The sequence below is a fragment of the Aeromonas sp. sia0103 genome, from assembly GCF_963895295.1.
Taxonomy (GTDB): domain Bacteria; phylum Pseudomonadota; class Gammaproteobacteria; order Enterobacterales; family Aeromonadaceae; genus Aeromonas; species Aeromonas encheleia.
In genome coordinates this window covers 740530-797512 of the sequence record NZ_CAWQKG010000011.1, presented here as the reverse complement: position 1 = coordinate 797512, position 56983 = coordinate 740530, and the positions used below count along the sequence as shown (strand labels likewise).

At 62.7% G+C, this 56983-nt stretch carries 50 protein-coding genes, 1 tRNA gene and 1 riboswitch (2 of these 52 running past the window's edge); of the genes, 21 read left to right on the top strand and 30 right to left on the bottom strand.

What is annotated here, in order from left to right:
* From AACW18_RS06410 to AACW18_RS06400, 3 genes are all read left to right on the top strand, one after another.
* On the top strand, positions 1-177 hold the 3' portion of the coding sequence (locus AACW18_RS06410; protein ID WP_218388360.1) for a hypothetical protein. It extends 1113 nt beyond the left edge of the window; the window shows 177 of its 1290 coding nt (coding positions 1114-1290); the start codon falls outside the window, past its left edge; the stop codon is at positions 175-177.
* Between the two features lie 101 nt (positions 178-278).
* A complete protein-coding gene (locus AACW18_RS06405; RefSeq protein WP_218388134.1) occupies positions 279-1925 on the top strand; it encodes a hypothetical protein in 1647 nt (548 codons plus the stop codon).
* Between the two features lie 116 nt (positions 1926-2041).
* Positions 2042-3244 carry a Bcr/CflA family multidrug efflux MFS transporter gene (locus AACW18_RS06400; protein WP_042653468.1) on the top strand — a complete coding sequence of 401 codons (1203 nt, stop codon included), beginning with the start codon at positions 2042-2044 and terminating at the stop codon, positions 3242-3244.
* Positions 3245-3327: 83 nt separating this feature from the next.
* Here AACW18_RS06400 and AACW18_RS06395 read toward each other — a convergent pair whose 3' ends face one another.
* The 3 genes from AACW18_RS06395 to AACW18_RS06385 form a co-directional block, all read right to left on the bottom strand.
* Entirely contained in the window at positions 3328-3894 is a 567-nt protein-coding gene (locus AACW18_RS06395; protein WP_218388133.1) for a pyridoxamine 5'-phosphate oxidase family protein, read from the bottom strand.
* A 29-nt stretch (positions 3895-3923) separates the two neighbouring features.
* Positions 3924-5354 carry a sodium:proton antiporter NhaD gene (nhaD, locus tag AACW18_RS06390; protein WP_218388132.1) on the bottom strand — a complete coding sequence of 477 codons (1431 nt, stop codon included), beginning with the start codon at positions 5352-5354 and terminating at the stop codon, positions 3924-3926.
* A gap of 165 nt (positions 5355-5519) precedes the next feature.
* A complete protein-coding gene (locus tag AACW18_RS06385) occupies positions 5520-5987 on the bottom strand; it encodes a DUF4357 domain-containing protein (protein WP_042653465.1) in 468 nt (155 codons plus the stop codon).
* Positions 5988-6127: 140 nt separating this feature from the next.
* Between AACW18_RS06385 and AACW18_RS06380 the strand changes: the two genes are divergently transcribed.
* From AACW18_RS06380 to AACW18_RS06365, 4 genes are all read left to right on the top strand, one after another.
* Positions 6128-6808, top strand: a complete 681-nt coding sequence (locus AACW18_RS06380; protein ID WP_042653464.1) for an ABC transporter ATP-binding protein — start codon at positions 6128-6130, stop codon at positions 6806-6808.
* A 24-nt stretch (positions 6809-6832) separates the two neighbouring features.
* The gene (locus tag AACW18_RS06375) at positions 6833-9241 is read left to right on the top strand and encodes an ABC transporter permease (protein ID WP_218388131.1); all 2409 of its coding nucleotides are present in this window, start codon (positions 6833-6835) and stop codon (positions 9239-9241) included.
* On the top strand, positions 9238-10332 hold the full coding sequence (locus AACW18_RS06370; RefSeq protein WP_218388130.1) for a lipocalin-like domain-containing protein: 1095 nt from the start codon (positions 9238-9240) through the stop codon (positions 10330-10332). Before AACW18_RS06375 ends, AACW18_RS06370 begins: the two co-directional genes overlap by 4 nt.
* 684 nt (positions 10333-11016) lie before the next feature.
* Positions 11017-12870 carry a retron Ec67 family RNA-directed DNA polymerase/endonuclease gene (locus AACW18_RS06365; RefSeq protein ID WP_218388129.1) on the top strand — a complete coding sequence of 618 codons (1854 nt, stop codon included), beginning with the start codon at positions 11017-11019 and terminating at the stop codon, positions 12868-12870.
* 198 nt (positions 12871-13068) lie between these two features.
* Here the strand turns inward: AACW18_RS06365 and AACW18_RS06360 are convergent, their stop codons facing one another.
* Positions 13069-13860 carry an alpha/beta fold hydrolase gene (locus AACW18_RS06360; RefSeq protein ID WP_218388128.1) on the bottom strand — a complete coding sequence of 264 codons (792 nt, stop codon included), beginning with the start codon at positions 13858-13860 and terminating at the stop codon, positions 13069-13071.
* A 108-nt stretch (positions 13861-13968) separates the two neighbouring features.
* Between AACW18_RS06360 and AACW18_RS06355 the strand changes: the two genes are divergently transcribed.
* Genes AACW18_RS06355 through AACW18_RS06345 form a run of 3 tightly spaced genes read left to right on the top strand, consistent with a single transcriptional unit; the run spans position 13969 to position 15235 of the window.
* Positions 13969-14325: an MmcQ/YjbR family DNA-binding protein gene (locus AACW18_RS06355; protein WP_218388127.1), complete on the top strand. Its 357-nt coding sequence runs from the start codon at positions 13969-13971 to the stop codon at positions 14323-14325.
* The gene (locus tag AACW18_RS06350) at positions 14322-14843 is read left to right on the top strand and encodes a GNAT family N-acetyltransferase (protein ID WP_218388126.1); all 522 of its coding nucleotides are present in this window, start codon (positions 14322-14324) and stop codon (positions 14841-14843) included. Before AACW18_RS06355 ends, AACW18_RS06350 begins: the two co-directional genes overlap by 4 nt.
* Positions 14844-14899: 56 nt before the next feature.
* A complete protein-coding gene (locus tag AACW18_RS06345) occupies positions 14900-15235 on the top strand; it encodes a DUF3802 family protein (protein WP_218388359.1) in 336 nt (111 codons plus the stop codon).
* Between the two features lie 276 nt (positions 15236-15511).
* Here the strand turns inward: AACW18_RS06345 and msrA are convergent, their stop codons facing one another.
* Complete coding sequence (msrA, locus tag AACW18_RS06340) at positions 15512-16144, bottom strand: peptide-methionine (S)-S-oxide reductase MsrA (protein ID WP_042653457.1); 633 nt, start codon at positions 16142-16144, stop codon at positions 15512-15514.
* Positions 16145-16390: 246 nt separating this feature from the next.
* On the opposite strand from msrA, the gene argA reads away from it, so the two are divergent.
* Together argA and lysC are read left to right on the top strand one after the other, a co-directional pair.
* Positions 16391-17719 (top strand): amino-acid N-acetyltransferase, encoded by a 1329-nt coding sequence (gene argA / locus AACW18_RS06335; RefSeq protein WP_218388125.1) that lies wholly within the window; start codon positions 16391-16393, stop codon positions 17717-17719.
* Positions 17720-17827: 108 nt separating this feature from the next.
* Positions 17828-18052, top strand: a riboswitch (Lysine riboswitch).
* An 86-nt stretch (positions 18053-18138) separates the two neighbouring features.
* A complete protein-coding gene (gene lysC / locus AACW18_RS06330) occupies positions 18139-19491 on the top strand; it encodes a lysine-sensitive aspartokinase 3 (protein ID WP_218388124.1) in 1353 nt (450 codons plus the stop codon).
* 92 nt (positions 19492-19583) lie between these two features.
* On the opposite strand, the gene AACW18_RS06325 is transcribed toward lysC, so the two are convergent.
* Entirely contained in the window at positions 19584-20672 is a 1089-nt protein-coding gene (locus tag AACW18_RS06325) for a hypothetical protein (RefSeq protein ID WP_218290387.1), read from the bottom strand.
* Between the two features lie 256 nt (positions 20673-20928).
* Here AACW18_RS06325 and AACW18_RS06320 point away from each other — a divergent pair, with 256 nt between their 5' ends.
* Positions 20929-23205, top strand: coding sequence for an LTA synthase family protein (locus AACW18_RS06320; protein ID WP_218388123.1), 2277 nt, complete (start codon positions 20929-20931; stop codon positions 23203-23205).
* 129 nt (positions 23206-23334) lie between these two features.
* Here AACW18_RS06320 and AACW18_RS06315 read toward each other — a convergent pair whose 3' ends face one another.
* From AACW18_RS06315 to AACW18_RS06285, 7 genes are all read right to left on the bottom strand, one after another.
* Complete coding sequence (locus AACW18_RS06315) at positions 23335-24345, bottom strand: S66 family peptidase (RefSeq protein WP_218388122.1); 1011 nt, start codon at positions 24343-24345, stop codon at positions 23335-23337.
* A gap of 166 nt (positions 24346-24511) precedes the next feature.
* A complete protein-coding gene (locus AACW18_RS06310; protein WP_042653452.1) occupies positions 24512-24829 on the bottom strand; it encodes a heavy metal-binding domain-containing protein in 318 nt (105 codons plus the stop codon).
* Between the two features lie 172 nt (positions 24830-25001).
* Positions 25002-26294: an NAD(P)/FAD-dependent oxidoreductase gene (locus AACW18_RS06305; protein WP_218290384.1), complete on the bottom strand. Its 1293-nt coding sequence runs from the start codon at positions 26292-26294 to the stop codon at positions 25002-25004.
* A 74-nt stretch (positions 26295-26368) separates the two neighbouring features.
* Complete coding sequence (gene ycfP / locus AACW18_RS06300; protein WP_042653450.1) at positions 26369-26908, bottom strand: alpha/beta hydrolase YcfP; 540 nt, start codon at positions 26906-26908, stop codon at positions 26369-26371.
* A 245-nt stretch (positions 26909-27153) separates the two neighbouring features.
* Entirely contained in the window at positions 27154-28962 is a 1809-nt protein-coding gene (locus AACW18_RS06295) for a M3 family oligoendopeptidase (protein ID WP_218388121.1), read from the bottom strand.
* Between the two features lie 87 nt (positions 28963-29049).
* Complete coding sequence (locus AACW18_RS06290) at positions 29050-30828, bottom strand: M3 family oligoendopeptidase (RefSeq protein ID WP_218388120.1); 1779 nt, start codon at positions 30826-30828, stop codon at positions 29050-29052.
* Between the two features lie 166 nt (positions 30829-30994).
* Complete coding sequence (locus AACW18_RS06285; RefSeq protein WP_218388119.1) at positions 30995-31912, bottom strand: DUF808 domain-containing protein; 918 nt, start codon at positions 31910-31912, stop codon at positions 30995-30997.
* 190 nt (positions 31913-32102) lie between these two features.
* Here AACW18_RS06285 and AACW18_RS06280 point away from each other — a divergent pair, with 190 nt between their 5' ends.
* A complete protein-coding gene (locus AACW18_RS06280; RefSeq protein ID WP_218388118.1) occupies positions 32103-32705 on the top strand; it encodes a DUF924 family protein in 603 nt (200 codons plus the stop codon).
* Positions 32706-32776: 71 nt separating this feature from the next.
* On the opposite strand, the gene secF is transcribed toward AACW18_RS06280, so the two are convergent.
* From secF to hinT, 9 genes are all read right to left on the bottom strand, one after another.
* A complete protein-coding gene (gene secF / locus AACW18_RS06275; RefSeq protein ID WP_197720918.1) occupies positions 32777-33691 on the bottom strand; it encodes a protein translocase subunit SecF in 915 nt (304 codons plus the stop codon).
* Positions 33692-33800: 109 nt separating this feature from the next.
* The gene (gene secD / locus AACW18_RS06270) at positions 33801-35603 is read right to left on the bottom strand and encodes a protein translocase subunit SecD (RefSeq protein WP_218290378.1); all 1803 of its coding nucleotides are present in this window, start codon (positions 35601-35603) and stop codon (positions 33801-33803) included.
* A 154-nt stretch (positions 35604-35757) separates the two neighbouring features.
* A complete protein-coding gene (locus AACW18_RS06265) occupies positions 35758-36231 on the bottom strand; it encodes a hypothetical protein (RefSeq protein ID WP_218290377.1) in 474 nt (157 codons plus the stop codon).
* 108 nt (positions 36232-36339) lie between these two features.
* Entirely contained in the window at positions 36340-37200 is an 861-nt protein-coding gene (locus tag AACW18_RS06260) for a DUF6279 family lipoprotein (protein ID WP_218290376.1), read from the bottom strand.
* Between the two features lie 55 nt (positions 37201-37255).
* A complete protein-coding gene (locus AACW18_RS06255) occupies positions 37256-38128 on the bottom strand; it encodes a phosphotransferase (protein WP_371317025.1) in 873 nt (290 codons plus the stop codon).
* 43 nt (positions 38129-38171) lie between these two features.
* On the bottom strand, positions 38172-38768 hold the full coding sequence (gene lpoB, locus AACW18_RS06250; RefSeq protein WP_218388117.1) for a penicillin-binding protein activator LpoB: 597 nt from the start codon (positions 38766-38768) through the stop codon (positions 38172-38174).
* Positions 38768-39169 carry a YcfL family protein gene (locus tag AACW18_RS06245; protein ID WP_218290375.1) on the bottom strand — a complete coding sequence of 134 codons (402 nt, stop codon included), beginning with the start codon at positions 39167-39169 and terminating at the stop codon, positions 38768-38770. Before AACW18_RS06245 ends, lpoB begins: the two co-directional genes overlap by 1 nt.
* A gap of 79 nt (positions 39170-39248) precedes the next feature.
* On the bottom strand, positions 39249-40670 hold the full coding sequence (locus AACW18_RS06240; protein WP_218290441.1) for a COG3014 family protein: 1422 nt from the start codon (positions 40668-40670) through the stop codon (positions 39249-39251).
* A complete protein-coding gene (hinT, locus tag AACW18_RS06235; RefSeq protein WP_218290374.1) occupies positions 40670-41020 on the bottom strand; it encodes a purine nucleoside phosphoramidase in 351 nt (116 codons plus the stop codon). Before hinT ends, AACW18_RS06240 begins: the two co-directional genes overlap by 1 nt.
* 262 nt (positions 41021-41282) lie before the next feature.
* Between hinT and AACW18_RS06230 the strand changes: the two genes are divergently transcribed.
* Positions 41283-43295 carry a methyl-accepting chemotaxis protein gene (locus AACW18_RS06230; protein ID WP_042653440.1) on the top strand — a complete coding sequence of 671 codons (2013 nt, stop codon included), beginning with the start codon at positions 41283-41285 and terminating at the stop codon, positions 43293-43295.
* A gap of 177 nt (positions 43296-43472) precedes the next feature.
* A complete protein-coding gene (locus tag AACW18_RS06225; RefSeq protein ID WP_042653439.1) occupies positions 43473-44105 on the top strand; it encodes a LysE family translocator in 633 nt (210 codons plus the stop codon).
* A gap of 91 nt (positions 44106-44196) precedes the next feature.
* Here AACW18_RS06225 and AACW18_RS06220 read toward each other — a convergent pair whose 3' ends face one another.
* Complete coding sequence (locus AACW18_RS06220; protein ID WP_218328000.1) at positions 44197-45072, bottom strand: 6-carboxytetrahydropterin synthase; 876 nt, start codon at positions 45070-45072, stop codon at positions 44197-44199.
* Between the two features lie 79 nt (positions 45073-45151).
* On the opposite strand from AACW18_RS06220, the gene AACW18_RS06215 reads away from it, so the two are divergent.
* From AACW18_RS06215 to AACW18_RS06200, 4 genes are all read left to right on the top strand, one after another.
* Complete coding sequence (locus AACW18_RS06215) at positions 45152-46495, top strand: dihydroorotase (RefSeq protein WP_218388116.1); 1344 nt, start codon at positions 45152-45154, stop codon at positions 46493-46495.
* Between the two features lie 224 nt (positions 46496-46719).
* Positions 46720-46796, top strand: a tRNA-Pro gene (locus AACW18_RS06210).
* 156 nt (positions 46797-46952) lie between these two features.
* A complete protein-coding gene (locus tag AACW18_RS06205; protein ID WP_218388115.1) occupies positions 46953-47432 on the top strand; it encodes a CC0125/CC1285 family lipoprotein in 480 nt (159 codons plus the stop codon).
* Positions 47433-47636: 204 nt separating this feature from the next.
* On the top strand, positions 47637-48890 hold the full coding sequence (locus AACW18_RS06200; protein ID WP_042651762.1) for a dicarboxylate/amino acid:cation symporter: 1254 nt from the start codon (positions 47637-47639) through the stop codon (positions 48888-48890).
* A gap of 54 nt (positions 48891-48944) precedes the next feature.
* On the opposite strand, the gene AACW18_RS06195 is transcribed toward AACW18_RS06200, so the two are convergent.
* The gene (locus AACW18_RS06195; RefSeq protein WP_170175998.1) at positions 48945-49391 is read right to left on the bottom strand and encodes a methyltransferase family protein; all 447 of its coding nucleotides are present in this window, start codon (positions 49389-49391) and stop codon (positions 48945-48947) included.
* Between the two features lie 174 nt (positions 49392-49565).
* Here AACW18_RS06195 and alr point away from each other — a divergent pair, with 174 nt between their 5' ends.
* Positions 49566-50792 (top strand): alanine racemase, encoded by a 1227-nt coding sequence (gene alr / locus AACW18_RS06190; protein WP_218388114.1) that lies wholly within the window; start codon positions 49566-49568, stop codon positions 50790-50792.
* A 189-nt stretch (positions 50793-50981) separates the two neighbouring features.
* Here alr and AACW18_RS06185 read toward each other — a convergent pair whose 3' ends face one another.
* From AACW18_RS06185 to AACW18_RS06160, 6 genes are all read right to left on the bottom strand, one after another.
* The gene (locus tag AACW18_RS06185) at positions 50982-51926 is read right to left on the bottom strand and encodes a TerC family protein (RefSeq protein ID WP_218328003.1); all 945 of its coding nucleotides are present in this window, start codon (positions 51924-51926) and stop codon (positions 50982-50984) included.
* 291 nt (positions 51927-52217) lie between these two features.
* A complete protein-coding gene (gene oppF / locus AACW18_RS06180) occupies positions 52218-53213 on the bottom strand; it encodes a murein tripeptide/oligopeptide ABC transporter ATP binding protein OppF (protein WP_218290368.1) in 996 nt (331 codons plus the stop codon).
* The gene (locus AACW18_RS06175; RefSeq protein ID WP_042654533.1) at positions 53214-54194 is read right to left on the bottom strand and encodes an ABC transporter ATP-binding protein; all 981 of its coding nucleotides are present in this window, start codon (positions 54192-54194) and stop codon (positions 53214-53216) included.
* Between the two features lie 56 nt (positions 54195-54250).
* Positions 54251-55162, bottom strand: a complete 912-nt coding sequence (oppC, locus tag AACW18_RS06170; protein WP_218388113.1) for an oligopeptide ABC transporter permease OppC — start codon at positions 55160-55162, stop codon at positions 54251-54253.
* 14 nt (positions 55163-55176) lie between these two features.
* Entirely contained in the window at positions 55177-56097 is a 921-nt protein-coding gene (gene oppB, locus AACW18_RS06165; RefSeq protein ID WP_218388112.1) for an oligopeptide ABC transporter permease OppB, read from the bottom strand.
* Positions 56098-56193: 96 nt separating this feature from the next.
* A protein-coding gene (locus AACW18_RS06160; protein WP_218388111.1) for an ABC transporter substrate-binding protein crosses the window boundary here: on the bottom strand, positions 56194-56983 show its final stretch. The gene runs 830 nt beyond the window's last position; 790 of the gene's 1620 nt are visible here — the last part of the coding sequence; the start codon falls outside the window, past its right edge; its stop codon occupies positions 56194-56196.

Below are 56983 nucleotides of genomic sequence, written 5' to 3'. Positions count from 1 at the left end.
CTGCCCGTCACCGATGGCTGGTATAAGGGCGATGCGGCGCTGGCACTGGGACGAGGCGCCTGCCGCCTCAGCCGCCGTCCCCTGGCGGCCCACGATTTGCCGGGCCCCTATAGCGCTATCTGGTTTGCCCCCCGCTTTCGCGCCGAGCCCGGCCTCTGGCTCGCCATACCCCGCTGATGCACTGATCCCCCGGTCAGCCTGTGTGGCGCCAGATGGCTCACCCCTCCCCGCCGGGGTCGGCTACACTCACTGCGCATCCGCCAAGAGAGTGTCTGCCGATGAAGGGTCTCAAGGAGTGGTATCTCGTCGTGCCGAGCCTGGCGCTGGCCAGCGGACTGCTGCTGTTGCCGTTCTGGCTGCAGGGGGGCAGCCAGGGCCATGATCTGTTCCACCATCTGCTCTCCGGCCACTATTTCGCCCAGCAGCTGTGGCAGGGGGAGCCCTATCCACGCTGGCTGATGGCGATGAACGGCGGCTTTGGCAGCCCCACCTTCTTCTTCTATCCCCCGCTGCCCTACTATGTCAGCGCCCTGTTTGCCGGCCCCGGCACCCTCGCCCAGCACGCCATCATCCCGCTGCTGTGGAGCGCCAGCCTGGCGCTGCTGCTCTCCGGACTCGCCGCCTACCTCTGGCTGCGCGGCTTCACCGCCCCCGGGCGCGCCCTGGCCGTCAGCCTGCTCTACCTCGCCCTGCCCTACCACTTGGCCATGGATCTCTACGCCCGCTTCGCCCTCGCCGAGTTCTGGGCCTTCGTCTGGGCGCCCCTGATCCTGCTGGGGCAGGATCTCGCCACCCGGCGTCAGCGGGTCGGCCTGTTGTTGCTGGCCCTGAGCCTGGCGCTGCTGGCACTCTCCCACCTGCCCAGCCTGCTGCTGATGATGGGGCTCATCAGCCTGCGTGCCCTGCTGCAGGCCTGGCAGGGTCGCACCCTGCGCCCCTGCTGGCTCATCCTGGGGGCTCAGGGGCTCGGGCTCTGCATGGCGGCCACCCTGCTGCTGCCCGCTTTGGCCGATCAGGGGGCCATCTCCATGGAGCTGATGCGCGGCGGCATGTTCGATTTTCGGCGCAACTTCCTCGACCGCTTGCCGTCCGGCTGGGAGGACTGGCGCTTTCGCAGCCACCTCGCCTGGCAGAGCCTGCTGACCCTGGCCCTGCTGCTGACCGCCTGGGCCGCCGCCCGCGAGCCGCACCATCCCGAGCTGCTGTGCTGGGGGGCGCTGGGGGTGGGTGCCTTCCTGATGATGCTGCCCGTCAGCCAGCCGCTCTGGTCCTTGCTGCCCCCGCTGCAGCGGGTGCAGTTTCCCTGGCGCCTGAACCTGATCCTCTGCCTGGCCACCGTCGCCGTGGTGGCGCTGGCCACCCCTGCGCACCGCCCCTGGCAGTGGCTCTGGTGGGGGTTGCTGCTGCTGACGCTGATCTCCGCCCTCGCCTATGTGCACAGCTCCCCCCTCACCCAGGCACCGGACAGGGCCGCCCTCGCGGACGAGTTCGACAGCAAGCGCAGCGCCCGCGAATATAGGCCCAAGCAGGTGCCAAGCGGCCTGTTCGCCCCGACCCTGCTCGCCTGGAAGGAGGAGTTCCTGCCCCCCGTCAGTGCCGATCAACCCGGCGCCCACTGGACGTTGCAACGCTGGCAGCCCCGCGCGCTGGCGCTGGAGGTGACGACCAAGGTGCCGACCAAGCTGGTACTGCACCAGTATGACTACCCCGGCTGGCAGGCCTGGCTGGATGACTCACTGGCGCTGACGGTGAGTGCCAACCCGCAAGGGCTGCTGCAGGTCTGGGTGCCCGCCGGCAGCCACTCCCTCAGCCTGAGGCTGATGCCGCGCTGGCCGGAGCGGCTGGGCAACCTGTTGTCGCTGCTGGGCTGGCTGCTCTGGCTTGGGCTCGCATGCTGTCGCCAACGATCGCCGCTAGAACGCTGATTTGTCAGCAGATCAGACCTCCCGGCACGGTGCGTGATAGTCCAGCCGGCCCGGCACAAAGCTGATAAACTTCAAGATTATTGCGCACTCCTCACTCGCTCACGATCGGATACCCTATGCCCCAGTCCATAGCCCTCTCCCCTCGCTTCCTGTTTATCCTGCTCGGTGCCCTGGCGGGTCTGACACCGCTGGCGGTCGACATGTACCTGCCCGCGATCCCGGCCATCGCCCGGGATCTGGCCACCAGCATCGACGGGGCTCAGCTCACCATCAGCGCCTTCCTCGGCGGCTTCGCCATCGGCCAGCTGTTCTACGGTCCCCTGGCCGACAGCTACGGCCGCAAGCCGGTGATCCTGGCGGGTCTCTCCATGTTTGCCATCGCCTCGGTCGGCTGCGCCATGGCGGAGTCGCTGCCGGAGCTGCTGGCCTGGCGCATGGTGCAAGCCGCCGGCGGGGCGGCCGGCTCAGTGGTGGTCAACGCCCTGCTGCGAGACATGTTCGAGAAGGATGCGTTCTCCCGCGCCATGTCCTTCGTCATCCTGGTGATGACCCTGGCGCCGCTGGTGGCCCCGGTGGTGGGCGGCTACATCAGCGCCCACAGCAACTGGCGGGTGATCTTCTGGCTGCTGGTGGGCATCAGCCTGCTCATCTGCGTGGTGATGCAGTGGAAGATCCAGGAGACGCTCAAACCCGAACACCGGCAGCCGCTCAAGCTCGGCCAGGTGCTGCGCAACTACTGGGGCGTGCTCTCCCACCGCGGCGCCATGGGCTATGTGCTGTGCGGCGCCCTGTCGAGCTCCGGCATGTTCGCCTTCCTGAGCGCCTCGCCCTACGTCTACATCGAGTATTTCAAGGTACCGACCGAACACTACGGTTGGCTGTTTGGCCTCAACATCCTGCTGATGATGGTGGTCACCTTCGTCAACAGCCGGCTGGTGAAGGGGGTGGGCGCCGAGCGCATGCTGCAATACGGCCTGATCATGCTGCCGCTGGCCGGTGCCCTGCTCATCTACAACGCCTGGAGCCAGACCGGCGGCCTCTGGGGCATCGTCATCCCGGTGGTGCTGTTCGTCGGTCACATCAGCCTGGTGGGGGCCAACGCCATGACAGGCTTGATGGGCCACTTTCCCCAGTCGGCTGGCACCGCCGCGGCCCTGGCGGGCACCCTGCGCTTTGGGGTCGGCGCCCTGGTCGGCATCCTGGTCAACCTCAATCCGCCCCAGTCCCCGCTGCCCATGGCCATCGCCATCGCCAGCTGCGGCTTTGGCTCGGCGCTGAGCTACTGGCTGCTGACCAGCAAGCGCGCCGCGACGGCCTGATGGCCGGGCACCGTCTTCCTGAAACGAAAAAGCCCTGTCCAGCGGACAGGGCTTTTTCACATGAAGAGCAGCCGATGAGCTCGCTATTGATCGGCCTCCAGGCCGCTGCGCGCCAGGATTTCGCTCTCGAATCCATCCAGGCTCAGCTGGTTCTTCTTGCGCCAATAGGCCTCGATGCCCTCCTGGCCCTGGCGCGTCGACCAGTTGGCCAGCGCCTCCCTGTCCCCCTGATAGTCGTACAGGGGCACCGCCATGCCGCAGGAGGTCTGCACCCGCTCTATGTCGAGCAGGAAGATCTGCCGGGCCGCCACGCTGGCCGGAAAGAGCGCCATGGCCGCCTCCCAGCCCGGGTCGCCGCGGTGCAGCACCCGTGCCTGGCCATAGGCCCGCAGGATCATAGGCGCCCCCTCGAAGGCGCAGAACATTATCGTCATGCGCGGGTTGCGCAGCACATGGGCCGCCGACTCGTTGCCGCTGCCGGTCAGGTTGAGCCAGGCCAGACGGTGGGGGTCGAGGATCCGCAGGGAGTCGCTGCCCTTGGGGGAGAGGTTGACCGTGCCCTGCTCCGCCGCCGTGCCGACGAAATAGATCTGCTGTGCCTCGATAAAGGCGATATGAGGTGGCGAGAGCGCCTCGAATAACTGTCCCATCTTCCTTCCCCTTTTCCTCTCCATGCGCCTCAGAGCAGTGCGCTATTGAGCCACAAATGTGCCCCTATGCTGACCATATAACCAAGCAGAATGGCGGGCAACCACTTGAGGTGGCCGAAGAAGGTGTACATGCCGCGGGCCTGCCCCATCAGCGCCACCCCGGCGGCGGAGCCGATGGAGAGCAGGCTGCCCCCCACTCCAGCGGTCAGGGTCACCAGCAGCCACTGCCCCGTCGCCATCTCCGGACTCATCGACAGCACGGCGAACATCACCGGGATGTTGTCGATGACGGAGGAGAGCAGGCCGATGACGACGTTGGCCCGGGTTGGGTCGCCCCCCGCGTAGAGGAATTGGGAGGCCAGCTCGAGATAGCCCATGAAGCCGAGCCCGCCGACGCACATCACCACCCCGTAGAAGAACAGCAGGGTGTCCCACTCGGCCCTGGCGATCTGGCTGAACACGTCGAACGGCACGACGCTATCGAGCCGCTGCAGCCGCGCCTTGTCGCCGCTGCGCTCATAGCGGGCGCGCTTGCGGGCCAGGGAGCGAGCCAGCGTCTTGCGCAGGTAGAAACCGAAAAATTGCAGATAGCCCAGCCCCAGCATCATGCCGAGCACCGGGGGCAGGTGCAGGAAGTGCTGGCAGGCGACTGCTGTCACTATGGTGAGGATGAACAGCAGCACTATGACACCGGCGCCGCGCTTGAGCTCCACCTCTTCATCCTGCACCTGGGGGGCGTGGCGCGGCACCATGAGGCTCATCAGCAGGGCCGGCACCAGGAAGTTGAGCAGGGAGGGGATGAAGAGCGCGAAGAACTGGCCGAACTGCACCTTGCCCGCCTGCCACACCATCAGGGTGGTGATGTCGCCAAAGGGGCTGAAGGCACCGCCGGCATTGGCCGCCACCACTATATTGATGCAGGCGAGGTTGACGAAGCGGCGATCCCCCCCCGCCACCTTGAGCACCACGCTGCACATCAAGAGCGCCGTGGTCATGTTGTCCGCCACCGGCGAGATGAAGAAGGCCAAGATACCCGTGAGCCAGAACAGGGTGCGCAGGCTATAACCCGAGCGCACCAGGGCGGCGCGCAGGGCATCGAACAGCCGCCGCTCCTCCATGGCGTTGATATAGGTCATGGCCACCAGCAGGAACAGCAGCAGCTCGGCATATTCCAGCAGGTTGTGACGAAATCCGTCGTGAGCCAGGGTGCCGAGCCCCTGCTCGGCATAGACGATGCCAATCACTATCCAGATGATGCCGGCCGCGATCAGCACCGGCTTGGACTTGTGCAGCTGCAGGGGCTCCTCGGCCATCACCAGCCCATAGGCGAACACGAAGAGGGCGAGGGCGAACCAGCCCGCCCCGCTGTGGGTCAGGGGGATGGCGCCGCCGTCGGCGAGGCTTTCGCAGGAAAACAGACTGAGCCCGAGCAGGGCGATGAGGCGCAGGGATCCAGACATGAATGCTCTTCTCTTGAGAACCATCTGGCATTGATGCTAGCAGCGGATATACAAATAAATCGTATTTATATCAGGCTATTCGGTATCACAACCCGGGGAGAGGAGCGGTGTAAACGAGGGGGGAAGCGCGACAAATCGGGCCCCGGACAGGGCCCGATATCGGAGCTATTTCTTGCCGAACCCGGATTGCTTGAGGGTATAGCCGGCGCTGTTCTGCCAGGCATCCAGGCCGCTTCTGTTGTTGCCCGCCACCAGGCTGGCGGCCAGGCTGGGGCTGTTGAACAGCTGATCGGCGATGAACACCAGGCCGCCCTCGCTGCGGGTGCTGAGCACCCCCTTGGCCAGCAACTCCTGGCGCAGCTCGATCACCGCCTCACGCAGGGAGGCGGCATCTTCCCCGTTGGCGGTGGAGCCGGCCTGCACCATGAAGCCGGGATTTTGCCGCTTGCCGACCGGATAACCGTGGGCTTCCGCCCCCTTGCCGTTGAAGTGGTAGAGCTCGCGCTCACCCGGCTTGTTGTCGGAGAGCGCCTTCTGCAGGGTCATCAGCTCGTTATAAATATCGATGGGCACGACGGCCGCCTGCTTGGTGCCCTTGCTATCGATGATAAAACTGACTTGCTTGTGTAACATCCTTGCTCATCCTGTGCCCCATGGAGACCCCTATTCTAACCACCTCTGGCGAGCGGGATCCAGCAAGGATCCTCATCCCTTTTGCAGGCCCGATCACTAACTGGCATAGTGAAAGCCATTGACCATCAACCGGTTATCCCATGCTGATCCTGCGTGACCTATCAAAGAGCTTTGACAACGGCAGCGAACGCCTGCCCCTGTTTCACGGCCTGGATCTGTGCCTCGCCGCCGGCGAGACCTGCCTGCTGCTGGGGCAGAGCGGTTGCGGCAAGTCGACCCTGCTCAACCTGATCGCGGGCCTGATCCCGCCCGATGGCGGCGAGATCTGGCTGGGGGAGACCCGGCTCGATCGGCAGTCACCGGACGAGCGGGCCCGGCTGCGCGGTCGCCACTTCGGCATCGTCTATCAGGATTTCAACCTGCTGCCGACCCTCAACGTGCAAGAGAACCTCAGCCTGCCGCTGGAGATCAACGGCCTGCCCCGCGAGCCGGCCGTGCTGGATAAGCTGCTCGCACGTCTCGGCCTGGAGGATAAACGCCACGCCTGGCCGGAGCAGCTCTCCGGCGGCCAGCGCCAGCGGGTGGCCCTGGCCCGCGCCCTCATTCACCGACCCCAGTGGCTGCTGGCCGATGAGCCCACCGGCAGTCTCGATGAGCACAATGCCGAGCAGGTGATGGCGCTGATGATGGAGGCGGTCAGGGAGACAGGCGCCGGCCTCCTGCTGGTGAGCCACAACCCCGCCTATGCCGCGCTGGCGGACAGGGTGCTGCGCCTCGAAGGGGGTCAGCTGGTGCAGCTCAAGGGGCCACGCCATGATTGAATCCTCTCTTCCTGAGGGCATCACATGCTGCCGCTAAAGGCGCTGCTGCGGCTCTATCGCTGGCACCCCTGGCTGCTGCTGATGAGCCTGACCGGGCTGATGCTGGGGGTCTCCCTGGTGGTTGCTATCGACCTGCTCAACCACAGCGCCAAGACCAACTTCGTCGCCGCCCGCACCCAGCTGGCGGGGGATGCCAACTATCGGCTGGCCCCGAGCGGCGGGCTGGATGAGTCGCTCTACGTCAAGCTGGTGCGCGGCCAGCGCGAGCTGGGCGCCATGCCCCAGTTGCACGCCTGGCTCAAAGACGAGCAGGGTCGCAGCTTCCAGCTGCTGGGGCTGGATCTGTTCAATCCCGGCCCCCTGGCCCCGCTCTTTACCCTGGCGCCCCAGGCGACGGAGGCCCCCTTCGCCCGGGCCGACAGCATCTGGCTGGCGGCGCCCGAGGCCGAGCGCCTCGACTGGCGCCAGGGTCAGTCCCGCAGCTTCCTGCTGGGCGAGCGCCGACTCACCCTGACCCTCGCGGGCACCTTCACCCCAGGCGCCGTACCCATGGATCGGCTGCTGCTCACCGACATAGGCCTGGCGCAGCCCCTGCTTGGCAAAGACGGACGGCTGGATCGCATCCTGTTCAAGCTGACCGAGCCCCAGGCCCACGCTCTGCAGGCCGTCCTGCAAGCCTATCTCCCCAATAAGCCCCTGTGGCTCGAGCCCATCAGCCCGGCGCTCGATGCCAGCCAGCTCGGCGATGCCCTGGCGCTGAACCTCAGCGCCCTCTCCCTGCTCGCCATGGCGGTGGGATTGTTTTTGGTGTTCAACGCCCAGCGCTTCGTGCAGAGCGTGCGCCGTCCCCAGCTCGCCCAGCTGATCATCCTGGGGCTGCCGCCAAGCCGGGTGCTGCGCTGGCTGGGGCTGGAGCTGATGCTGCTGGCCTCCCTTGGTACCCTGCTCGGGCTGCTGCTCGGCAGCCTGCTGGCCCTGGCCCTGATGGGGCAGCTGACCCAGGCGCTGGCCGACCTTTATGGCCCCAATCCCATCGATCTGCTGCGCCTCTCCCCCATCAGCCTGTTCAAGGCCATCGCCATCGGCCTGCTCGGCACGCTGGCCGCCAACCTGCCCGGCTGGTGGCAGCTGCTGCGCCAATCCCCCCTGGCCCTTCGCGAGGGCAACAGCCGCCCCGCCAGCCACCCGGGGCGCAGACGCCTGCTGGCGCTGGCCATACTGCTGCTGTGCGCGCTCTGCCTCGCCCTGCCCCAGACCGGCCTGCCGGGCGCCCTGCTTATCGCCGGCGGCTGGCTGCTGGCCATGGCGCTCTGGCTGCCGGACGCCCTGCGCTGGCTGCTTGGCAGGTTGCGCCGCCATGGCCACAGCGGCCTGACCGCCAGGCTGGCGGTGGCCGAGACCCAATATCATCTGGATCGCACCGCCATCGCCGTGATGGCACTGCAGCTCGCCATCGCCGCGGCCATCGGCATCGGGGTCATGGTGTCGAGCTTTCGCAGCAGCGTGGAGATCTGGCTGAACCAGCGCCTCGCCGCCGATCTCTATGTCAGCGCCCCCAAGGGAGCGGCGGGCAGCAGGGGCAGCCTGAACCAAGAGACTCTGGACGCCATCCTCGCCAACCGGTTGGTGGAGCTGGCTTCGCGCCGCGCGGTCCGGCCCGCCCGCTGGCAGGGGGAGCCGATAGAGTGGGCCCAGATGGACTTTATCCCGCCGCTCCAGGCGGCCTATCCCCTGCTGGCCGGGCGCTGGCCGGAAAAACACAATGAGGTGCTGGCGAGCGAGCCGCTGACGGTGCGGCTCGGGGTCAGGGTGGGCCAGACGCTTGAGATAACGGATGAGGCAGGCCCGCGAGCCGTCCTGGTCACCGGGGTCTATCAGGATTACGGCAGCGACAAGGGGCAGCTCCTGCATGCCTTCGAGCAGGGACCGGTGCAGTCCCTCGCGCTCTTTAGCAAGACGCCCGAGCGGCTGGCCGATGAGCTGCGCGCCCGTTTCGGCGAACGGCTCAATCTGCTGCCCGCCCCCGCCATCCACGCGGCGGCGCTCAAGGTGTTCGATCAGACCTTCGTGGTCACCGAGCTGCTCAAGCTGCTGATCCTGGGGATAGCCTTCGTCGGCATAGGCTCCGCCTTCATGGTGCTGGGGCTGGCCCGCCGCAGCGAATTGCAGACCCTGCAGAGTCTGGGCCTGAGCCCTCGCCGCTGCCGCCTGCTGCTGGTGTGGCAAGGGGCGGGTCTGGGGTTACTCACGGCGCTGCTGGCCCTGCCGGTGGGCTATGGCCTGGCCTGGGTGCTGATCGCCGTGGTCAACCCCCGCGCCTTCGGCTGGACCCTCACCTTCGAACCCGCCCCCGCCCACGCCATCACGGCCCTGCTGCTGGCGCCGGTGTGTGGAGCCCTGGCCTCCTGGTATGCGGCAAGGAGAGTGATATGAAGTGTTTACTGCGGGCCAACCTGCTGGCCGCCCTGCTTGCCGTGCTAGGCACCAGTGTTCAAGCCCAGGATCTCGGCAACCTGCTGGGGGATGGCGGCGATCACTTTAAAAAAGTGCAGCCGGGGCAGACAGTGAACTTGCCCGCCGATCATTCCGCCCACCCGGACTACAGATCCGAGTGGTGGTATCTCACCGGTAACCTCAAAGATGAGCAGGGGCGCGAATATGGCCTGCAGTGGACACTTTTTCGTCAGGGCATGAAGCGGCAGATTGCCTCGGACAATCCCTGGCTTGCGCCCCAACTCTGGCTGGCCCAGTTCGCCATCACGGATCTCGCCACCGGCAAACACCTGCAGGACGAGCGCACCAGCCGCCAGGGGCCTGGGCTGGCGGGCGCCAGCGGCGGCGACTATTGGCTAAGGGAGTGGCTACTTAAATCCGAGGGGGCGGCGCAATCTCCGGCACTCTTCCCGGCGCGCTTAAGCGTCGACAGCGCCATCGCTCAGCTGGATCTTCAAGTGAGCAATCGCAAACCCGCGGTGCTGCAGGGCAAGGCGGGTTACAGCGAGAAGAGCCCGGGCAACGCCTCGTTTTACTACTCCTACCCGCGCCTGGCGCTGGAGGGCACCCTCAACATCGATGGTGAGGCCCGCAAGGTCAGCGGTCAGGGCTGGTTCGATCACGAGTGGAGCAGCTCGGTATTGGCGGACTGGCAATCGGGCTGGGACTGGTTCTCGCTGCAGCTCAATGATGGCCGCGAGCTGATGCTGTTTCGCCTGCGCACCAAACCGGGCCGCGCCAATCCCGAAAACCAGCCCGAGAACCGCTACGGCATCCTGATCGAACGCGATGGCAGCAGCCGGCTGCTCTCCCCCGACAGCATCAGCCTCACCCCGGGCAAGACCTGGCGCGGCCCCAAGGGTCAGCCCTATCCCATCGAGTGGCAGATGAAGGCCGCCGATCTGAACCTCCGCATCCGTGCCCGCCAGCCGGATCAGGCCATGACAGGCCGCTTTGACTACTGGGAGGGAGCCGTGACTGTGGAGGGAGATGCCCAAGGGCTGGGTTATCTGGAGATGACGGGGTATTGACCGCCTTGAAATCTGATCGCCTTCAAAAAATCATTCAAATTCCATAAGTTAGATGCCTTTTTACTCAACAGAGTTAATCGCCATTTGATACCCTCTCTATCAGCCTCTCTTTCAGCCCAAGGAGTGCTCATGGATCACCCATGTCAGTGCCGGTTAACTGCAGTATTCAGGGATCTGAAACCCTGTGCGGTAGCCATCACGTTTGGCGGAGGCAGGCTTGAAAAAGGGGGGTTATAAGACTCTAAGAGTTACAAAGAAAGATAGTATTCCACTATTTTGTTGGTTTTATTTTCAGGGATACACTTTTTAGTTTTAGATAAATCTCCTCGAAGATAAGCTATTACAGCAAAAATGATCTGAAAAACACACAACCCATTAATTGTCAATAGCAATTAATGTATCCCCTGTCACACCATCTTATACATGTAATTCTCTAATAATATGAAAAACATCACCAACTATTAGATATATTAACGCTATATCTATACCAAGAAAATTTCTTGTTGATTTTTTTATACAATTATATTAACTTCACTTTCGGCTTATGGGCAGATTCTTCGCTCGCGCTTCGCGAGCAGTGAAAAAATGGTCCGTTCGGATTGCCCTATTGTAGTGTATCAATGTGCTAGACGATATTATAGTGCATAGGAGTGCCCATAGGCCACTTTATATACGGAAGTATATATGTTAAACCTTGAACGTTTAAAACAGATATCTACCAAACCTGATTTCGCCAAGCTGCTTGGTGTAGACGCAGCGTTCTTAACCAGAACCTTATATATTGTCAAACCTGACAACCAATATTCTCAGTTTACTATTGATAAAAAATCAGGTGGTAAACGGATTATTAACGCCCCATCAGATGAACTAAAAAGCTTACAAAAAAAATTATCCAATTTACTACTAGATTGTATTGATGAGATCAATGCAAAAAAGTTCCCAAAATCTCAATCGATAAAACCGAAACTCAGGAAAAATGATGAAAATGATTACGCTGCTGAGGTTTTAAAAATTAAGATTCCTACATCAGAGTCTAAGCAACCATCTTTATCACACGGTTTTGTAAGAGAACGCTCAATTATTACAAATGCAATGATGCATATTGGAAAGAAAAATGTTCTAAATATTGATTTAGAGAATTTTTTTGATAGCTTTAACTTTGGTCGAGTTCGTGGCTTCTTTATTAAAAATAACAATTTCAAATTGAATGACCATATTGCAACAGTAATTGCACAAATAGCTTGCTATGAAAACAAGCTTCCTCAAGGAAGCCCTTGCTCTCCTGTTATATCGAATTTGATTACTCACAGCCTAGATATTAAATTAGCATTTTTAGCCAGAAAATATAAGTGTACTTACACTCGATATGCCGACGACATCACTTTTTCTACAAGAAAAGACGATTTTCCAAACCAGTTAGCTAGGCACGATGGGAATACTTATATTCTAGGAAAAAAGCTGTTACGTGAAATAAAAAGCTCTGGATTTTCAGTCAATAACAACAAAACAAGAATCCAATTTAAGAATTCTCGGCAGGATGTTACAGGACTTATAGTCAACAAGAAACCTAATACAAAAAAAGAATATTGGCGACTAGCAAGAGCTAAATGCAACACACTATTTAAAACTGGGACATTTACATCCATTAAGGATAATGTAGAAGTCAAAGGTAATCTAAATGAGTTAGAGGGTCAGCTAAATTTTATAGACCATGTAGATCACTATAATCGGTTAAGACAGAAACCCCCACTAGTTCCTGAGTACACCTTGAAAACCATTGGCAAAAGCACAAGAATTTTGCTTTCAGGAAGAGAGAAAACCTTTAGTCAATTTTTATATTATCGCTTGTTTTGTGGTAATGAGAAACCAACTATTTTGTGTGAGGGAAAAACTGACAATATCTACTTGAAATCTGCAATCAGTGAAATGAAAAAAGATTACCCCTTATTGGCTGACACAAAAGACGACCACTATGAGTTATTAGTACGCTTCGTTGAATACACCAAAAGAACAAGGTTCCTATTGGAGATATTCGGTGGAGCAGATTATCTAAGAGGGTTTATTGATAATTTTGAAAAAAACATGAAAACATATGAGAATGTAAGGCCCAAAAAACCAGTAATTGTTTTCTTGGATAATGACACGGGGCCAGATAAAATTGTAAACTTGTTACAGGGTAAAGGCTTCCAAGATAAAATCACATTAATACCTTCCCACTTAGATAAGTCATGTGACATTCGAAGGTCAGAATTCATACATATTACAAAGAATTTATATGTAATATTTACACCTCGAGGGTCAGCAGGAGAAGAGACTGACATAGAATATTTTTTTGATGAAAAGACAAGAATGATGAAACATTCAAACGGAAAGTTTTTCAATACCATAAAAAAAAGAGACACAAAATCCGATCTGAGCAAAGATGCTTTCGCAACTCACATCATCAGAGAGAAAAAGAAAAATATCGACTTCAAAGGGTTGAAGCCTTTATTAGATTCTATTATAAAGGTAATTAATCATTATGATGATATAAAATAGAGAAAACTATATTACTGCCTTTTAAAAAGGTGTGTGCCCAACGTCATAATACTCTTGCTAAATATATGCTGCAGGACACTTGGCCTTGCCGATTTATTTATTTTCCTACCATGCTGCTAGATATTGGATGCAGCACTGGATATGCTCTTGCTCGAACATATTTCCCTGCATTACTTGCAAGAGAGGCTGCGCTAAGGATTAAGCGCGGACACACGCCTGGGTAGAGATAAACGCCAACGACTGCCGATTAAAGTGCTCCGGCTGCTCCACGTTGCAGACATGGCCGCAGTTTTCGATGATCTCGAGCTGGCTGTAGGGGTCTCGGGCGACCTGCTCGCGCACCGGGGCGAGGAACATATGATCCTCCTCCCCCATCACATAGAGGGTCGGGATCGGCAGGGCGCGCTCCTTGAAGTAGCGCATCAGGGGGTTGACCTCGGTGGCGAGGCGGAACCAGCGTTTGAACTCCTGCTGGCACAGCTTGCGGGCCTCGCGCACGAACAGATTGCGGGACTCCTGATGGTGCTGGCGCGGCATGATGATGAAGGCGAACAACCGGTAGAGCCACATGTAGGGCAGGATGTGTTGGCCGACCCGGCCGAGCTGCACCAGCGTCTGGGAGCGGATGTCGAGTCGCAGTATGGCGCCGCCGAGCACCATGCTCTTGACCCGCTCGGGGCAGAGCTCCGCCAGAGAGCGAATGAGGATGGTGCCCAAGGAGATGCCGACGAAATGGGCACAGGGAATGCGCAGATGATCCAGCAGCCGCACTATGTCTTCGGTCACCGCCCTGAAGCTGTAGTGACCCTTGACCACCTGTTGCAGCTGGTTGGACTGGCCGTGGCCGCGCAGGTCCAGCAGCAGCACGTTGAAGTGCTCGCGATAGGCGCGCAGTTGCTTGAACCAGATGGAGGAGCTGCCACCGGCGCCGTGCACGAACACCACCCAATCCCGCTCGGGGCCAAGCTCAAAGGTCTTGTGGTACAACATCTTATGGGCTCCCGGGGGGTTGGGGGATATACTCGGCGAGCATATTAACAGAAGGGGCGCCCCGCTGAATATGCTGTCACTCATCATCGGACCAGCACGGAGTCCTGTATGACGCTCACTCTTTTGCGTGAATTTCTGCTCAGCCTGCCCGGCGCCACCGAAGATACGCCGTTCGGCCCTGAGTTCCTGGTCTATCGCATCGCCGGCAAGATGTTCGCGCTGGTGAACTGGCAGGCCGATCCGCTGACCATCAACCTAAAATGCGAACCGGAGCTCGCCCTGCTGCTGCGAGAGATCCACCCCGAGGTCAAACCCGGCTGGCACATGAACAAGCAGCACTGGAACACCGTGACCCTGAGCGAGGCGCTGGCCACCGAGCTCTGGCAGGGCTGGGTCCTGCACTCCTATGAGCGGGTGGTGGCCGGTCTGCCCAGGGCCAAGCGGCCGCAGGCGCCGACCCGATGAACCCCCGCGAGACGAGCCACCCATCAGGGCAATCGGCCCCCCTGCAGATCGTGGCGCTGCGGGAAGAGCACATCCCCCAACTGATCGCGCTGTTCGAGCAGACGGTACGCGAGACAGGTCCAGAACACTACAGCCAGGCCCAGGTCGAGCAGTGGGCCCTCGGCGCCCATCACCCCGGCCTCGCCAGCCAGCTGCGCGAGCACCACGGCTGGGTCATAGAGCAGGCGGTCGAGCCGGAGGGCATCCCGCTCGGCTTTGTCACCCTGAGCGATGACGGTCACCTCAGCCTGCTCTATGTCGGCGCCGCCCATCAACGCCAGGGGCTCGGCAGCCTGCTGCTGGAGACCGCCCTGCTGGGGGCGCGGCGACTCGGTCTGCGGCTGCTGACCACGGAGGCCAGCGCCTTCAGCCACGGCCTCTTCCTGCGTCATGGCTTCGAGCAGGCCGGATTGGAAACCGTGGAGCGCGGCGGAGTCAGTTTTGTCCGTCATCGCCTCTACTGCCGCTTGCCAAGCTAGGTCCAGCCACTAAAATACGGCCCAATTCCGCATATCAATGAATGAAGGCAACCATCATGGTGGTAGAGAGCGAAGGCTATAACGCGCTTGTAGAGTATCTGGTCGAGAGTCTGGGGCTGTTCGAGGGCCAGCAGCAGGGCACGGGCTCCCAGAGCATCGAGGATCTGGTGAGCGGCCGGATCGCCGACAACCTGATGCGCATCTGCGAGCAGAATCCCCAGCTCGATCCCAAGGTGCGCTTCATGATCATGCAGGAGGCCGATGCCGTGGTCGCCGATCTGGAAGAGGTGCTCAGTGCCGTCTGGCTGCGGGCGCCGACCCCGGCCCAGCAAGCTTTTCTCGACGAATTCATCGATCTCATCAAGAACCTGTTCGACAGCGTCATTGGCTGAGCCGCCCCGGCGCCAACCTCCCCACGCCCCTCAACGCACCAATGAAAAGGGCCGCCTCATCGGGCAGCCCTGCTTGCTATCATTTCCAATTCATCGCGCTTTTCTAAGTTGAATGAATATCGAGGCAAGAAATGTGTCTGGTCTTGGCTGCCATCCATGGTAGCTAGCTTGTTAGTCTAGTCGAAGTCCAATTAAGTTCCCGGCCATGACACATTTTTTAAAGATTCTTTTCAATCTGATGAAGAGAGCGTCATTCAACGCTCTTTTATACCGCCTTCAGCGATTCAGGCTCGGCGGCAGACAGACCCCGATCCCGCCCAGCCCGCAGTAGCCTTCCGGGTTCTTCTTCAGATACTGCTGGTGGTAATCCTCGGCGTAATAGAAGGGCGCCAGCGGCAGGATGCGGGTGGTAATGGCGCGGACATCGCCGCTCGCCGCCATGGCCTGCTGGAAGGCGGCCAGGCTCTGCTGGGCGATGGCCTCCTGGCTCTCGTCGTCATAGAAGATCACCGAGCGATACTGGGTGCCGACATCGCCGCCCTGGCGCATGCCCTGGGCCGGATCATGCTGCTCCCAGAACAGCTTGAGCAGGTCGCCGTAGCTGATGACCTTGGGATCGAACACCACCTGCACCGTCTCCGCATGACCGGTCAGCCCGCTGCACACCTCCTTGTAAGTGGGGTTGGAGGTCAAGCCGCCCTGGTAACCGGCGGCGGTGGAATAGACGCCGGGCTGTTGCCAGAACAGGCGCTCCACACCCCAGAAGCAGCCCATGCCAAACCAGGCAACCGCCATCCCCTCGGGCCAGGGACCCTGGGTCGGGTGGCCATTCACTGCATGCTGCTGGCCTATCACCAGCGCCTCGCGTCGTCCCGGCAGCGCCTCTGCCGGTGAAATAATCTGCTCCATACCACCTGTCCTTGTATAAAAACCCGTGCGACCACAGGGCTGACGAAGAGTCACCTCGAAGATAACAGTTTATGGGGCGGGATCAACCGAAGTGCGGCCGCCGGCGGGGCGCACCGCGGCCCCTGGGTCGGCCCTCCGTCGGCAGAAAATGGTAAAAGAAAACCGATAATCAATATTTAGTCTTGATTTGTGAATTTATTTTCATATATTGGGCGAATTGCTGTTTTTTTATGGAAGAAGCCTCAAGTGCGTGAACGCGAACCCAGCCTGGTCTATGCCTTTCGGCAATCCACCCCCTATGTCAATGTGCACCGGGGTGCCACCTTCGTGCTGATGATGGGGGGCGAAGCCATCTGCCACCCCAATTTTGCCAACATCGTCAGCGACATCGCCCTGCTGCAGACCCTCGGCATTCGTCTGGTGTTGGTGTTCGGCTCGCGCCCGCAGAATGACGAAGCGCTGGCCAAAGCCGGCATCGAGGCGCAATACCACAGACGTATCCGGGTCACCGACGATGAGAGTTTCGACATCATCAAGCAGGTGTGCGGCGGTTTGCAGTACGACATCACAGCCCAGCTCTCCATGGGGCTGGCCAACACCCCCATGCAGGGCGCGCGCATCAGCGTGGTGAGCGGCAACTTCGTCACCGCCCAGCCGCTCGGGGTGGACGACGGCATCGACTTTTGCCACAGCGGCCGGGTGCGCCGCATCGACGTGGAGGGGATCTGCCGCCAGCTGGATCAGCAGGGGCTGGTGCTCATCTCCCCCATCGGCTGCTCGGTCACCGGCGAGAGCTTCAACCTGAGCTCGGAAGAGGTGGCCCGGCGGGTGGCGGTGGATCTCAAGGCCGACAAGCTCATCTGTTTCAGCAGCACCCAGGGGGTGATGGACAGACACGGCGAGGCCATCTCCGAGCTCTTCCCCGAGCAGGCGGAAGAGTTGCTGGTGGAGCTGGAGCAGGCGGGTGAGGAGATGTCCGGCACCGCCCGCTATCTGCGCGCCGCCATCGCCTCCTGCCGCGGCGGCGTGCCCCGCTCCCACCTGGTGAGCTATCAGGACGATGGCGCCATGCTGCAGGAGCTGTTCAGCCGCGACGGCCTCGGCACCCAGATAGTGCGCGAAAGCGCCGAGCGGGCGCGCGCCGCCTCCATCGAAGACATCGGCGGCATCCTGGATCTGATTCGGCCGCTGGAGGAAGAAGGCATACTGGTGCGCCGCTCCCGCGAGCAGCTGGAGATGGAGATCGACAAGTTCACCATCATCGAGCGTGACGGCCTCATCATCGGCTGCGCCGCCCTCTACTGCTTCATGGAGGAGGCGATGGCCGAGATGGCCTGCGTCGCCATCCACCCCGAGTACCGCAACTCCAACCGTGGCGATCAGCTGGTCGCCAAGGTGGCCGAACGGGCCAAGCGGCTCGGCATCGCGCGCCTGTTCGTGCTCACCACCCGCTCCATCCACTGGTTCAGGGAGCGGGGCTTCGAGCCGCTGGAGGTGGAGGATCTGCCGGTGGAGCGCCAGCGCCTCTACAACTGGCAGCGCCGCTCCAAGGTTTTGTCCAAGACCATCTCGTAACTGATTGATCTTGTGTCGGGTTATTGCCAATTCTTAAGTTTTTTACAAACTCGATTGACAGTGCAATCCAGTGCAGGGTATTTCTTAATGCACTCCACCGCCTGCGGTGGAGCCAGAAGAGGAGCGCTGCCCAGGCAGCCCAAGGGAGGACACCAGCGTCCTGCGAACTTGGGTCAGGGGGAGTAGCGCCGAGACGAGGCGAGTGACTGGACATCGCCACGTCGGCTGCGGGGGCTGAATCCCCCGGGTTGTCATCGGTCGTGTGCATCCCACACCGCATTCACAGCGGGTTTGGTGTGGGATGGGCACCGCGGATGGAGTGCTTCTGGCCGGGATCCTTCGCTATTCCTGCCATTTTTCGCCTCCTCCTCTCTTTTGCCTGATGAAACCGGATTTTCACATTAAGACAGGAGTACATGATGAGCCCGATCAACGTCGCCAAGTTTGGCGGAACCAGTGTCGCCGATGCCGCGGCCATGAACCATTGCGCCGACGTGGTGCTGGCCAATCCGGCGACGCGGGTGGTGGTACTGAGCGCCAGCGCCGGTGTCACCAACCTGCTGGTGAGCCTGGCCCAGGGCGAGCTCGACGAGGCGGGACAGGATGCCCAGCTGACCAAGCTGGCCGGGATCCAGCACGCCATCCTGAGCGCGCTGGGGGAGCCGGTCGAGGTGAGCGCCCTGATCCACGCCCAGCTCGGCGAGATCCGCACCATGGCCCGCCAGGCCAGCCAGCACACAGATGCGGAGCTGGCGGACAGGCTCATCGCCTGCGGCGAGCTGATGTCCACCCGTCTCTTCACCGAGCTATTGTGCCAGCGCGGCGTCAAGGCCCGCTGGCAGGATGTGCGCCAGCTGATGCGCACCGACAGCCGCTTCGGCAAGGCGAGCGTGGATCTCGCCGCCACCCGCGCACTCTGCCAGGCCAACCTGGGCCCCCTGCTCGGCGAGCACCTCGTCATCACCCAGGGCTTCATCGGCTCCGATGCCGATGGCCGCACCACCACCCTGGGTCGCGGCGGCTCCGACTACAGCGCTGCGCTGCTGGCCGAGGCGCTGGATGCCGGCAGCATCGAGATCTGGACCGACGTGCCCGGCATCTACACCACGGATCCCCGGCTGGTGACCCGGGCCCGCCCCATCCCCGAAATCAGCTTCGTGGAGGCGGCCGAGATGGCCACCTTCGGCGCCAAGGTGCTGCACCCCGCCACCCTGCAACCCGCCCTGCGCCAGGACATTCCGGTGTTTGTCGGCTCCGCCAAGGATCCGGCCGCCGGCGGCACCTGGATCCGCGCCAGCACCCAGACCAACCCGCTGTTCCGGGCCGTGGCCCTGCGCCGTCAGCAGGTGCTGGTCACCCTGCACAGCCTCAACATGTTCCACGCCTACGGCTTCCTGGCCGAGGTGTTCGGCATACTGGCACGGCACCGCATCTCGGTGGACCTCATCACCACCTCTGAGGTGAGCGTCTCCCTGACCCTGGATCACACCGGTAGCCAGAGCAACGGCGAACCCATCTTGAGCGACAAGGTGCTGGCCGAGCTGGGGCAGCTGTGCAAGGTGAAGGTGGAGACCGACTTCGCCCTGGTGGCACTGATCGGTAACCGCATGAGCGAGGCCGCCGGGGTCGGCAGCCAGGTGTTCGACGCCATCCGTGACCACAACATCCGCATGATCTGCTACGGCGCCAGCGCCCACAACCTCTGTTTCCTGGTCAAGGAGAGCGAGGCGGGCCACATCGTCAACCGCCTCCACCAGGAGCTGCTCGACTGAGCCAAGTCCGGATAACTGACATGAAACAACGAGAGGGGCCAAGGCCCCTCTCTTTATTTCTGCTTATTTCTGCGCGGTCTATGGCATCGCCATCATGCCGAGGGGTCAGAGGACGGCAGCAGGTTGGCCTGGATCTGCTCGCGCAGCCCGGCCAGCTTGCCCAGCAGCGCAGCCTGATCGAGCCCGGCCTCGTCGGGTCCCAGGTTGTCGACCAGCAGGGGGAAGTGTTCGCTCACCGCCCGCTCCAGCCAGTCGAGGCGGCGCAGGGTGAGCGGGCCGCAGCTCTTGCCGCTGAGATCGTCCTGGATGTCGAGATGATGGCTGCGGTACATGTCGCGCCACCAGCTGGCGGCCAGCCCCTCCTCGCTCGCCAGCGCCGAGCGCCACTCCGCCTGCAAGCCCTGCAACCGCGCCAGCACGGGGGCACTGGCCCCCTCCCGGGTCAGATGCTGCAACTCCTCCCTTGCCCAGGCGAGGCAGAGCTCGCGCCAATGGCGAAACAGCGGCAGGGGATCGGCCTCATCCAGCCAGAGACCGGACAGGGTGCGGGTCTCCAGCCGCTCGGGCACATGAAACTGGGGATCGGCCAGGCCGTTGGAGTTGAACTCGTGGCGCGGATCGAAGGGCCACATGTAGCCAAAGTCGAACACCGCTATCTGCTGGCCATCGTCGAGCAGGTTGCCCGGGCTCGGATCCCAGTCAAACCAGCCCCAACGGGCCAGCTCCGCCTGGACCGCCAGCATCTGCGCCAGATTGCGTTTATCCAGCTGGCTGACGGGGGCACCGCGCAACCAGGGGGAGACCAGCACCCCGGCCCGGGCCGAACCGAAGCTGGTGCAGACCACCTTGGAGAGGATGGTGGGGTGCAGCTCGCGCAGGGCCTCGATCTCGCGGCGCCGTTCCAGCTCGGTGAGAAAGGCGGTCTTGCCGTCGGCATTGGCCACCAGGGAGTCGTGCCGGCGTCGTTTCAGGCACCAGTGATGCCCCTCCACCTTGAGATGGAACACCTCGGCGGTGAGGCCGTGGCGATAGATCTTGAGTACGGCCGGGTGAGCCTCGGTCAACCTGAGCAGTTGCGCAAGCGGCAGGGGACAGTCCCGCTCACGGCCGATCCGGATCTCCTCTTTGCTCTCCAGCATCTGGAGCAATCTTGCCTGACGTGCCGCAACCTTGGGATTCATACATGTACCTCCAGCCATTATTGAGAGACTAAGCAGCAAGCTGGAGGCAGACCAGCGGCAAAGCGCCATGATGACGCTTTCATCACAGAATGAATTCGCCCCCTGGATCGGGATCACAATTTGCAAGTTGCGGCAGTCACACAATATTCATCTTCCGGTCATTAAATTGACATCAAGGAACAAGCCCATCACCATCGGGTCAAAATAGATGCAGTCGCACCGCAGCGACCCCACCCGCTCCAAGGATGAGCCCACTATGAATGCCCCCGTTTTCGGCCGCAGCTCTCCCCCGCCATCTCGTCTGGCCAGGCTGCTGTTTGGCCTGCTGGTCACGCTGCTGCTGCTGACGCTCATCCTGCCGGTGCTCAACCCCGGCAGCTGGCTCGGCCGTGCCCAGCCGCTGATCCTGGGGCCCGCCGATCAGCCGCTCGCCACCCTCAGCCGCCACAGCCTGCTCTACAAGAGCGACAGCCGCGGCCTCTATCTGGTGGTGCGCAGCCAATGGCAACTGCTCAAGCCGTTGCAGGAGGGGGACAAGGTGCGGGTCGAGCTGCTCAACGACAGGGGCGAGCGCATCGATCAGCTGAGTCAGGCGGTGAACAAGCGGCAGAAATGTCGCAAGGAGCGCTGCACCCTGGATCTCAACAGCGCCTTGCGGGCGCCGGATGATGCCCTCGACAGCCGTTACCAGCTGCGCATCGGCCTGCTGCTCAAGGATCGACCAGAGAGCGGCGAGTACAGCCAGATCCTGCAGACCTTGCCCGAGCGCGGCTTCAATCTCAGCTACCTGATGACCAGCCTGCTGCTGGTGCTGCTGACCAGCGCCCTGGTGCTCAGGGCCTTGCTGCCACAGCTGCGTCACAGCATGGCCTCGCGGGTGTTTGGCAGCCTGCTGCTCGGCAACCTCACCTTCGTTCTGCTGCACGGCTTCGTGGTGTTCAAGCTGGGGGAGTTTCTGCTCTGGTCGGGATTTAGGCCCGAGCACTATTACCTGGCCTGGGGCAGCATGGTGCTGGGCTGGAGCCTCTGCGCCCTGGCGGGCTTCAATCTCTACATGGGGCTGGTGTTCACCGCCCTGTCCGGCATAGGCCTGCTCGCCAACTTCATGAAGATCGCCATCTACGGGGTGCCGCTCGGGGGCGACGATCTCGGCAACCTGATGGCGCTGCTGCACATACTGCTCGATCAACATCCTGTGCTGCCGGTGCTGGGCGGCGTCCTGCTGCTGTGGCTCTGCTGGCGCTTTGCCCTGTCGCGCTGGGTGCTGCGCACCGTCGCCGCCACCGCCGCCTTCTTCGCGCTCTGCGTGTTCGCCACCCAGACCGGCAACAAGCTGCTGGGGGCCAACGTCCGCTACGTGGACAGGGCGGTCAACTATCACAGGGACATCATCCGCTCCGGCCCCGGCCTCTACCTGTTCAACCTGGTGGACGAGATGCTGCAAAGCGGCAACGTCTTCCGCTATCCCCTGCAGATCAACGAGCGTACCCCCGAGCTCGGTCACCGGGATCCCGTCCAGTCGGCCCTGGGCCCCTCCCCGCGCTTCGATCTGGTGATAGTGCTGCAATACGAGTCGCTCTGGCTCGACTGGCAAGGCAGGATCTGCGCCCCCGCCCCCACCCTGAGCCTGCCCGCCGGGGTGGCGCAGTGGCGCAAGACCATCCACTCCCCCACCACCGGCGGCATGACGGTGCTGGCGGAGTTCGAGATGAACACCGGCCTGCCGGTGGGCCTGCTCAAGCAGGGGGTGGTGCCCTACTACTATCTCTCGGCGCAGGTGCCTGGGCTGGCGCAGAGCGCGAAGAAAAACGGCTACAAGACCCTGTTCGCCCACCCCTATGTGGAGAAGTTCTGGGGCCGCGCCAAGGCCATACCGGCGCTCGGTTATGAGGAGCGCTGGTTCGATACCCGCTTCACCAGCCTGGAGCACAAGGGGCTCTACATCTCCGACGATGCGCTGATCGATCACCTGCTCAAGCGCAGCGAGCAGGACAGCCAGCCGCTGTTCGCCTACGCGGTCACCATGCAGGGCCACGGCCCCTTCGATGGCAATCGCTATCAGGCCCAGCAGATCGACAAGGCCTGCCCGGATCAGAGCCCGGCCGATCGGCAGTTGCTCAACACCTACTACACCGGGGTGGTGGATGCCATGGCCTCCCTGGAGCGGCTGCTCAAGACGCTGGATCAATCCGGCAAACGCTACCTGGTGGTGGCCTTTGGCGATCACCAGCCGTTCCTGATGTCGGCGGGCAAGGGCATCCACGGGGACAAGCCGCCCCGCGACGCCCCCTACCAGATCCCCATGATGGCCTTCACCCGCGACGATGGCTCCCTGTCGCTGGCGCGCCAGTTTGACCCGGTGCGCCAGCTCTATCAGATGGGGCAGGCCACCCGCCAGTTGCTGGCAGGCGACCTCACCCCCATCCCGGAACTGGCCCTGCTCCACCCAGTGCTGGGGGAGGAGAAGGGCTTCGATCCCTCGCCGCTGGTGCCGCAGATCCGCGCCAGCTTCCGAGCCGATGCATTGCCCTGAGTTCGATTGAGAGACGAGGTCCGCAGATCCTCGCAACACCTTCAGGGCCGATGCCCTGCCCTGATCCCGCCAGAAGGTGAAAGCAAAGAGGCCGCTGGTGCGGCCTCTTTTTGTCTCTGGCAAGTCCCGTCAGCGCCACCAGGGCTCGCACAGGCTCAGGCGCTGGGCATCCAGATCCAGCTCGGCCTCGATGCCGAGCGGCACCGTCAGCATGGGGTGGGTGTGGGCGCAGTCGAACTCCGCCAGGATGGGAAACCTGGGCTCCCCCACCTGCTCCAGCAGTATGTCGAGCGGCCGCTTGCCGCTGCCCTGGCCGTCGAACAGCTCGTGCTTGCCGAGCACCAGGGCACCGATGCGCTCGAACACCCCGCACAGCTTGAGGTGGGCGAAGGAGCGCTCCACCGTCTCCGCCGACATGAGGCTGTCTTCCAGCAGCAGAATGTCCCCCGTTTCGATCGGCGGCATATAGGGCGAGCCCCAGATCCCCGCCAGGGTGTTGAGGTTGCCGCCGATCAGCCTGCCCCTCACCCGGCCGCTGCCCACCGAGATCAGCCGGTTTGGCTGGCACTGCTTGGCGCGGGTCTGCTGCTCCCAATCCAGCCGCTCCTCGGTCCAGTGCGTCGGTGTTGGCAGCCGGTGCGGCAAGGGTCGCTCCCCTGCCCCGCAGATCGCCAGGAAAGCGGCCAGAGTCTCATCCACCAGCGGCGGCGACTCGCCAAAGGAGGCCACCAGCGCCGGACCGTAGAAGGTCACCAGGCCGGTCTGGGCATGGATGCCGAGCAGCAAGGCGGTCACATCCGAGTAGCCGATGAGGATCTTGGGATCTCTTCTAAGCGCCTCGTAGTCGAGATAGGGCAGCAGGGAGTTGGAGTTGCTGCCGCCGATGACCGACATGATGCAGCGCACTTCTGGATCCCGGATGAGCGCGTTGAGCTCTTCGGCCCGCGCCACGATGGAGCCGGAGCGCCAGTGATCCCGCTCCCCGGTCAGGCTGCCCGCCTTGAGTGCGAAGCCCTGCGCCGCCAGATAAGCCTTGGCGCGGGCGAAGCGGTTCGGTGCCCAGGCGGTGGCCGCGCTGGAGGGGGAGAAAAAGCCGATGGTGTCGCCACGCTTGAGTCGCGTGGGTTTGATGGGTGTCATAAGGTCCGCTCCTTGGTCCTACGCCGCCCTCAGGGCGTCGGCATGAGATAAAGGATCCATATTACGACATACAAGGAGACCAAAAATAGCGCCAAATGGCGACTTTCCGTCAGAAACAACAAAGCCGATGAGCGGCTCATCGGCTTGTCATCGAGGCCGGGTAGCGTCAGAGCACCACGGCGGTGCCGCTGATGCTGACCATCAGCATGCTGCCATTTTGCCCCACCACCTCGTAGTCGATGTCGATGCCGACCACGGCGTTGGCACCCAGTGCCTGCGCGCGCTCTTTGAGCTCATCGAAGGCGATCTCGCGGGCCCGGGCCAGCTCTTTCTCGTAGGCACCGGAGCGGCCACCGATGATGTCGCGGATGCCGGCGAACAGATCCTTGAAGATGTTGGCGCCGAGGATGGCTTCGCCCACCACTATGCCGCGGTACTCGCGAATGGCCTTGCCTTCCAGGGTGGGGGTTGTTGAGAGGATCATCATAAACTCCAGCTGAGATAATGGGTTCCAGACTACCCCAAAGCCGCGGCCGGCAACATACCCCCACCGCTAATAGCCAGTCGCTCGATAAGGCCTCTCGGGCTCCAGATCGCGGCCATAAAAAAGGAGAGGCCAGGCCTCTCCTTCTGTCACCTGGCGATCAGACGCCGGCTTAGTGCAGCTTCATGCTCGGGCGCAGCACCCGGTTGATGCGGCCCACCAGCATGATGAGGCCGGTCTTGATGTAGCCGTGCAGGGCGACCTGGTGCATCCGGTAGAGGGAGATGTAGACCATGCGCGCGAGGTAACCTTCCACCATCATGGAGCCACGCATCAGGTTGCCCATCAGGCTGCCCACGGTGGAGAAGCGGCTCAGGGAGACCAGGGAGCCGTGATCGTGATAGAGGTAGGGCTTCAGCTCGCCACCGTTCATCTTGGCCAGGATGTTCTTGAACGCCTGGCTCGCCATCTGGTGGGCGGACTGGGCGCGCGGCGGCACGAACTTGCCATCCGGCTGCGGGCAGGCGGCGCAGTCGCCGATGACGAAGATGTTCTCGTCACGGGTGGTTTGCAGTGTCTCTTTCACCACCAGCTGGTTGATGCGGTTGGTCTCGAGCCCCGCAATTTCCTTCATGAAGTCCGGTGCCTTGATGCCGGCGGCCCACACCATCAGGTCCGCCTCGATCAGCTCCCCATCCTTGGTGTGCAGCCCCTCGCCGGTGGCTTCGGTGATCATGGTGGCGGTACGCACGTCCACCCCGAGCTTGACCAGCTCCTGGTGAGCGGCGCCGCTGATGCGCTCCGGCAGGGCCGGCAGGATGCGGGGGCCCGCTTCCACCAGTGTCACCTTGAGGCTGTCGGTGGTGAGGTTCTTGAAGCCGTAGGCATAGAGCTGCTCCACCGCGTTGTAGAGCTCGGCGGAGAGCTCGACCCCGGTGGCGCCGCCGCCGACGATGGCGATCTTCACCTTGTCACCCGGCTGGTATTCGGTGGCGAACTGCAGGAAGCGGTTCATCATGCTGTTGTAGAAGCGGTGCGCCTGGGACGGGCTGTCCAGGAAGATGCAGTGATCCTTGATGCCCTTGGTGTTGAAGTCGTTGGAGACGGAGCCGATGGCCATCACCAGCACGTCGTAGGCCACTTCCCGCTCATGCACCACCAGCTCGCCGTTATCGTCGTGGATCGGCGCCAGCACGATGCGTTTCTCGTCGCGCTTGATGTCGGTCAGGCTGCCCAGCTGGAAGTCGAAGCCGTGGTTCTTGGCATGGGACTGGTAGCTCAGGGCATCGATGCCCGCATCCATGGAGCCGGTGGCCACTTCGTGCAGCAGGGGCTTCCACAGGTGGGTGCGGTTGCGATCGACCAGGGTTACCTTGGCCTTGTTCTTCTTGCCCAGCTTGCGACCCAGGCTGGTCGCCAGCTCCAGACCGCCGGCGCCGCCACCTACAACGACAATATTCATCATGATGATTTTCCTTGGTTCCTCAAAACGAAAGGGAGCCATTGGCTCCCTAAAACGAAATCGGTTGACGTGATGGTTCAAGCTTCCTTGAAGGCCTTCATCCGCTGCAGATGATACGAGATGTTCTTGAATTTGTGAGTCTCGTGCTCATCCCATACGATGTCGTAATAGTTCTTCAATTCACGTTCAGTTTCGCGATTATCGCGGATTTCATCCTGAACGGAAAGGATACACAGGCAGTTTCCTGAATTTTTCTTACGAAATTCGGTTACACACTTGGTGCCGATGTCGTCGTACTCTTCCGGCCTGTCGATCTTGCCCTGCATGTTCTCTGCCGGGTGCAGATTGGGGTTGAAGATCACCTGTTTGATGCCGCACAGGAAGCCGATCCGCTCGCTCCAGTAGCCCCCCAGCCCCACCCCGCAGATCAGCGGCTTGGGGTCAGTGCTCATGTCGAGCTGCTTCTTCACTTCCTTGAGCAGATGACTCATGTCGTGGCGCGGGTGCACCGTGCTGTAGTGAACGAAGCGCACATCATCATCGATAAACTGCAACTGCAGCACTTTCTCATGATTGCCGGGGCTGGTGGCATCGAAGCCGTGCAGATAGATGATCATGGATAAGACCTCAGGAACTGTGTCGGTTCTATCGAAACTACCCCAGCGACCGGCCGTGGCGCCACCAAAACATCCAACTTTCTTGCTTTGGATCACGCCCCCAGCCGCCTGAAAACGCATTTCATCCGGGGGTTGTGGTCACTCGCGGACAAATCGACCCGATTGCGCCGCTGCCCGGCTGGCCTGACGAGCGAAAAACCCCGCCTCTCGGCGGGATCTTGTCAGCTGGCGAGAGGGCCCAGGCCTCAGCCCTGGGTCTGCTCGAAGCGATCCACCGCCGCGGCCACCAGCACTAGGCTGCCCTGCCAGAAGGCCGCCTCACGGATGTCCTGCCCCAGGTGCTTGGCCACCAGATCCTCGGCGCTCATGCGGCCGGTGTCGCGCAGCAGGGCGCGGTACGCCTGGGCCACGTTCGCCTCCCCCTGCGCCTGGCGGCTCATCAGCTGGTGGTAGACCCCGAGGCTGAACAGGTAGCCAAACAGGTAGGGGTAGTTATAGAAGCCGAAACCGGCGATGGAAAAGTGCGCCTTGGCGGCCCAGAACATGGGGTGATAGCGCGACAGGCTCCCCTCGTACCAGCGGCCCCATGCCTCATCGGTCAGGCTCTTGAGCCGCGCCGCCGGGACATAGCCCTGCTCGCGCTCGGCCACCAGCGCCAGCTCGAACTCGAAGCGGGCCGGGATGTTGACCAGGAAGGTGGCGGCGCCATCTGCCTCGGCCCAGGCGATGGCCTGGCGCTGCTCGGGGTTCTGGGCCTGCTCGAACAGGGCGCTGCGCACCAGGGTCTCGGCGAAGATGGAGGCGGTCTCCGCCAGGGTCATGGGGTAGCCGCGCTGGCTCATGGGCAGATCGCGGATCAGCCAGTTGTGCCAGGCGTGGCCCAGCTCGTGGGCCAGGGTGATGACGTTGTCCATGGTGCCGGCATAGGTGATGAAGACCCGCGGCTCCACCGGCTCGGCAAACTTGGTGCAGTAGGCACCGGTGCGCCGGTTCGGGGTCGGCGCCGCGTCTATCCAGCCGCGCTCGGCCATCATGCGGGCGAACGCCCCCATCTCGGGATCGAAGCGGGTGAAGGCCGCGGCTATGATGTCGATGGCCTCCTCGAACGTTATGGTCCGGCTGACCGAGGCCGGGGCCGGCGCGAACAGGTCCTCCGGCCCCAGCTCGTCGATGCCGAGCTTGCCGGCCATCAGTGCCAGGGCACGCTGGCCCAGGCCGCGGGCTCTATAGGTCTCGGCCATCATGGTGTCCAGGGTGGCGCGCTCGATGTGGCTCTGGTGGCAGGAGAGATCCAGCGCATCAAGCTGACGCACCTTGCCGCGCTGGCGGGCCAGCTCGAGGCGCCAGCCGTTGAGGGCGTTGAGGATGGCGGCCACCGTCTCCTGCTCCCCTTCCCAGCCGGCGCTGATGGCATCGAAGGCCTCCCGGCGCAGGGCTCTCTCCGGACTGGACAGCAGGTTGCTCGCCTCGGCCAGCCCCCTCTCCCGCCCATCGATGTGCAGGCGGATCTTGCCCACCAGATCGTTGTAGAGGTTGCCCCAGGCGTGCAGGCCATCGGTGCCGAGGCCGATCACCAGCTGCTCGGCCTCCACCGGCAGGCGCTGATCCTGCAGCTGGCGCTCGTGGCGCAGGCGGTAATCCTCCTCCCCCAGCAGCGGATCCTGCATCAGCCGCTCGAACTCGGATTCAGGCAGCCCCAGCATCAGATCCTCCACCGGCGCCAGGGCCTTGAACAGGTCCGCATTGAGGGCGCGGGCACGGGAGGCCAGCTGCTTGGCGAGCGGATCCCGGGCATCCTGACTGCCCTGCGAGGCCGCCAGCACGGCGATGTTCCAGCCGATGTTGCGGATGCGCTGGGCGCGCAGGCGTACCTCGCGCAGGAAATCCTGCAGGGCATCGGCCTGCTCGCGCACCGCCCCTAGCCCATTGATGAAGCCGGTCAGCTCGTCGAGGCTGGCGCGGGCCAGGCTCATGTCCGCCTCCAGCATGGCGCTGTCGAGGGAGGGGTAGATGTGCTGGTTGTGCCACTGCTGTGGGTAGACTGGTTGTTGCATCAGACGCTCGTGTTCGGAGACGGGCCCTGGCCCGTCATGAAATAGGGGTGGCCCCCGGCGAGGGCCACGATTAAGGGTTGCAATGGGCTATATCAGCCGCTCGAGGCGGCTGACCGCCGCCTCCACCTGGCGCAGGCTCTCCTGCCAGAAGGCGGGCTCGCGAATGTCGACGCCCAGGTGCTTCTCCACCAGATCCTCGGCGCTCATGCGGCCGGTGTCGCGCAGCAGCTCCCGATAGGCCTGGACAAACTCCTTCCCGGCCCGCTCCTTCTGGGCATAGAGCCCCAGGCTGAACAGGTAGCCAAACAGATAGGGGTAGTTGTAAAAACCGAGCTCGGTGATGGAGAAGTGGCTCTTGCTGGCCCAGAACAGCTCGTCATATTGGCTGAGGCTGTCACCATACCACTGCTCCTTCATGGATTTCATCATGCCGCGCAGCTCGCCGGCCCCCACATAGCCCTGCTCCCGCGCCGCCACCAGCGCCCGCTCGAAGTGGAAACGGGACGGAACGTCGAGCAGCAGGCTGGCGGCCCGCTCCCCCTCCAGCCAGGCGATGGCCCTGCGCTGCTCCATGTTGTCGGTGGCGGCCAACAGGGCATCGCGCACCAGGGTCTCGGCAAACAGCGAGGCGGTCTCGGCCAGCGTCTTGGGGTAGTCGCGCTGCTCCAGCGGCGCGTCCCGCAGCAGCCAGCTGTGCCAGGCGTGGCCAAGCTCGTGGGCCAGGGTGATGAGGTTGTCCATGGTGCCCTCGAAGGTGAGAAACACCCGAGGCTCGGCGGGCTCGGCATACTCGGTGCAATAGGCGCCGCTGCGCCTGTGTTCGCTCGGGGCCGCATCGATCCAGCCCCGCTCGGCCATCATGTGGACGAAGGCCCCCATCTCGGGGTCAAACCCGGCGAAGGCGTCGGCCACCAGCGTCAGCGCCTGCTCGAAGTCGATATTGATAGGTGTCAGCGCAGGGGGCGGCGCATAGAGATCCCAGGGGGCGAAGTCGGTGATCCCCTGGGCGCTCGCCATGGCGCGCAGCGCCCGTCTGCCCAGCTCCTTGTGGGCCTCGGCCTCTGCCATCAGGGTATCCAGCGTGCTGCGCTCGAGATGGCCCTGATGACAGGAGAGCGCCAGGGCATCGAGCCGCTGCCGCTGGCCACGCCGGCTGGCGAGCTCGTTGCGCCAGCCGTTGATGGCATTGAGGATGGCGGCCACCGTCTCCTGCTCCCCGGCCCAGGCCTGTTGAATGCCATGCCAGGCACTGGCGCGCCGCGCCCTGTCCGGGTGGGACAGCAGATTGTCCGCCTGGGCCAGCCCCATGGGTTCTCCGTCCACCAGCGGTCTGAGCCGGGCCACCAGGCTGTCGTAGAGATGGCCCCAGGCGTGCAGCCCATCCACCCCCAGCCCCTCGATCAGCTGCTCGCTCTCGAGCGACAGCCGCTGATCCTGCAACTGGCGATCGTGGCGAATGGCATAGGCCAGCTCGAACAGCTCGGGATCCTGCAGCAGGCTGCGCAGCCGGGCCTCGGGGGCGTTCAGCCAGAACAGGGTCATCGGCTTGATGAGCTGGCCGAGGCTCGCCTGCAACTGCTGGCCGCGGGAGAGCAGCACCTTGGCCGGCTCGTCGCGACCGTTGCGGCTGAGCCGGTTGTAGCCGTAGACCTGGGCGTTCCAGGCCAGCCGCCTCACCTCATCCGCCTGGCGCCGAATGGCCCGCAGCAGATGGCGCAAGGCATTGATGTCATGGGTCTCTGGCAACTCGGCCAGCAGGGGGATCAAGGTAGACAGGAGCTGGTGGGCGTGCTGGAAATCGGCGTCGACGGCCGGGCAATCGGGGGCGGCATAGATGTGATCATCCAGCCAAGCGGTTGTGGTCATAACTGTCCTTATTGTTTGCATCCATGGCAGCTGGCTCCGTCTCTGTGGACGGATGCCAGCCAGGATAGTACGAAGGGGGCCGGCGCTTGCCTAGCCCCCATTCGCGTCAGCAAACGGGACAGAGGATGAGTGCGACGGCCCCTGTCGGCCACCTCACCCACGGCCGTTACTTGGCGGGCTTCAACTTGCTCACCAGGGTCATGGCCAGCACCAGCACCAGGCCCGCCACCACGCCGGCCACCGCATTGAGCAGGGTCGGCGTCAGGGCGGCCAGCACTGTCCCCACGGTTGGCAGGGTGGCCACGGCCTCGGCGGCCCCCTCCACCAGGTGATGGGCGAAGGGCCAGCCGTGCACCAGGATGCCGCCGCCGACCATGAACATGGCGATGGTACCGACCAGCGCCAGCAGGTGCATCAGGCGGGGAGCCGTCACCAGCAGGCCGCGCCCCAGCAGGCGGCGCAGGGCGCCGGCGTCCGGCTTCTTCAGCAGGTGCAGGCCGATGTCGTCCAGCTTGACGATGAGCCCCACCAGGCCATAGACCCCCACCGTCATCAGCAGGGCGATGCCCGCCACCACCGAGATCTGCAGGGAGAGGCTGGTGCCTTGGACTGTGCCGAGGGCGATGACGATGATCTCGGCGGAGAGGATGAAATCGGTGCGAATGGCCCCCTTTATCTTCTGCTGCTCATAGGCCAGCATATCGTCCGGCACGGGCTCCGCCCCCTGCCCCGACCCCTCGTCGCCGTGGGGCAGGAACTTGTGGGCCAGCTTCTCCGCCCCCTCGAAGCAGAGGTAGGCGCCCCCCAGCATCAGCAGGGGGGTGATGAGCCAGGGCACCAGCACACTGATGGCAATGGCGGCCGGCACCAGGATCAGCTTGTTGCGAAAGGACCCCTTGGCCACCGCCCACACCACCGGCAGCTCCCGCTCGGCGCGCACCCCGGAGACCTGCTCGGCGTTGAGGGCCAGATCGTCCCCCAGCACCCCGGCGGTCTTCTTGGCCGCCGTCTTGGTCATCAGCGCCACGTCATCGAGCACGCTGGCAATATCATCGAGCAGGGCCAACAGACTGGTTCCGGCCATATCAAGCATTCCTCATATCAGTGGTGAGAGCCCCTCAGGCAAGCTGCCTGGCGACGACCTTGCGCATCAGGGGTTCCGCATTGCGGGCAAAAGATGGCACAGTGTAACGAGAAGCCGCCGTTTCGGCAGCACCCATAGCAGGGTCAATTGACCTTGTTTTACCCGCAAGCCTCTGGCCCAAGGAGTTCCCATGCAACCCTGGCAACCTCTGCTCGATTTCTGGTTTGGCGATGACGCCGATGACGCCGCCCGCGCCAGCCGGCAGGCCCCGCTCTGGTGGGGCAAAAGAAGCGAGACAGATGCGCTGATCGCCAGCCGCTTCGGCGCGCTGGCCGCGGCGGCCGCCGCCGGCGAGCTGGCCCCCTGGGCCGAGGTGCCCGTCGGCCGACTGGCACTGATCCTGCTGCTCGATCAGCTGCCGCGCAACATCCATCGCGGCACCCCCGGCGCCTTTGCCCAGGATCCGCTGGCCCGCGAGATCTGCCTGAAGGGCTTGTCGCTCGGGGCGGACAGGGCGCTCTCGCCGCTGGCGCGGCTCTTCTTTTACCTGCCGCTGGAACACGCGGAGTCCCGGGAGCAGCAGACTCGCAGCGTGGCGCTGTTCGAGGGGCTGGCGGCCGAGCAGGAGGGCAGCCCCGCCGGGGTCACCTTCGCGGGCTTCGCCGACTACGCCCGCCGCCATCAGGTGATCGTCGAGCGCTTCGGCCGCTTCCCCCATCGCAACGCCATCCTGAGCCGCACCGACACGCCGGAGGAGACGGCCTTCTTGCTGCAACCCGGCTCGGGCTTCTAGGCCCCACCGCAAACCGCAGAGATAAAAAAACGGGCCCAGTGGGCCCGTTTCGCATTGCTTGGCTCGGGGGATCAGGCCGCCTCCGCCAGCGCCTCCTCTTTCTTCTGGTACGCCTGGGGCGAGAGCCCCAGCAGCTCCTGCACGGTCGATGCCACAGTGATGGAGGAGATGGTGCCCACCAGGATGCCGGCGAACAGGGTGAAGGAGAAGCCGTAGAGCGCATCGCCGCCGAACAGCAGCAGGGCCCCGACGGTGAAGAGGGTGGTGCCCGAGGTGATCATGGTGCGGCTGAAGGTGGCCTTGATGGCCACGTCCGAGCACTCGTGGATCCCCATCTGGGTGCGCGAGCTGAGCAGGTCCCGCAGCCGGTCCGAGATGACGATGCTGTCGTTGAGCGAATAGCCGATCACCGCCATCAGGCCGGCGATCACGTTGAGATCGAACTCGATGTGGAACAGCGCCAGCAGCCCCAGCGCCACCAGACCGTCGTGCAGCACCGACACCAGGATGCCGATGGCTTGGCGCCACTCGAAGCGTACCGCCAGATAGGCGGAGATGGCCAGGGAGGCCACCAGCACCGCCAGCATCCCCTGCTGGAACAGCTCGGCGCCCACCTGGGGGCCGACTATGGTGGTGCGCAGCAGCTCCACCGGCAGGCCGAGCTGCTGGCTCAGCATCACCGCCAGCTCCTCGGCCGGCCAGGGCAGCTCGTGGGGCGGCAGCTTGATGAGCCACTCCCCCGGGATGCCGGCGCCGCCGAGCTCCACCGCCCCCGCCAACGGGGCGCTCAGCAGGGCATTGAGCTCGTGGGCCTCCTTCAGGGTCTGGATGCGAAACTCCAGCAGTATGCCACCGGTGAAGTCGAGCCCGAGCGACAGCCCGTTGATGGCCAGCACGGCGACGCTCGCGACGGTCAGCAGCACGGAGATCCACAGTCCGATGTAACGCCAGCGGGTCAGGCCCATGGCAGCGATCATTCTCAGCATTGTTCTTCCCTCGACAGCAGATGGCTCTGGCTTCCCAGCGGGAAGCCGGTGGCGCGGAGCAGGCTCGAACCCACGGCGCTATGACACAGGCAACTCGTTCTGATCATGGTCATACCCTCAGCAGCTTGGCGCTGCTCTTGCCCCAGAGGGGGTTGATGATGGCGCGGGTGCCCCAGATGCCGGTCACCATGCTGGAGATGAGCCCCAGGATCAGGGTGATGGAGAAGCCCTGCAGCGGGCCTGAGCCGATGGAGTAGAGCACCACGGCGCAGATCAATGTGGTGATGTTGGCGTCGAAGATGGTGCGAAACGCCGAGCGATAGCCAAAGTCGATGGCGTTGGCCAGGCTCCCCCCCTCCCGTAGCCGGTCCTTGATCCGCTCGAAGATGAGCACGTGGGTGTCCACCGCCATGCCGACGGTGAGCACCAGGCCGGCGATCCCCGGCAGGGTCAGCACGGCCCCCGGCAGCACCGCCAGCATGCCCACCTGCATCAGCAGGTTGGCGATGAGCGCGGTGATGGCGACCCAGCCGAACTTGCGATACCAGGCCATCATGAACAGCATCATGCCCGCCATGCCGAACGCCAGGGCGGTGAAACCCGCCTCTATGTTCTGCAGCCCCAGGGTCGGCCCGATGGAACGCTCCTCCAGGATCTTGAGCGGTGCGGTGAGGGCGCCGGCCCGCAGCAGCATGGCCAGCTCCTGGGCCTCGGGCAGACTGCCAATACCTGTGATGCGGAACTGGTTGCCGAGCGCCGTCTGGATGGTGGCGACGTTGATCACCTCGCTCTGGGCCCGCAGCTTGCCCTGGGCGTTGGTCTTGTATTCGGTGAAGACGGTGGCCATCGGCTTGCCCACGTGCTGGCGACTGAACTGGTTCATCTTGCTGCCACCCAGGCTGTCGAGCACGATATTGACCTGGGGTTGGCCCATCTCGCCCATATTGGCGCGGGCATCGACGATGTGCTCACCGCTCAGCACCGGTTTGCGCGCCAGACCGACCGCCTGACCGCTGCGATCCGCCATGAAGAAGCGGCTGTCGGCCTGGGCCTCGTAAAAGGCCAGCGACGCGGTGGCGCCTATCACTTCCTTGGCCTGCTTGGGATTGTGTACCCCGGGCAGCTCGATGCGGATGCCGTCCTGGCCCTGACGCTGGACCGAGGCCTCGACGATGCCGAGCTCGTTGATCCGCTTCTTGAGGATGGAGAGGTTCTGGGTCACGGCGTTGTTGGCCAGCAGGGTGCGCTCGGCCTCGCTCATCACCAGCCGCAGCTCGTTGCCGCTGCGATTGAGTTGCCACTGATCCTGACGGGTACCGGCGGAATCCTTGATGATGTTGAGCCAGGGGGCCTGATCCGCCACCTCGGGCAGCGTGACGCGCACCTCCCCCTCGCTCACCCGGGCCACGTTGGCGCCGCGCAGGCGCGCCTCGCGGAACTGGGTACGCAGCATGTCCACCAGGTTCTTGGTCTGGTTGTCCACCACGAAGCTGAGATCGACCCCGATCAGCAGCTGGGAGCCGCCGCGCAGGTCCAGCCCGAGCTTGATGGGGGCGGCGCCGAGCTGGCTGATCCAGGTCGGCGCATTGGAGTAGAACTCCAGGGTCAGGGCCGCGCTGTCATGGCCCTGTTGCTCCAGCAGCTGCTTGGCCCTTTGCTGATCGGCCTGGCTGTTGAACACCAGCTCGACCCGCTCTTTCTGCTGCACCTGTTTGACCGGCTCTATCTGGTGATCGCGCAGCAGGCTGCGCTGCGCCTCGGTCAGGCTTGTCTGGCCGTGCAGGCCGAGGGAAGGCTGCTCACCGAAGAAGGTGGGCAGGGAGTAAAACGCGAAGGTGAGCAGCATGAGCAGCAGCAGGGCGTACTGCCACAGGTTCATGCGGTTCAGGGTGATGCGACTCTTTTTTCTCATGGCAAAGGCCTCTGTCGGGCGAAGGCGGCGGGCACGGAACCAGGGTTCGCACCACGCAAGAAAATTCAAATGAGATGGCGGGCCCGTTCACATGCGGTGAACAGGCTTTATGAGCGGCGATGAGGCAGTGCGGTAAGGCCAGACCCCATCGGGATCAGGCGAGATAACTCTGGGAGAAACGGTATTGCAGATGCTGGCGTTGCAAGCGATGCCGGTGAATGGTGGCAAAGCGATCGCGGAAGCTGTGTTTGGGGTAGAGCAGGGCGGCGTAGAGCAGCAGGCCGCACAGCAGCAGCAGGATGGCCTGCTGTGACCAGCTCATGACGAGCTCGTAGACGACGCTCTTTGGCTGGTTGTCGCCGCGCAGGGAGTGCTCGAGGCGCAGCAGATGATTCTGGTGGGAGCCGACAAACTTGACGACACCGTCGTCGCTGTCGCTGGCGCCGTGGCTGGCCTGTACCAGCTCGGACTGATCTCCTGCGCCGGCCTTAGTCATCATCTGGGTCTGCTGGGCGGCGGACCGATGAGCGGATACCTTGAGCCCCTCCACCGAGACGGTAGAGAGCAACAGAGTGAGCGCGATGAGCAGGGTCATCGTCGCCAGTTTCACTTTGTCCAGCAGGCTCAAACGGTTAATTCCTGAAAAATAGAGGGGGCAAACTACCACAGCCCCCCGGATAGAACAAGGACGGCAGGCCTCGCGGCCTGCCGTCCTTGTCGCCTAGGGGATGCGCCATCAACCGCCTTTGGTCATGGCCGCGAAGTCCTCGGCATAGTCCTTGAGCAGGCTGTAGAGGTGGGCACGCTGGGAGAGATCCATCGACTGGCTGAGATCGCTGAGCCACTTGATGGTGCGCTGGCGGGACTGGTCGGTGTAACCGGTGAAGCGCCCGTCCATCAGGCCGTCCCCCTGTTGCAGCAGACGAGTCAGCTCCTTGCCAAAATCCGGGCTCTGGCGCTGCTTCATCAGCCGATCCAGCTCCAGGCTCCAGGCCCCCTGGAACTCCAGCCAGGGCCCCATCATCTCGTATTGCCACTCGGCCCATTGGGCGATCAACGGCTCCTGGGCCGGCTTGACCCTGCCTATCCAGAACCGCAGCCGCTCGTTCATCTTCTCCCTGAAGCCCTTGAGCATCTCCTCCCTGGATTCGGTGGCGAAGTCATGCTGGCGCTCCTGCTGGCGCTTCACCCTGTCGGTCATGAAGTGGGCCACCTGGGCGTCGGTCAGGGTGCGAGCGAGGCGCACTGTGCGGGGGATGGCATTCTCCAGGGTGCGGGTCAGGCTGCCCTGTACCTTGTCGAGATGATACTCGACCTGGACCGGGCTCATGGGGCTCGCCACCGCCTTGGCCAGGGCATCGAGATCCCTGGCGTAGATGGGCAGCTCATGTTGGCGATGCCAGGCCATCAGCCCCTTCACCTCGCTGTCGAGCAGCTTCTTCTGGCTGCGATCCAGGGAAAAATAGTCGTCCAGCTGCCAGACGATGGCCGAGTCGAGCCAGTAGTAGATCACCCGGGTCGCGCAGCCCGTCAGCAGCAGACAGAGCAGCAGCAGACTCCAGCTACGGGGTTGACGCCATGAGAATGTGGTCACCATGCATGCCTCCAATTCGTTGAAAAAATAAGCGTCATTCGATGCACTCGAGTCAGTCTCACTCCAGACGTTGGCGGTGGCTGTCGATCAGGGTCTGATAATCGGGGCCGGCTTGTTGCTCCGCCATCAGCAGGCCCCACAGCAGGGCGATGTAGTCAACCCATGGCAGGAAGGCGTCGGCCTGAAATCCCTTGCCATTGAGCAGCTTATGAGTGCCTCCCCTGTCTTCAAGATAGCAGTTCTCCAACTGACTCTGCTGCTCTTCGCTCCAACCGTGGGTGCGCACTATGCTGGCGAGCTCGAACCCCGGGTGGCCGGCGGCGCCATACTCCCAGTCGATGACCCAGGGTCGGCTGCCCAACAAGTTAGCCGGATTGAGATCGTGATGGCAAGGGAGCCAGCAATCGTCCGGCTCGCGGCTGGCGAGCAGGCCCCGCTCCAGCGCCGGCAACCAGGCCGGCACCTGGGCCAGCCTGGCGCGATAACCGGCGCTATGGGCCCGCACCGCCATCACCACCCGGGGCAGCGGCAGCCGGTGCAGGCGGCGCAGCACCTCGGCCAGCAGGCGGGGCTGTTCGGCCGGCGGGGGCGGCGCCTGGACCCAATTTGGATCGTCGCACCAGTCCAGCAGCATCAGGCCGGAAGCCGGATCGCTGTGATGGCACGCCAGGACCAGCCCCTGCCCCACCGCCCCCTGGTAGAGCTGCCATTCGGTGGCCCGATCGATACCTAGCCGCACCGGATCCGGGTGACCGAGCCGCAAAAAGTAGCTGCGCCCCGAGGAGAGGCGCAGCCGGTAGTTGCAGTTGGTCAGGCCGAGGGCAAGGGGCTCGAGCTTCCCCTGGCGCCAGGGGGCCGGCAGGCGGTTCAGCAGTTCGAGCTCGGCCAGATCGCCGGACTGGGCCCGCGCCGCAGCGACAGCTTTGTGCAGATTACCGGGCTGTTTGTTCACATCACCAAGCTTCTTGTTCACATCACCAACCGAAAGTGGAGGTCTTCGCCTGCTTGCGGATCTCTTTCTGATCGGCCCACAGTAGCTCGCCGTTCTGCAGATCCATCAGGTTCATGGTCATCTGGTAGTAGACGTCCTTCAGCTTGCCGTTGTCCTTGACGATGCTGGCCAGGTTGCCATAGACCATGTAGCGGGCGCCGGTCTGCTTGCCGAGCCGTACCATGGAGGCGGAGTCCACCATGCCGCTGCTCTGCTGATACTCGAGCTGCTGCTTGACCGCGGCCACCTTGCTCATGTCGACGAAGCGGAACTTGCCGGCCCGCAGCAGCTTGGTGCGCATGGTGTCGGTGATGGCCTCGGTGTCGATGTGCTCCGAGGTCTTGTTGCGGATGCTGTCCATAAACAGCACGGGACGGCCCGCCGCGGTGATCTCGCCGGTGGCGGGAGAGCTCAGCATGGAGTCCGCCATCTTGTCGGCGATGGCCTGCAGATCCGACGAGCCGTAATCCACGGTCACCGTCTCGGTTTCGGTCGGATCGCCATAGCTGACGGTGGTGCTGGAGCAGCCGCCGAGCAGCAGGGTACCGCTCAGGATCAGCAGGGCATGGTTCATTTTCATCAGTTCGATTCCTCAATCACTTCGCGTACATAGACCCTGTATCCCTGGGCGGTCGGGTTAGGCGCCAGGGCCGACAGGGTGCGGCTCTGGTAACCGTGGAGCTTGATGGGGGTCCAGCCGCGACCATCGCTGGCCAGCTCCTGGCCGCTGCCATCATACCAGTAGAACAGGTATTGCAGATGGCTGTCCCCCGAGCGGCTATTGGCCAGGATCACGTTGACCTGCAGCAGGCCATTCTGCTCGCGGCGGCTCTGCTCGGTCAGGGCAACGTCCAGCCCGCTGTTGTGGGTCTCCAGCTGGGCCGCGCCCCCCGCCGGGGCATAGAGCGCCACGCCGGCGGTGTTGGTGGTACAGGCTGACAACAGCAGCATCAGGCCAAGGGCCGCACCATGGGCTTTCATCGTATTCTCCTTATCGACCGCCAAAGGTGGCCATCGGTGGCTGCCCCGCAAGGGGCATAAATCACATCGGGTGTGGCCGCTAGAGCGGCAGCACCCGGGTCGTCAGGCCGGCACCGAGCCGCTGCACCCACACCAGGGTGGTGCGGCCGCCATGGACGGTGAGCGGCAACTCGCGGCGGGCACTGCCCGCCCCCAGCTGGAGCCGCACCTCGCCGGCCGGCAGCATCCCCTGCCAGCTGGAGGCCTGGGCCGGCAGCGTCAACCAGCTGCGGGTATCGGCCCGCTCCGACAGGGTGTTGAAGATGCCGACCATGATGTTGCCCACGTCTCCCCCCTCCTTGGCGGCGCTGCGCCGCAGCTGCTCCTTGGTCAGCAGCCGCAGCGCCTGCCGGGTCAACATGCCCGGCAACCGCTCCTGCAGATCCTTGGCGGCCAGCGCCCCTAGCTGGACCAGGGGGCTGGTCTGCTCCTGGCGGCCGCCCACCGAGACCAGCAGCGGCCCGCCGTCGCTGGCCCGATTATCGTAATAGGGCACCGCCACGGTAAAGGTCCGAAAATCGCCGCCCGAGGTGGCGATGGGCAGCGGCAGGAACAGCTCCCGCCGCGCCGGGATCAGGCCATCTTCAAACAGCACCACCAGCTGGCCCTGATCCTTGAGCAGTGGCGGCGCCTTGCGACCGACGCTCTTCTCGGTCTCCTTGAGCTCATCGGTGGAGCCGCGCAGCCGTGCCAGCCGCAGCAGGGCATCCTGCAGGCTCCGGTTGTCCGGCGCTATCTGGTAGCCGCGCTGGTAGTCGACCCAGGCATCGTTGAGATCCCCGGCCGCCTCATAGAGGACGCCGGAGAAGTAGAAGGTGTAGGCGTTCTGGAAGCCGTTCTTCACCTGGCCTATCAGACGATCGAGCTCGGGGGCCCCGCGCGACATCAGCTGGCGCATCTGTTGCTCGGTGCTCGCCTCCCGCCCCTGCCGTTCGACCTGCCGCACCTCGGCGGCCCGCGCCTTGAGCGCCCGCTCCTGCACCTGATTGGCGCGGCGCACCTCCACCAGGGCGCCGTCGGCATCCCCCCGTTGCAGGTAGTTCAGCGCCAGATAGTGGTGCAGCATGGTGCGCTCGTAGTCGGGCACCCGATAGGTCATGGTCTGATCGTTGGTGAGCAGGCTGCCCGCCTGGGCCAGGCCGCGGCTCAGCCGGTACTCGGCCTGGTTGTCCTCCCAGCCGAGGCGGCCATCGGCGGCGGCGAAGGCCTGCTTGCTGCCGGCATCCTGGCCGGCGAGCCAGGCGATACGCCCCTGCTCCAGCCGATCCAGCACATAGCTGTCGTCCCCCAGGCTGGAGTCGCGAACCTCGGGCAAGGCCTCGGCGGCATGACCCAGCAGCAACTGATTGCGCAGCGGCACCATCTGATCTGAATAGGAGACGAAGAGATCCTGCCAGTGGGAGGCGCAGCCCCCCAGCAGCAGACCGGCCAACAGCAGGCCGGTCAGTGGGGCGGGACGGATCACAGGCTGAGCAGAGGGCCCAGCGGCTGACCACCGACCAGGTGCATGTGGATGTGGTAGACCTCCTGCCCGCCGTGGCGGTTGCAGTTCATGATCAGGCGATAGCCGTTTTCGGCGATGCCGGCATCGGCTGCCAGCTTGCGGGCGACGGTGAACATGCGACCGAGGGCCAGCTCATGATCCGGCTCCACGTCGTTGACGGTGGGGATCAGCACATTCGGCACTATCAGGATATGGGTCTTGGCCTTGGGCTGGATGTCGCGAAACGCGGTCACCAGATCGTCTTGATAAAGGATGTCGGCGGGGATCTCTTTGCGGATGATTTTGCTGAAAATGGTTTCTTGCGCCATGGGTAACTCCTTTATATGAAAAAGAAAATTTAACACAAACCTCAAGCGACTCCCAAAAATGCCGCCGTGGTCCGCCAAGTGTGACACAAGCCGATATTTGGCACAGCCGTTGTCCCAATCCCTTCAGTTATTGTTAAAAATACCGATAGTCAGGGGGACGTCCTCCGTATCATCGACGCCTCGCCCGCACAGGGTGGAGTGCAGGGTACCAAAAGGACGGGGTACTCAGGCAAGGGACTTTTGCATAGACAGCGGGACAATAATGAAACAAACCATGTCAGACCTCTCGATCTTACAGAGAGTCTATTTAGGCTTTGCCATCCTGGTCGCCGTGATGGTGGCCACCTCGGTGCTGACGTTTCGTAGCCAGAGCGAGCTCAATCAGGCGCTGGATCAGGTGACGCAGCAATCCATGCCGCTGGTGATCGCCAGCAGCCAGACCCAGATCAGCCTGCTCAGCGCCAACAAGTGGCTCACCGACGTGCTGACCGAGCAGGACACCAAGTTGCTGCAGGGGGAAGTGGCCGAACTGCAGCAGGCCAAGCAGCAGGTCGACAAGATGCTGGCGACCCTCAAGCAGCAGGTCGCCAGCCACCCCGAGCTGCAGGGGGAGATGGCCGCCCTCGGCCAGCTGGTCGATGACTATCTGCGGCTGACCCAGACCCTGCCCACCGAGCACGAGGCGCTGCTCACCCGGCTGCACAAGGTCAACCAGGCCAAGGGCCAGTTCCAGGTCAGCCTGCCCCAGTTCAAGAAGAACCTCGGCGACATGATGGTCACCGTCGACGACAGTTTCATCAAGATGCTCTCCGAGACCCTGACCACCAAGCTCTCCGCCATCGAGCTCTCCACCATGGATGCCCTCAACCAGAGCATCCCCGCCCCCATCGAAGCGGCGCTCAAGCGCAACAAGATGCAGATCGAGGGCTTCAACAGCACCATCAAGGATCTGCAGGGGGAGCTCAAGGATTTTGACAACAACATGGGCCACTACGTCCATGGCTTCGTGCGCGACACCACCGCCACTGAAGGGGTGCTCGCCCAGTACCTGGCGCTGATGAAGCAGCAACAGAGCATGCGTGAGCAGAGCAAGCAGGCGAGCCAGCTCATCGTCAGCATCCAGAACAAGCTGGAGGGGATCACCGCCCAGAGCCAGCAGCTAATGAACGCCAGCATCAAGGCCTCCGATCGGGTGCAGACCCGAAGCACCCTGACCCAGGGGATCAGCATAGTCATCGCCATCTTCGTCGCCATCCTGGTGGCCTATACCCTGGGCAAGGCCATTCGCCGCCCGCTCAAGGAGCTGCTGCGGGTGCTGACCGAGGTGACCCAGGGCGACATGACCCAGCGGGTCGGCTTCAAGAGCCAGAACGAGTTCGGCCAGCTCGGCAGCCAGATCAACCTGCTGATCCAGCAGATGGGGGACGTGCTCCGTCAGCTCTCCCAGGCGTCGAACCAGCTCAACAGCGCCGCCCACGACAACCGCCACACCACCGAATCGGTGCGGGCCGATCTGGAGAAGCAGCGCCAGGAGACCGCCTCGGTCGCCGCCGCCATGACCCAGATGGAAGCCTCGGTGCGGGAGGTGGCCCAGGCCGCCAACCAGACCCTGGAGCGGGTGCAGGATGTGGAGAAGGCCTCGGAGGTGGGCCGCAAGGTGATGGCCGGCAACATCACCACCACCCATCAGCTGGCGGGCAAGCTGCAGCAGACCGGTGCGGTCATCGCCGATGTGAGCGCCATGAGCGGCCAGATCGGCAACATCCTCGACGTCATCCGCGGCATCGCCGAGCAGACCAACCTGCTGGCCCTCAACGCCGCCATCGAGGCCGCCCGCGCCGGTGAGCAGGGCCGCGGCTTCGCGGTGGTGGCGGACGAGGTGCGCAACCTGGCCGGCCGCACCGCCCAGTCCACCAGTGAGATCCAGACCATGATCGAGAACCTGCAGCAGGGGGTCGCCCGGGCGGTCGACGTGATGCAGGAGTGCTCCCGCGAGATGGACAGCTGCGTGGATCAGAGCTCCCAGGCCAACAACGCCATGGAGGAGGTGCAGGGCATAGTGGTGCTGATCAGCGACATGTCGAGCCAGATCGCCTCCGCCGCCGAGCAGCAGCAGGCCACCAGCGCCGACATCGCCACCAACCTCAACCGCATCTCGGACATCTCGGATCTCAACTATCGGGGCATAGAGCGGGTGGCCGAGACCAGCCAGCAACTCGACAGCTTGGCCGAACAGCAGGAGGGGCTGGTGCAGCGCTTCCGGCTCAGCGCCTGAGCTTTACCGGGCGTTCTGTAACCAAAGAGAGGGGCCTGCGGGCCCCTCTCTCGTGACGCCGCAAAGCGCCTGGCGCGAAAGTCGGATCCCGATCACGGACAGGGGCGCACCGCTGCGCCAGCATGGGCCATCGACCTCTTTTGACCCCCTCGGCCAGGCCGAGCCCAGGATCTCGCCATGATCTCCCTCAGCCAGTTGCTGCTGTTTGCCGGCGCCGCCCTCTTGATGGCCCTGACCCCCGGTCCCAACATGCTCTATCTGCTCTCCCGCTCCCTCTGCCAGGGGCGGATGGCGGGCATCATGTCCTGGTGCGGTGTGGTGCTGGGCTTCAGCGTGCATATGCTGTGCGCCGCCATCGGCCTGACCGCCCTGTTCATGACGATCCCGCTGGGCTATGAGCTGCTCAAGGTGGCCGGCGCCCTCTACCTGCTGTGGCTCGCCTGGCAGGGCATACGGCCGGGAGCCCGCTCCCCGTTCGAGCCGACCGCGCTGGCGGCCCAGTCCCCCGGCCGGCTGTTCCTGATGGGGCTGCTCACCAGCGTGCTCAACCCCAAGGTGGCCATCTTTTACCTGTCGGTGCTGCCCCAGTTCATCGCGCCGGACGCGGGATCCGTGCTCAGCCAGAGCCTGCAACTCGGCACGGTGCAGGTGCTCATCAGCGCCGTCGTCAACCTGATGGTGGCCCTGTCCGCCGCCCGCCTCGCGCTCTGGTTCGCCCGCCACCGCCTCTGGCTCGCGGTGCAGCGTTACGTGATGGCCACGGTGCTGGGGCTGCTCGCCGTCCGTCTGCTGGCCCAGGGCCGCAGCTAGCAAACCCCGCCCGGCCCCAGACAACAAGAAGGCTCCCGTAGGAGCCTTCTTTGATTGGACCTTCGATGCGGCCAATGGGCCACATCAGGGTTCAGGCGTAGGCGATGGCGCCCTTGCCGACCCCCTCATAGGCCACTATCTTCACGAACTTGTCGCCCACCTGTTGCTTCACCTCGCGGGCGATATGGTGGGCCAGCAGCTCTATGGTGGTGTCGGTGTCGATCATCTCCACCTCAGCCGCCGGCATGGCGAGCTGGAACAGACCCTGGGGCGCCATGTACTTGAAGCCAAGGTGATGCTCACCCAGCTCGGCCTGCGCCAGCTCGCTTAAGGCCAGTTCGTTCAAGGGGACCTTGTCCTCCTCGGTGCCGAGGTAGATGTCGGCCCAGCGCTCGGCCCAGTTCAGCTCGAGCTCCCCATCCCGCTCGCCATCCACCAGGATCTCGATGGGAGAGCGATGGCCGTGGGCGATGCGCTGGCAGTTGCCATCGTGCTTCTTGAGCCCGTGGCTGTAGTGATAGAAGGCGCCGTCGAGCCGCTCCTGGCGCAGGGTCAGCGCCAGATCCTTGATGTTGTCCGGCAGCCGCTTGGCCAGTACCGCCAGCAGATAGCGGGTCACCGACTCCTTGTCCACCTGGGGCGCCGGGATGAAGGCGAACGCCTGGGACGGGCAACGCAGGTGGATGGAGCGCTGGGGGCGCAGCAGATCCACGGTGCACTCGCCGTCGTCCAGGGGGTGGATGTGCACCAGGGCGCTCTCGGTCGGCACCAGCAGCTTGTGATCCACCTCTTCATCGATGATCGACTTGATCAGCTTCTTCACCCGACCAAAGTCCAGCAGCATGCTCATCTCGTTGAGCTCGCCGCTCATCTCGATGTCCACCAGCCAACTCTCCCCCACCATGCCGCGACGCTCGCACAGGTAGCTGGAATCGATCACAGTCAAATCTCTAACAAATAACTTCATCACTCAGGCCTTGCTACAGAGAAAGTGCAGTTTGCGATATTATGACCCCGGATTATCGGCAAAGGAACTGGAACCCCCCATGAACAAATTGCTTATCAAGAATGCCACCCTGGTCAACGAAGGCCGCATCTATGCTTCCGACGTCTTGATCGAGGGTGAGCGGATCGCCCGCATCGCCCCGGACATCAGCGCCCCCGATGCCGTGGTGATCGATGCCGCAGGCCGTCACCTCATCCCCGGGATGATCGATGATCAGGTCCATTTCCGGGAACCTGGCCTGACCCACAAGGGGACCATCGCCAGTGAATCCCGGGCCGCCGTCGCCGGTGGCACCACCAGTTTCATGGAAATGCCCAACGTCAATCCCCAGACCACCACCCTCGACGCCCTCGAAGCCAAATACCAGATAGCCGCCAACTCCGCCGCCGCCAACTACAGCTTCTACCTGGGTGCCACCAACGACAACCTGGAAGAGATCAAGAAGCTGGATCCCAAGCAGTCCTGCGGCATCAAGATCTTCATGGGAGCCTCCACCGGCAACATGCTGGTGGACAACCAGGAGACACTGGCGGCCATCTTCCGCGAGAGCCCGGTGATGATAGTCACCCACTGCGAGGACACCCCCTCCATCAAGGTGCTGGAAGACGAGGCCCGTGCCAAGTGGGGCGAGGATGTGCCGATGCGCGAGCACGGCCGCATCCGCAGCGCCGACGCCTGCTACAAATCCTCCAGCATGGCGGTGGGGCTGGCGAAGCAGTACGGTGCCAAGCTGCACGTGCTGCACCTGACCACGGCCAAGGAGCTGTCGCTCTTCACCGCCACCCCGGATCTGAAGGATCTCAAGGACAAGAACATCACCGCCGAGGTGTGCGTTCATCATCTGTTCTTCAACGAGGCGGACTACGACACCCTGGGCAGCCAGATCAAGTGCAACCCGGCGGTGAAGAGCGCCGCCGACCAGCACGCCCTGCTGGATGCGGTGCGCAACGACGTGCTCGACATCATCGCCACCGACCACGCCCCCCACACCTGGGAAGAGAAGCAGAACAGCTACTTCAAGGCGCCGTCCGGCGTGCCCCTGGTGCAGCACTCCCTGCAGGCGCTGCTGGAGCTCTACCACAACGGCGTCTTCTCGTTGGAGACCATCGTCAAGAAGACCTCCCACGCGGTGGCCGAGCGCTTCCAGGTGCAGGATCGCGGCTACATCCGCGAAGGCTACTTCGCCGACCTGGTGCTGCTGGATCTCGGCAAGCCCTATGTGGTCAACGACAGCAACCTGCTCTACCTGTGCGGCTGGTCGCCCTTCAACGGCTACCGTTTCCAGAGCACCGTCGAGATGACCCTGGTCAACGGCCAAATCGCCTGGCAGAACGGTCAGGTCACCGATCAGGTGCTGGGCAAGCGGTTGACCTTCAACCGCTGACCTTTGCTCGCGAGCGATGCCTGTCACTCGCGCCAGACGGCCGCCCATCGGGCGGCCGTTTTCATACCGGACGGCGGATTGGCGCCGACAAAACGAGCGACTGGTCACACTTTGATCCGAGGTTGCTCGTAAAGCAGACGAACGCACTCAGGAGTGGATTTCCCCTGTTGACAGGATCGGGGCATCTCCATAAACTCCCTCCCCGTCAGCCGAGCTGACTCCGTCGGTGTGTAGCGCAGCCAGGTAGCGCATCTGCATGGGGTGTAGAGGGTCGGAGGTTCGAATCCTCTCACACCGACCAAATTCCCCGAGAAAGGCCTTGTCTAACGACAAGGCCTTTTCTTTTTGTGCTCCCCTGCCTCTTTTTGTGTTCCCCTGCGTGGCCGCGCCGCGATTGTCTCGCCCGGTGCTTTGTGCTGTAGTGATGCCGTGTTTCGCCAACCGGCTTGCAAACTAGATGTCGCGTATTGCCCCCCTCTCCCTCGGTTCCCGCCTGTGCGGCCTGCTGCTGATCGGCCTGCTGAGCGGCTGTGCCACCCCCTATGACAGCGAAAAATCCTTCTGGAACGGCCGCACCGGCTTCTCCCAGACCCAGCTCGGCACGGATCGCTGGCAGCTGGAGTTTGTCGGCAACGAGCTGGTGGACAGGGAGACGGCGCGCAAGTACGTGCTCAAACGAGCGGGGGAGATGGCGCTGGCACTGGGGTACGCCTGGGTGCAGGTGCATGAGCTGAGCGTTTCACGGGATGCGGTCAGGGTGACCCCCGCCCGCCCCCGGTTCGGCTTCGACGAGTATGAGCCCGACACCTTCATGGACGAGATGCATGTGCAGCATGTCACCTCGGCCCTGTTGATCTTCTCCCTCACCCAGCGCGCAGTAAACGAGCAGAGTCTCGAAGCTATTTATATTGCAAATGTAAAAATAAACAGTGATTAATATAGATTAATTGCAAGATCTATATCACATACAACTAATAACAACATAAAGTTCTGCCATAAGCCGCTGGATTTCCCTTTCGTGATTAGGCATTCTGCCAGCACACCGGCTGTCAGGATTCCATGGCCCGGATCACAAAAACGGACTGAGGTGGCCCCCCGCCACCTGTACACGCACTGCACACAGAGACACTGGGACTCCCCCATGAAAATGAATAAGTTGACGGTTGCCATCCTCATCGCGATGTTGCTTGGCATTTTTACCGGTCAAGGTTACCGCCTGCTGGCACCCGCTCAGGCGGCTGATTTCGCCAGTGACATCACCATCTTGACCGACATCTTCCTGCGCCTGATCAAGATGATCATCGCCCCCCTGGTCTTCACCACCCTGGTGGTGGGCATCGCCAAGATGGGCGACACCCGCACCGTGGGCCGCATCGGGGTCAAGACCCTCGGCTGGTTCATGCTGGCCTCGCTGATGTCCCTGACCCTGGGCCTGATCATGGTGCACCTGATGCAGCCGGGCGTGGGGCTCTCCCTCTCCCTGCCGGATGACACCGCCAGCTCCGGCGTGGTCGCCAGTGCCCTCTCCCTCAAGGACTTCGTCACCCACGCCATTCCCAAGAGCGTGATCGAGGCCATGGCCACCAACGAGATCCTGCAGATAGTGGTGTTCTCCCTCTTCTTCGGGCTGGCCGCCGCCGCCCTGGGCGATGCCGCCAAACCCGTGGTCAAGCTGATGGCAAGCAGCGCCGAGATCATGCTGAAGGTGACCGGCTACGTGATGAACTTCGCCCCCTTCGCGGTGTTCGGCGCCATCGCCGCCATGGTCGCCAAGGAAGGGCTCGGCATCCTCGCCACCTACGGCACCTTCATGGCCCAGTTCTATCTGGCCCTGGCCTGCCTCTGGCTGCTGCTCATCGCCATGGGTAGCCTGTTCATCCGCCGCCGCATCCTGACCCTGCTGTCCATGATCCGCGAGCCCATACTGCTGGCCTTCTCCACCGCCAGCTCCGAGGCCGCCTACCCCAAGACCCTGGATCGGCTGGAGAAGTTCGGCTGTGACAAGCGCATCGCCAGCTTCGTGCTGCCCATGGGTTACTCCTTCAACCTGGACGGCTCCATGATGTACTGCACCTTCGCGGTCATGTTCATCGCCCAGGCCTACGGCATCGAGCTCAGCATGGCCCAGCAGATCACCATGCTGCTGCTGCTGATGGTCACCTCCAAGGGGATGGCCGGGGTGCCGCGCGCCTCCCTGGTGGTGATCGCCGCCACCCTGAACCAGTTCCAGATCCCGGAGGCCGGCATCCTGCTGCTGCTCGGCATCGACCACTTCCTCGACATGGGCCGCTCCGCCACCAACGTGCTGGGCAACGCCATCGCCGCCAGCGTGGTGGCCAAGACCGAAGACAGCCTGGGAGAGACCCAGCCCGAGGGCGAACTCGCCAAGGCTTGAGCCAACTCCACCCAGCAAAAGGCCCGCAGATGCGGGCCTTTTGCTGGGCGGTAATCAGCACCAACGCCGCACCCGCCGGCAGTACTGCACATAGGCGATGCCGAAGCGGGCACGCAGGGCGCGCTCCTCCGGCAGGATCTGAAAGCGGGTGAGCCAGCCCAGCAACAGCAGCGGACCCAGCCAACCCCAGAGGCCGCCGAGATAGCAGGCCAGTGCCATCAACCAGCAGAGCAGCCCCAGATACATGGGGTTGCGGCTGAGGTGATAGACCCCCTGGGTCACCAGCACCCGGCACTGTTGCAGGCGGATCGGATTGACCGTCGTGCGCTGCCGATGAAAGTTCAGCAGCGCCCCGCCCCCCAGCAGGGCGCCCGCGATCAGCAGGCCGCCAGCCAGGATGAGCGCCACCCCGCCCCCCCTCTCATCCCCCCGCCCCAGCCACATGGCAAGCGCGATCACGACAAACAATAACAAGGGTGGGATACGCAGCTCGAAACGCATATTTTCTTCCTGCAACATGTGCCACAAATGGCGCCATTACGATACACTCGCAGCGCCGGTAGCTGGGCAAAAAGTGACAAAGATCATCAGCATAGCAACATGCAGCCCCAGCGACACCGCGTCTCGCATCAACCGAGATCATCCTCAACACGAACAATAAGAAGGAATCACCTCATGCACAAGCAAACCCTGCTCGCGACCCTGATCTTCGGCCTGCTCGCCGGCCAGGCCGTCGCCGCCCCCTACCTGCCACTCGCCACCGATCTGCGCAACGGTCAGGAGCAGACCGCGACCAACGCCTGGCTGGAAGTGGACTTGGGTGCATTCGAACACAATATCCAGACCCTCAAGGATCGCCTCGGTGACAAGGGGCCGCAGATCTGCGCCATCATGAAGGCCGACGCCTACGGTCACGGCATCGATCTGCTGGTGCCCTCGGTGGTCAAGGCCAATATCCCCTGCATCGGCATCGCCAGCAATGAAGAGGCCCGCGTGGCCCGTGAGAAGGGCTTCGAAGGCCGACTGATGCGGGTGCGCGCCGCTATCCCGGCCGAGGTGGAGCAGGCGCTGCCCTACAAGCTGGAAGAGCTCATCGGCAGCCTGGAGAGCGCCAAGGGCATCTCCGACATCGCCCTGCGCCACAACACCCAGATCCCGGTCCATGTCGGCCTGAACTCCGCCGGCATGAGCCGCAACGGCATCGATCTGCGCCAGTCCGGTGCCAAGGACGAGGCCCTGGCCATGCTCAAGCTCAAGGGCATCACCCCGGTCGGCATCATGACCCACTTCCCGGTGGAGGAGAAAGAGGACGTCAAGCTGGGGCTGGCCCAGTTCAAGCTGGACAGCCAGTGGCTGCTCGAGGCGGGCAAGCTGGATCGCAGCAAGATCACCATCCACGCCGCCAACTCCTTCGCCACCCTGGAAGTGCCGGACGCCTACTTTGACATGGTGCGCCCGGGCGGCCTGCTCTACGGCGACTCCATCCCCTCCTACACCGAATACAAGCGGGTGATGGCGTTCAAGACCCAGGTTGCCTCGGTCAACCACTACCCGGCCGGCAACACCGTCGGTTATGACCGCACCTTCACCCTCAAGCGCGACTCCCTGCTCGCCAACCTGCCGCTCGGTTACTCCGACGGCTATCGCCGGGCGCTGAGCAACAAGGCCTATGTGCTGATCCAGGGCCAGAAGGTACCAGTGGTGGGCAAGACCTCCATGAACACCATCATGGTGGACGTGACCGATCTCAAAGGGGTGAAACCCGGTGACGAGGTGGTGCTGTTCGGCCGTCAGGGGGATGCCGAGGTGAAGCAGGCGGATCTGGAGGAGTACAACGGTGCCCTGCTGGCCGATATGTACACCATCTGGGGCTACACCAACCCCAAGAAGATCAAACGCTGATCGGCCATCTGATATGAAAAAAGGGCTCCCATGGGAGCCCCTTTTATTGGTTCTAGATGGCGCTGCGCTTAGGCAGTCTTTTTACGGGTCACCCAGAGGCTCAACCCCATCGAGCTCAGCAGGATCAGGGCCACGACGCCCAGGGCGATGTCACTCAGGGGGATCTTGAGCAGACCCCGCCGAGATTATTCACGCCGCCTTTTTACGGGTCACCCAGAGGCTCAATCCCATAGAAGTCAGCAGGATCAGCGCCACCACGCCCAGCGCTATGCCGGTGGGGATCTTGAACACCTCCAGCAGCAGCATCTTGACCCCGATGAACATCAGGATCAGCGCCAGCCCGTATTTGAGCAGGGCGAAGCGCTCGGCCACCCCTGCCAGCAGGAAGTACATGGCACGCAGACCCATGATGGCGAAGATGTTGGAGGTCAGCACGATGAAGGGATCCGTGGTCACCGCGAAGATGGCCGGGATGCTGTCCACCGCGAAGATGAGATCGCTCACCTCCACCAGCACCAGGATCAGCAGCAGCGGTGTGGCATAGCGCACCCCGTCACGCCAGACGAAGAAGTTCTCCCCTTCCAGGCTTTCGGTCACCTTGAAGCGGCGGCGCATCCAGCCCAGCAGCGGGTTGTTGCCAAGATCCGGCTCCTTGTCGGCGGCCCACAGCATCTTGACCCCGGTCAGCAGCAGGAAGGCGCCGAACAGGTAGAGGATCCAGTGGAACTGCTCGATGAGCCAGCTGCCGGCGAACACCATGCCGGCCCGCATGACGATGGCACCCAGCACCCCGTACAGCAGCACCCGGCGCTGCAGCTCGGCCGGGATGGCAAAGTAGCCGAACAGCATCAGCCAGACGAAGACGTTGTCCACCGCCAGCGCCTTCTCGATGAGGTAGCCGGTGAGGAACTCCAGCCCCTTCTGGTTGGCTATTTCACGGCCTGCGCTGTGATCCAGCCAGAACCAGATGGCCAGGTTGAACAGCAGCGCCACGCTGATCCAGACCAGGGACCAGATGCCCGCCTCCTTGAGCGACACCTTGTGCGCCTTGCCACCGCCGACGAAGCGGATGTCAATCCATAACAGGGCCAGCACTATGCTGAAGAAACCGGCCCACATCCACCATTCACCCATTTTCACTTCTCCCAGAAACGACAAAACCCACGACCGAGAGGCGTGGGTTTGCGTTTGGAGCAGATACACCTTGCCTCTCGGCAAGGTCTCACTTACAGCAAAAATATTGCTGCCCGGCTGCCGGGTGCACTGCAGGAAATGGGTGCACCGTAATGACGACAAACCGGCGAGAAGTTACTCCCCTTGTGCGGCGGATAGTATCAGCCTCGAAAGATAACGCCAAGAGGCATCTTATCCGCCACGGCAAAAAATCGGGGCGCCACCTGGGCGCCCCGCATACTCATCTCAGGCTCAGAGTGGATCCACCTTGAGACAGGAGACCGCGTGGTCAAAGTTCCCTTCCAGCATGGGCCTGGTCTTGGCACACTCGGGGCCGGCCACCGGGCAGCGGGTGCGGAACACGCAGCCGGACGGCGGGTTCATGGGAGACGGCAGATCCCCCTCCAGGATCTGGATGACCTTGCTGCGCTCCAGGTCCGGATCCGGAATGGGCACCGCCGACATCAGCGCCTTGGTGTAAGGGTGCAAGGGGTTGGCGAAGATCTCCTGGCGAGTGCCAAGCTCCACCGCGTTGCCCAGATACATCACCAGCACCCGATCCGAGATGTGCTTCACCACCGACAGATCGTGGGCGATGAAGATGAGCGACAGCCCCATCTCCTTTTGCAGGGACTTGAGCAGGTTGACCACCTGGGCCTGGATGGAGACATCCAGCGCCGACACCGGCTCGTCACAGATGATCATCTTGGGCTCCAGGATCAGCGCCCGGGCGATGCCGATGCGCTGGCACTGACCGCCGGAAAACTCGTGAGGATAGCGGTTCACCAGGTTGGGCAGCAGCCCCACCTTGGTCATCATGGTGCGCACCTTCCCCTTCACCTCATCCCGAGACAGCTTGGGATAGAAGGTGATGAGCGGCTCGGCGATGATGTCGCCTATGGTCATGCGCGGGTTGAGGGAGGCCAGCGGGTCCTGGAAGATCATCTGGATCTCCTTGCGCTTCTCCCGCAGCGCCCCCTGATCGAGCTGGGTCAGATCCTGGCCCAGCCACACCACCTTGCCGTCGGTGGCAGGCACCAGGCCGATCAGCGCCCGTGCGAAGGTGGACTTGCCACAGCCGGACTCGCCGACCACCCCCAGGGTCTCCCCCTCGTACAGGCGCAGGGTCACCCCGTCCACCGCCTTCAAGGCGGAGGGTTTGGCCCAGGGCCAGGCCTTGTCACTCTTGATGCTGAAGTGGACCTTGAGGTCGGACACTTCCAGCAGCAGTTTCTTGTCAGTACCCATTTAGTTTGCCCCCTTGATCATGGCATCCGATACCCAATGGCAGGCCCTTGTCCGTCCGTCGCCGAAGGGGGTCAGGATCGGGGATTGCTGGCCACAGATCTCGTGAGCCCGGTGGCAGCGCTCCTGGAAGGGGCAGCCGACGGGCAGACGCAGCAGGTTGGGCGGATTGCCCGGGATGGTGGGCAGCACTTCCCCCTCGGTGTCGAGACGGGGAATGGCGCGCAGCAAGCCCTCGGTGTAGGGATGACTCGGGCGATAGAAGATGTCGTTGACCCTGCCGTACTCCATGGTGCGGCCGGCATACATCACCAGCACCTTGTCACAGATGCCGGCGACGACGCCCAAGTCGTGGGTGATCATGACGATGGAGGTGTTGAACTCGCGCTTGAGCTCGTTCATCAGGGTCATGATCTGGGCCTGTACCGTCACGTCCAGCGCCGTGGTCGGCTCATCGGCTATGAGCAGCTGCGGGCGACACAAGAGTGCCATGGCGATCATCACCCGCTGGCGCATGCCACCGGAGAATTCGTGGGGGTACATGTTCATCCGCTTGCGCGACTCGGGGATCTTCACCGCATCGAGCATGCGTACCGACTCCTCGAACGCCGCCGCCTTGCTCGCCCCCTTGTGCAGCATCAGCACTTCCATCAGCTGATCCTTCACCTTCATGTAGGGATTCAAGGAGGTCATGGGGTCCTGGAAGATCATGGCGATCTTCTCGGAGCGGATCTTGTTGAGCTTGGATTCCGGCAGATTCAGGATCTCCTCGCCCTGAAACTTGGCCGACCCGGTGATGATGCCATTCTTGGCGAGCAGCCCCATGATGGCAAAGGCCGTCTGGGACTTGCCGGAGCCGGACTCGCCGACGATCCCCAGGGTCTCGCCGGCCGCCAGGGAGAAGTTGAGGTCGTTGACCGCCACCACATTGCCGTCCGGGGTCTTGAACTCGACCCGCAGATCTTTTACATCCAGTAATTTCATATAAACACTCCTTATCGATCTTTCGTGACGCTTTCCTGCCGATCCTTCAGACGCTATTAGCGGTCCTTGGGATCGAGGGCGTCACGCAGACCATCCCCGAGGAAGTTGAAGCAAAACAGGGTCACCACCATGAAACCGGCGGGGAACAAGAGTTGCCAGATGGCCACTTCCATCGACTTGGAGCCTTCATCCAGCAGGGCACCCCAGCTGGTCATGGGTTCCTGCACGCCGAGCCCAAGGAAGCTCAGGAAGGATTCGAACATGATCATGCCCGGCACCAGCAAGGTGGCGTAGACGGCCACGATGCCGAGCACGTTCGGCACTATGTGACGGGTGATGATCTTCCACTTGGAGACGCCACAGACGTGGGCCGCCTCGATAAATTCCTTGCTCTTGAGGCTCAGGGTCTGGCCTCGCACGATCCGCGCCATGTCCAGCCAGCTCACCGCGCCGATGGCGAGGAAGATGAGGGCCAGGTTGCGACCGAAGAAGGTCACCAGCATGATCACGAAGAACATGAAGGGGAAGGCGTTGAGGATCTCCAGTACCCGCATCATCAGGCTGTCGACCCGTCCGCCGATGAAGCCGGAGGCCGCGCCGTACAGGGTGCCGATGACCACGGCCACCATGGCGCCCATGATGCCCACCATCAGCGAGATGCGGCCGCCGAGCAGGGTGCGCACGAACAGATCGCGCCCCAGGCTGTCGGTGCCGAAGTAGTGACCCGCCTCCATGTCAGGGGCCGATTGCATGGCACCCCAGTCCGGATCGTCGAAGGTAAATTGGGACAGATGGGGCCCGACTATCACCGCCAGACCTATGATGGTCAGGATGATGAGGCTGGTGAGAGCCGCCTTGTTACGCAGGAAACGGCGACGGGCATCCTTCCACAGGGAGCGCCCTTCCACCACTTCCACTTTCTGGGCGAACGCCTCGATGGCTTCGCGCTTCTCAGTTGTGACAACCATGATGAACTCCCGACTTAGTAACGGATCTTGGGATCGATGACGGCATAGAGGATATCGACCACGGCGTTAAAGGTAATGGTGAGGGCGCCGACCAGAATGGTCAGACCGAGCACCATGGAGTAATCACGGTTGAGGGCACCGTTGACGAACAGTTGACCGATTCCCGGCAGGCCGAAGATGGTCTCGATCACCACAGAGCCCGTGATGATGCCGACAAAAGCCGGGCCCAGATAGGAGACCACAGGCAGCATGGCCGGACGCAGCGCGTGCCTCAGGATGATATGGCGCAGCGGCAAGCCCTTGGCGCGGGCGGTGCGGATGAAGTTGGAGTTCATGGTCTCGATCATGCTGCCGCGCATGATGCGCGAGATGGCGGAGATGTAGTACATCATCATGCCAAACACCGGCAGCACCATGAACTGCACCCCTCCCCCCTGCCAGCCCCCGGCGGGGAACCAGCCCAGATAAATGCTGAAGAAGAGCACCAGCAAGGGCGCCAGCACGAAGCCCGGGATCACCACCCCGGCCATGGCCGACGACATCAGCAGATAGTCGATGATGGTGTTCTGTTTGAGCGCCGCTATGGTGCCGAAGATGGCCCCCAGCATCACCGCCAGCACGAAGGCCGCCGAGCCAATCTTGGCTGAGACCGGCAGCGCCTGGCTGACCAGATCGTTGACGCTGAAGTCCTTGTACTTGAAGGAGGGGCCCAGATCGCCTTGCACCAGGTTGCCCAGATAGGTGAGGTATTGCACGCCGATGGGCTTGTCCAGGCCGTATTTGGCCTCGATGTTGGCCAAGACTTCCGGCGGTAGGGCGCGTTCGCTGGTAAAGGGGTTGCCAGGAGCGAAGCGCATCATGAAGAAGGAGACGGTGATCAGGACCAGCAGGGTCGGGATCGCTTCCAGTAGACGTTTAAAAATGAATTTCAACATAGACATTTCCTGTCCTGTACTGCTTCCAAAGGGTCGCGGTTGTAATAAAGGCCCGCCGTCTGGCGGGCCTGCTTGTTATGCGACTTGTTGCTTTACTCAGTGAGCAATGATGTACATGTCTTTGCTGTAGAGGTTATCCAGCGGGTTGGCCGGGTAGCCGCCCACATAAGGCTTGACCATACGGGAGGTCACGTACTGGTAGATGGGTGCGATCGGCATGTCCTTGGCCAGGATATCTTCGGCCTGGACATAGAGCTTGTTGCGTGACTCTGCATCTACCTGGTTGCGCGACTCGGCCATCATCTTGTCGAAGGCAGCATTGGAGTACTTGCCGTCGTTGTTGCCGTGGGTGGTCTGCATCAGATCCAGCATGGAAGAGGCTTCGTTGTAGTCGGCGATCCAGCCACGACGAGCCACATCAAACTGACCCTGCTTGAGCGTTTCCAGGTAGGTCTTCCACTCCTGGTTCACCAGGCTCACCTGCACGCCCAGCTTCTTCCACATGGAGGCGACGGCCACGGCCACCTTCTTGTGGTTGTCGTCGGTGTTGTAGAGCAGTTCAAACTTGAGTGGATTGTTCGGGCCATAACCGGCCTCGGTCAGCAGCGCTTTGGCCTTGGCATCGAGCTCGGCCTGGCTCAGCTTGGACCAGGCCGGTGCAACCGGCTTGAAGCCGTCCACAAAGTCCGGCACCAGGGCATAACCCGGGGTCTCGCCCTTGCCCATCACCTTGTCGGCGATCACGTTGCGATCGATGGCATAGGTGAGCGCGGTACGTACCCGCACGTCGTCATAGGGTTTGCGCTTGGTGTTGAAGGTGTAGTAGTAGGTACCCACGTAGCCACTGACCTGCACCTCACTCGGGTGCTCCTTCTTCATCTGCTTG

Excerpts from the sequence above, each read along its gene's own strand:
- AACW18_RS06375 (WP_218388131.1), top strand. The coding sequence starts at position 6,833 with ATGCTGCCGCTAAAGGCGCTGCTGCGGCTCTATCGCTGGCACCCCTGG.
- alr (WP_218388114.1), top strand. The coding sequence starts at position 49,566 with ATGCACAAGCAAACCCTGCTCGCGACCCTGATCTTCGGCCTGCTCGCC.
- AACW18_RS06260 (WP_218290376.1), bottom strand. The coding sequence starts at position 37,200 with ATGGTGACCACATTCTCATGGCGTCAACCCCGTAGCTGGAGTCTGCTG.
- AACW18_RS06320 (WP_218388123.1), top strand. The coding sequence starts at position 20,929 with ATGAATGCCCCCGTTTTCGGCCGCAGCTCTCCCCCGCCATCTCGTCTG.
- AACW18_RS06310 (WP_042653452.1), bottom strand. The coding sequence starts at position 24,829 with ATGATCCTCTCAACAACCCCCACCCTGGAAGGCAAGGCCATTCGCGAG.
- AACW18_RS06205 (WP_218388115.1), top strand. The coding sequence starts at position 46,953 with ATGTCGCGTATTGCCCCCCTCTCCCTCGGTTCCCGCCTGTGCGGCCTG.
- AACW18_RS06285 (WP_218388119.1), bottom strand. The coding sequence starts at position 31,912 with ATGGCCGGAACCAGTCTGTTGGCCCTGCTCGATGATATTGCCAGCGTG.
- AACW18_RS06345 (WP_218388359.1), top strand. The coding sequence starts at position 14,900 with ATGGTGGTAGAGAGCGAAGGCTATAACGCGCTTGTAGAGTATCTGGTC.
- AACW18_RS06380 (WP_042653464.1), top strand. The coding sequence starts at position 6,128 with ATGCTGATCCTGCGTGACCTATCAAAGAGCTTTGACAACGGCAGCGAA.
- AACW18_RS06290 (WP_218388120.1), bottom strand. The coding sequence starts at position 30,828 with ATGACCACAACCGCTTGGCTGGATGATCACATCTATGCCGCCCCCGAT.
- secD (WP_218290378.1), bottom strand. The coding sequence starts at position 35,603 with ATGAGAAAAAAGAGTCGCATCACCCTGAACCGCATGAACCTGTGGCAG.
- AACW18_RS06370 (WP_218388130.1), top strand. The coding sequence starts at position 9,238 with ATGAAGTGTTTACTGCGGGCCAACCTGCTGGCCGCCCTGCTTGCCGTG.
- AACW18_RS06230 (WP_042653440.1), top strand. The coding sequence starts at position 41,283 with ATGAAACAAACCATGTCAGACCTCTCGATCTTACAGAGAGTCTATTTA.
- AACW18_RS06175 (WP_042654533.1), bottom strand. The coding sequence starts at position 54,194 with ATGAAATTACTGGATGTAAAAGATCTGCGGGTCGAGTTCAAGACCCCG.
- AACW18_RS06395 (WP_218388133.1), bottom strand. The coding sequence starts at position 3,894 with ATGGGACAGTTATTCGAGGCGCTCTCGCCACCTCATATCGCCTTTATC.
- AACW18_RS06365 (WP_218388129.1), top strand. The coding sequence starts at position 11,017 with ATGTTAAACCTTGAACGTTTAAAACAGATATCTACCAAACCTGATTTC.
- AACW18_RS06185 (WP_218328003.1), bottom strand. The coding sequence starts at position 51,926 with ATGGGTGAATGGTGGATGTGGGCCGGTTTCTTCAGCATAGTGCTGGCC.
- oppF (WP_218290368.1), bottom strand. The coding sequence starts at position 53,213 with ATGGGTACTGACAAGAAACTGCTGCTGGAAGTGTCCGACCTCAAGGTC.
- AACW18_RS06400 (WP_042653468.1), top strand. The coding sequence starts at position 2,042 with ATGCCCCAGTCCATAGCCCTCTCCCCTCGCTTCCTGTTTATCCTGCTC.
- AACW18_RS06360 (WP_218388128.1), bottom strand. The coding sequence starts at position 13,860 with ATGTTGTACCACAAGACCTTTGAGCTTGGCCCCGAGCGGGATTGGGTG.
- AACW18_RS06200 (WP_042651762.1), top strand. The coding sequence starts at position 47,637 with ATGAAAATGAATAAGTTGACGGTTGCCATCCTCATCGCGATGTTGCTT.
- AACW18_RS06245 (WP_218290375.1), bottom strand. The coding sequence starts at position 39,169 with ATGAAAGCCCATGGTGCGGCCCTTGGCCTGATGCTGCTGTTGTCAGCC.
- AACW18_RS06215 (WP_218388116.1), top strand. The coding sequence starts at position 45,152 with ATGAACAAATTGCTTATCAAGAATGCCACCCTGGTCAACGAAGGCCGC.
- nhaD (WP_218388132.1), bottom strand. The coding sequence starts at position 5,354 with ATGTCTGGATCCCTGCGCCTCATCGCCCTGCTCGGGCTCAGTCTGTTT.
- AACW18_RS06350 (WP_218388126.1), top strand. The coding sequence starts at position 14,322 with ATGAACCCCCGCGAGACGAGCCACCCATCAGGGCAATCGGCCCCCCTG.
- lpoB (WP_218388117.1), bottom strand. The coding sequence starts at position 38,768 with ATGAAAATGAACCATGCCCTGCTGATCCTGAGCGGTACCCTGCTGCTC.
- AACW18_RS06220 (WP_218328000.1), bottom strand. The coding sequence starts at position 45,072 with ATGAAGTTATTTGTTAGAGATTTGACTGTGATCGATTCCAGCTACCTG.
- AACW18_RS06295 (WP_218388121.1), bottom strand. The coding sequence starts at position 28,962 with ATGCAACAACCAGTCTACCCACAGCAGTGGCACAACCAGCACATCTAC.
- hinT (WP_218290374.1), bottom strand. The coding sequence starts at position 41,020 with ATGGCGCAAGAAACCATTTTCAGCAAAATCATCCGCAAAGAGATCCCC.
- secF (WP_197720918.1), bottom strand. The coding sequence starts at position 33,691 with ATGCTGAGAATGATCGCTGCCATGGGCCTGACCCGCTGGCGTTACATC.
- AACW18_RS06305 (WP_218290384.1), bottom strand. The coding sequence starts at position 26,294 with ATGATGAATATTGTCGTTGTAGGTGGCGGCGCCGGCGGTCTGGAGCTG.
- ycfP (WP_042653450.1), bottom strand. The coding sequence starts at position 26,908 with ATGATCATCTATCTGCACGGCTTCGATGCCACCAGCCCCGGCAATCAT.
- AACW18_RS06315 (WP_218388122.1), bottom strand. The coding sequence starts at position 24,345 with ATGACACCCATCAAACCCACGCGACTCAAGCGTGGCGACACCATCGGC.
- AACW18_RS06355 (WP_218388127.1), top strand. The coding sequence starts at position 13,969 with ATGACGCTCACTCTTTTGCGTGAATTTCTGCTCAGCCTGCCCGGCGCC.
- AACW18_RS06385 (WP_042653465.1), bottom strand. The coding sequence starts at position 5,987 with ATGTTACACAAGCAAGTCAGTTTTATCATCGATAGCAAGGGCACCAAG.
- AACW18_RS06325 (WP_218290387.1), bottom strand. The coding sequence starts at position 20,672 with ATGAATCCCAAGGTTGCGGCACGTCAGGCAAGATTGCTCCAGATGCTG.
- AACW18_RS06225 (WP_042653439.1), top strand. The coding sequence starts at position 43,473 with ATGATCTCCCTCAGCCAGTTGCTGCTGTTTGCCGGCGCCGCCCTCTTG.
- AACW18_RS06280 (WP_218388118.1), top strand. The coding sequence starts at position 32,103 with ATGCAACCCTGGCAACCTCTGCTCGATTTCTGGTTTGGCGATGACGCC.
- msrA (WP_042653457.1), bottom strand. The coding sequence starts at position 16,144 with ATGGAGCAGATTATTTCACCGGCAGAGGCGCTGCCGGGACGACGCGAG.
- lysC (WP_218388124.1), top strand. The coding sequence starts at position 18,139 with ATGAGCCCGATCAACGTCGCCAAGTTTGGCGGAACCAGTGTCGCCGAT.
- AACW18_RS06195 (WP_170175998.1), bottom strand. The coding sequence starts at position 49,391 with ATGCGTTTCGAGCTGCGTATCCCACCCTTGTTATTGTTTGTCGTGATC.
- oppC (WP_218388113.1), bottom strand. The coding sequence starts at position 55,162 with ATGGTTGTCACAACTGAGAAGCGCGAAGCCATCGAGGCGTTCGCCCAG.
- oppB (WP_218388112.1), bottom strand. The coding sequence starts at position 56,097 with ATGTTGAAATTCATTTTTAAACGTCTACTGGAAGCGATCCCGACCCTG.
- AACW18_RS06405 (WP_218388134.1), top strand. The coding sequence starts at position 279 with ATGAAGGGTCTCAAGGAGTGGTATCTCGTCGTGCCGAGCCTGGCGCTG.